At 67.1% G+C, this 57,502-nt stretch carries 48 protein-coding genes; 21 read left to right on the top strand and 27 right to left on the bottom strand.

The features are described from left to right. The coding region (locus tag KK7_RS0107140) for an STAS domain-containing protein (RefSeq protein WP_010543955.1) at positions 1–188 on the bottom strand (188 nt) is incomplete at its 3' end. Between the two features lie 295 nt (positions 189–483). Between KK7_RS0107140 and KK7_RS0107130 the strand changes: the two genes are divergently transcribed. The 6 genes from KK7_RS0107130 to KK7_RS0107105 all read left to right on the top strand — a co-directional run bounded on the left by KK7_RS0107130 (position 484) and on the right by KK7_RS0107105 (position 8,313). Then, entirely contained in the window at positions 484–2,358 is a 1,875-nt protein-coding gene (locus KK7_RS0107130; protein ID WP_010543954.1) for an ABC-F family ATP-binding cassette domain-containing protein, read from the top strand. Positions 2,359–2,566: 208 nt separating this feature from the next. Next, positions 2,567–3,919 carry an SAM-dependent methyltransferase gene (locus KK7_RS0107125; protein WP_010543953.1) on the top strand — a complete coding sequence of 451 codons (1,353 nt, stop codon included), beginning with the start codon at positions 2,567–2,569 and terminating at the stop codon, positions 3,917–3,919. A 51-nt stretch (positions 3,920–3,970) separates the two neighbouring features. Then, positions 3,971–4,906, top strand: coding sequence for a hypothetical protein (locus tag KK7_RS0107120; protein WP_010543952.1), 936 nt, complete (start codon positions 3,971–3,973; stop codon positions 4,904–4,906). A 50-nt stretch (positions 4,907–4,956) separates the two neighbouring features. Next, positions 4,957–5,592, top strand: coding sequence for a 2OG-Fe(II) oxygenase family protein (locus KK7_RS0107115; protein ID WP_010543951.1), 636 nt, complete (start codon positions 4,957–4,959; stop codon positions 5,590–5,592). A gap of 98 nt (positions 5,593–5,690) precedes the next feature. Then, positions 5,691–7,277 carry an MFS transporter gene (locus tag KK7_RS0107110; RefSeq protein WP_010543950.1) on the top strand — a complete coding sequence of 529 codons (1,587 nt, stop codon included), beginning with the start codon at positions 5,691–5,693 and terminating at the stop codon, positions 7,275–7,277. Positions 7,278–7,287: 10 nt separating this feature from the next. Beyond that, positions 7,288–8,313, top strand: a complete 1,026-nt coding sequence (locus KK7_RS0107105) for an alanine racemase (protein WP_010543949.1) — start codon at positions 7,288–7,290, stop codon at positions 8,311–8,313. On the opposite strand, the gene KK7_RS0107100 is transcribed toward KK7_RS0107105, so the two are convergent. The 4 genes from KK7_RS0107100 to KK7_RS0107085 all read right to left on the bottom strand — a co-directional run bounded on the left by KK7_RS0107100 (position 8,314) and on the right by KK7_RS0107085 (position 15,042). Then, entirely contained in the window at positions 8,314–9,297 is a 984-nt protein-coding gene (locus KK7_RS0107100; RefSeq protein WP_010543948.1) for a 2OG-Fe(II) oxygenase, read from the bottom strand. 81 nt (positions 9,298–9,378) lie between these two features. Beyond that, positions 9,379–12,561: a TonB-dependent receptor domain-containing protein gene (locus KK7_RS0107095; RefSeq protein ID WP_029622999.1), complete on the bottom strand. Its 3,183-nt coding sequence runs from the start codon at positions 12,559–12,561 to the stop codon at positions 9,379–9,381. Between the two features lie 267 nt (positions 12,562–12,828). Then, entirely contained in the window at positions 12,829–14,004 is a 1,176-nt protein-coding gene (locus KK7_RS0107090; RefSeq protein WP_010543946.1) for an acetyl-CoA C-acetyltransferase, read from the bottom strand. A gap of 27 nt (positions 14,005–14,031) precedes the next feature. Then, positions 14,032–15,042, bottom strand: a complete 1,011-nt coding sequence (locus KK7_RS0107085) for an alpha/beta fold hydrolase (RefSeq protein WP_010543945.1) — start codon at positions 15,040–15,042, stop codon at positions 14,032–14,034. Positions 15,043–15,113: 71 nt separating this feature from the next. On the opposite strand from KK7_RS0107085, the gene phaR reads away from it, so the two are divergent. Continuing rightward, complete coding sequence (gene phaR / locus KK7_RS0107080) at positions 15,114–15,692, top strand: polyhydroxyalkanoate synthesis repressor PhaR (protein WP_010543944.1); 579 nt, start codon at positions 15,114–15,116, stop codon at positions 15,690–15,692. A 72-nt stretch (positions 15,693–15,764) separates the two neighbouring features. On the opposite strand, the gene KK7_RS0107075 is transcribed toward phaR, so the two are convergent. After that, on the bottom strand, positions 15,765–16,574 hold the full coding sequence (locus KK7_RS0107075) for a class I SAM-dependent methyltransferase (RefSeq protein ID WP_010543943.1): 810 nt from the start codon (positions 16,572–16,574) through the stop codon (positions 15,765–15,767). Positions 16,575–16,625: 51 nt separating this feature from the next. Between KK7_RS0107075 and KK7_RS0107070 the strand changes: the two genes are divergently transcribed. After that, on the top strand, positions 16,626–16,811 hold the full coding sequence (locus KK7_RS0107070; protein ID WP_010543942.1) for a hypothetical protein: 186 nt from the start codon (positions 16,626–16,628) through the stop codon (positions 16,809–16,811). A gap of 33 nt (positions 16,812–16,844) precedes the next feature. Here KK7_RS0107070 and KK7_RS0107065 read toward each other — a convergent pair whose 3' ends face one another. The 12 genes from KK7_RS0107065 to zapE form a co-directional block, all read right to left on the bottom strand. After that, positions 16,845–18,398, bottom strand: a complete 1,554-nt coding sequence (locus KK7_RS0107065; protein ID WP_010543941.1) for a TadA family conjugal transfer-associated ATPase — start codon at positions 18,396–18,398, stop codon at positions 16,845–16,847. A 123-nt stretch (positions 18,399–18,521) separates the two neighbouring features. Continuing rightward, complete coding sequence (locus KK7_RS0107060; protein WP_237709154.1) at positions 18,522–20,513, bottom strand: TonB-dependent receptor plug domain-containing protein; 1,992 nt, start codon at positions 20,511–20,513, stop codon at positions 18,522–18,524. Positions 20,514–20,711: 198 nt separating this feature from the next. Next, positions 20,712–21,896, bottom strand: coding sequence for a BaiN/RdsA family NAD(P)/FAD-dependent oxidoreductase (locus tag KK7_RS0107055; RefSeq protein ID WP_010543939.1), 1,185 nt, complete (start codon positions 21,894–21,896; stop codon positions 20,712–20,714). Between the two features lie 91 nt (positions 21,897–21,987). Beyond that, on the bottom strand, positions 21,988–23,382 hold the full coding sequence (gene lpdA, locus KK7_RS0107050) for a dihydrolipoyl dehydrogenase (protein ID WP_010543938.1): 1,395 nt from the start codon (positions 23,380–23,382) through the stop codon (positions 21,988–21,990). A 105-nt stretch (positions 23,383–23,487) separates the two neighbouring features. Further along, entirely contained in the window at positions 23,488–23,763 is a 276-nt protein-coding gene (locus KK7_RS0107045; RefSeq protein ID WP_010543937.1) for a GIY-YIG nuclease family protein, read from the bottom strand. Positions 23,764–23,874: 111 nt separating this feature from the next. Then, a complete protein-coding gene (gene odhB / locus KK7_RS0107040; protein WP_010543936.1) occupies positions 23,875–25,089 on the bottom strand; it encodes a 2-oxoglutarate dehydrogenase complex dihydrolipoyllysine-residue succinyltransferase in 1,215 nt (404 codons plus the stop codon). 2 nt (positions 25,090–25,091) lie between these two features. After that, complete coding sequence (locus tag KK7_RS0107035; protein ID WP_029622995.1) at positions 25,092–28,022, bottom strand: 2-oxoglutarate dehydrogenase E1 component; 2,931 nt, start codon at positions 28,020–28,022, stop codon at positions 25,092–25,094. Between the two features lie 64 nt (positions 28,023–28,086). Continuing rightward, a complete protein-coding gene (sucD, locus tag KK7_RS0107030; protein ID WP_010543934.1) occupies positions 28,087–28,971 on the bottom strand; it encodes a succinate--CoA ligase subunit alpha in 885 nt (294 codons plus the stop codon). Next, the gene (locus KK7_RS0107025) at positions 28,972–29,565 is read right to left on the bottom strand and encodes a hypothetical protein (protein ID WP_010543933.1); all 594 of its coding nucleotides are present in this window, start codon (positions 29,563–29,565) and stop codon (positions 28,972–28,974) included. Further along, on the bottom strand, positions 29,535–30,497 hold the full coding sequence (mdh, locus tag KK7_RS0107020) for a malate dehydrogenase (protein ID WP_010543932.1): 963 nt from the start codon (positions 30,495–30,497) through the stop codon (positions 29,535–29,537). Before mdh ends, KK7_RS0107025 begins: the two co-directional genes overlap by 31 nt. A 278-nt stretch (positions 30,498–30,775) precedes the next feature. Further along, positions 30,776–32,608, bottom strand: coding sequence for a glycoside hydrolase family 2 protein (locus KK7_RS0107015; protein ID WP_010543931.1), 1,833 nt, complete (start codon positions 32,606–32,608; stop codon positions 30,776–30,778). Positions 32,609–32,716: 108 nt separating this feature from the next. Next, positions 32,717–33,829, bottom strand: coding sequence for a cell division protein ZapE (gene zapE / locus KK7_RS0107010; protein WP_010543930.1), 1,113 nt, complete (start codon positions 33,827–33,829; stop codon positions 32,717–32,719). 189 nt (positions 33,830–34,018) lie between these two features. Here zapE and KK7_RS0107005 point away from each other — a divergent pair, with 189 nt between their 5' ends. Genes KK7_RS0107005 through KK7_RS0106995 form a run of 3 tightly spaced genes read left to right on the top strand, consistent with a single transcriptional unit; the run spans position 34,019 to position 36,949 of the window. Beyond that, the gene (locus KK7_RS0107005) at positions 34,019–35,020 is read left to right on the top strand and encodes an efflux RND transporter periplasmic adaptor subunit (protein ID WP_010543929.1); all 1,002 of its coding nucleotides are present in this window, start codon (positions 34,019–34,021) and stop codon (positions 35,018–35,020) included. Position 35,021: 1 nt separating this feature from the next. After that, on the top strand, positions 35,022–36,272 hold the full coding sequence (locus KK7_RS0107000; RefSeq protein WP_010543928.1) for an ABC transporter permease: 1,251 nt from the start codon (positions 35,022–35,024) through the stop codon (positions 36,270–36,272). Then, on the top strand, positions 36,269–36,949 hold the full coding sequence (locus KK7_RS0106995) for an ABC transporter ATP-binding protein (RefSeq protein WP_010543927.1): 681 nt from the start codon (positions 36,269–36,271) through the stop codon (positions 36,947–36,949). The genes KK7_RS0107000 and KK7_RS0106995 overlap by 4 nt, the downstream gene beginning before the upstream one ends. 39 nt (positions 36,950–36,988) lie before the next feature. On the opposite strand, the gene KK7_RS0106990 is transcribed toward KK7_RS0106995, so the two are convergent. From KK7_RS0106990 to KK7_RS0106980, 3 genes are all read right to left on the bottom strand, one after another. Continuing rightward, positions 36,989–37,771 carry a succinate dehydrogenase iron-sulfur subunit gene (locus KK7_RS0106990; RefSeq protein WP_010543926.1) on the bottom strand — a complete coding sequence of 261 codons (783 nt, stop codon included), beginning with the start codon at positions 37,769–37,771 and terminating at the stop codon, positions 36,989–36,991. A gap of 96 nt (positions 37,772–37,867) precedes the next feature. Next, positions 37,868–38,443 (bottom strand): ATP-dependent Clp protease proteolytic subunit, encoded by a 576-nt coding sequence (locus KK7_RS0106985; protein WP_010543925.1) that lies wholly within the window; start codon positions 38,441–38,443, stop codon positions 37,868–37,870. 77 nt (positions 38,444–38,520) lie between these two features. After that, on the bottom strand, positions 38,521–39,468 hold the full coding sequence (locus KK7_RS0106980) for a C13 family peptidase (protein WP_010543924.1): 948 nt from the start codon (positions 39,466–39,468) through the stop codon (positions 38,521–38,523). A 140-nt stretch (positions 39,469–39,608) separates the two neighbouring features. On the opposite strand from KK7_RS0106980, the gene KK7_RS0106975 reads away from it, so the two are divergent. Continuing rightward, positions 39,609–40,994 (top strand): PQQ-dependent sugar dehydrogenase, encoded by a 1,386-nt coding sequence (locus KK7_RS0106975; RefSeq protein ID WP_010543923.1) that lies wholly within the window; start codon positions 39,609–39,611, stop codon positions 40,992–40,994. A gap of 12 nt (positions 40,995–41,006) precedes the next feature. Here KK7_RS0106975 and KK7_RS0106970 read toward each other — a convergent pair whose 3' ends face one another. From KK7_RS0106970 to KK7_RS20275, 3 genes are read right to left on the bottom strand one after another with little or no spacing between them, the layout of a single operon-like run. Further along, on the bottom strand, positions 41,007–41,309 hold the full coding sequence (locus tag KK7_RS0106970) for a polyhydroxyalkanoic acid system family protein (RefSeq protein ID WP_029622990.1): 303 nt from the start codon (positions 41,307–41,309) through the stop codon (positions 41,007–41,009). Then, positions 41,309–41,725 carry a VOC family protein gene (locus KK7_RS0106965; protein ID WP_029622989.1) on the bottom strand — a complete coding sequence of 139 codons (417 nt, stop codon included), beginning with the start codon at positions 41,723–41,725 and terminating at the stop codon, positions 41,309–41,311. The genes KK7_RS0106970 and KK7_RS0106965 overlap by 1 nt, the downstream gene beginning before the upstream one ends. Before the next feature lie 46 nt (positions 41,726–41,771). Further along, a complete protein-coding gene (locus tag KK7_RS20275; RefSeq protein WP_010543920.1) occupies positions 41,772–42,569 on the bottom strand; it encodes an aspartyl/asparaginyl beta-hydroxylase domain-containing protein in 798 nt (265 codons plus the stop codon). A 244-nt stretch (positions 42,570–42,813) separates the two neighbouring features. On the opposite strand from KK7_RS20275, the gene KK7_RS0106955 reads away from it, so the two are divergent. Next, the gene (locus tag KK7_RS0106955; RefSeq protein ID WP_237709153.1) at positions 42,814–45,621 is read left to right on the top strand and encodes a M16 family metallopeptidase; all 2,808 of its coding nucleotides are present in this window, start codon (positions 42,814–42,816) and stop codon (positions 45,619–45,621) included. Between the two features lie 35 nt (positions 45,622–45,656). On the opposite strand, the gene KK7_RS0106950 is transcribed toward KK7_RS0106955, so the two are convergent. Genes KK7_RS0106950 through KK7_RS0106940 form a run of 3 tightly spaced genes read right to left on the bottom strand, consistent with a single transcriptional unit; the run spans position 45,657 to position 50,230 of the window. Further along, a complete protein-coding gene (locus KK7_RS0106950) occupies positions 45,657–47,441 on the bottom strand; it encodes an AMP-dependent synthetase/ligase (RefSeq protein ID WP_010543918.1) in 1,785 nt (594 codons plus the stop codon). A 47-nt stretch (positions 47,442–47,488) separates the two neighbouring features. Continuing rightward, on the bottom strand, positions 47,489–49,207 hold the full coding sequence (gene ggt, locus KK7_RS0106945; RefSeq protein WP_029622986.1) for a gamma-glutamyltransferase: 1,719 nt from the start codon (positions 49,205–49,207) through the stop codon (positions 47,489–47,491). Between the two features lie 39 nt (positions 49,208–49,246). Then, on the bottom strand, positions 49,247–50,230 hold the full coding sequence (locus KK7_RS0106940) for a quinone-dependent dihydroorotate dehydrogenase (protein ID WP_100207531.1): 984 nt from the start codon (positions 50,228–50,230) through the stop codon (positions 49,247–49,249). A 252-nt stretch (positions 50,231–50,482) separates the two neighbouring features. On the opposite strand from KK7_RS0106940, the gene KK7_RS0106935 reads away from it, so the two are divergent. The 8 genes from KK7_RS0106935 (at position 50,483) to KK7_RS0106900 (ending at position 57,427) form a co-directional block, all read left to right on the top strand. Continuing rightward, on the top strand, positions 50,483–51,397 hold the full coding sequence (locus tag KK7_RS0106935; protein WP_237709152.1) for an AraC family transcriptional regulator: 915 nt from the start codon (positions 50,483–50,485) through the stop codon (positions 51,395–51,397). A 43-nt stretch (positions 51,398–51,440) separates the two neighbouring features. After that, a complete protein-coding gene (locus KK7_RS0106930; RefSeq protein WP_010543914.1) occupies positions 51,441–51,953 on the top strand; it encodes an SUF system Fe-S cluster assembly regulator in 513 nt (170 codons plus the stop codon). Next, positions 51,953–53,416: a Fe-S cluster assembly protein SufB gene (sufB, locus tag KK7_RS0106925; protein ID WP_010543913.1), complete on the top strand. Its 1,464-nt coding sequence runs from the start codon at positions 51,953–51,955 to the stop codon at positions 53,414–53,416. The genes KK7_RS0106930 and sufB overlap by 1 nt, the downstream gene beginning before the upstream one ends. A gap of 91 nt (positions 53,417–53,507) precedes the next feature. Further along, positions 53,508–53,927, top strand: coding sequence for a hypothetical protein (locus KK7_RS0106920; protein ID WP_010543912.1), 420 nt, complete (start codon positions 53,508–53,510; stop codon positions 53,925–53,927). A 5-nt stretch (positions 53,928–53,932) separates the two neighbouring features. Beyond that, complete coding sequence (gene sufC / locus KK7_RS0106915) at positions 53,933–54,676, top strand: Fe-S cluster assembly ATPase SufC (RefSeq protein ID WP_010543911.1); 744 nt, start codon at positions 53,933–53,935, stop codon at positions 54,674–54,676. Beyond that, entirely contained in the window at positions 54,673–55,755 is a 1,083-nt protein-coding gene (locus tag KK7_RS0106910) for a SufD family Fe-S cluster assembly protein (protein WP_010543910.1), read from the top strand. Before sufC ends, KK7_RS0106910 begins: the two co-directional genes overlap by 4 nt. A gap of 2 nt (positions 55,756–55,757) precedes the next feature. After that, positions 55,758–56,963, top strand: coding sequence for a cysteine desulfurase (locus KK7_RS0106905; protein WP_086011754.1), 1,206 nt, complete (start codon positions 55,758–55,760; stop codon positions 56,961–56,963). Next, a complete protein-coding gene (locus KK7_RS0106900; RefSeq protein ID WP_010543908.1) occupies positions 56,960–57,427 on the top strand; it encodes an SUF system Fe-S cluster assembly protein in 468 nt (155 codons plus the stop codon). The genes KK7_RS0106905 and KK7_RS0106900 overlap by 4 nt, the downstream gene beginning before the upstream one ends. Positions 57,428–57,502 lie beyond the last annotated feature (75 nt).

Here is a 57,502-nt window from a genome sequence, read left to right as displayed (position 1 = left end):
CGGCCCGCCTCGGCTGCCGTCATCCGCAGCGCCTGGATCAACTGAACGAAGCTAAGGTCGGCATCAGTCACAGCGGCGACGTCGATGTTAATACCGCCTTCACCACCCAGTGCGTCGAGGCATTGCTGCTGTAGATCCCGAGCATTGCGGACCGTTGCGGAAAACGGGATCTGCAGATCTGTTTCCATTTATTCCTCGATAAGATTTTCTTAGCATTGCTGTAACGGTTCGCGCGTTCGTCCATGGATCCAACCGCGACATCAAATTTATAGGCAAAACCTCCGGGGAAGATTCTGTCCGGGAGGCAAAAATTTTGCCCTGATCTGCAGATGTCGTGGTTGCCGCTGTCGCAGTCCGGACTGCCGGAGGTCATTTTGACGTGTCGCCGAAAGGCGTTAGGTCGCGTTGTCGGGATGCCGGGACATGACCTGCGCCGACCATGGCTGGCCCTGCGGCCCCGCATAGGCTAGGCGCTGGCCGATCATGCTCAACCTGACCGACATCACGGTGCGCCTGGGCGGGCGCACGATTATCGACGGCGCCACCGCCAAGCTGCCGCCGCGCGGCCGCATCGGCCTCATCGGCCGCAACGGCGCCGGCAAGTCGACGCTGGTGAAGGTGATCGCCAGCCAGCTCGAACCCGATGGCGGCAGTGTCGACATGCCGCGCGGCGCCAAGCTCGGCTATATCGCGCAGGAAGCCCCCGGCGGCTCCGCGACGCCGTTCGAGACGGTGCTCGCCGCCGACGTCGAACGTGCGGCGCTGCTCGAGGAAAGCGAGACCAGCCACGATCCCGATCGCATCGGCGAGATCCATGAGCGGCTGATCGCGATCGACGCGCATGCCGCACCGTCGCGCGCCGCGCGCATCCTGGTCGGCCTCGGCTTCGATGAAGAGATGCAGCACCGCGCGCTGGAAAGCTTCTCGGGCGGCTGGCGGATGCGCGTGGCGCTGGCCAGCCTGCTCTTCTCGCAGCCCGACCTGCTGCTGCTCGACGAGCCTTCGAACCACCTCGACCTCGAGGCGGTGCTGTGGCTGGAGGACTTTCTGAAGTCCTATCCCGCGACGATCCTGCTGGTCAGCCACGAGCGCGACTTCCTCAACAACGTCGTCGATCACATCCTGCACCTGGAGCGGGGCAAGCTGACGCTCTACCCCGGCGGCTATGACGCGTTCGAGCGCCAGCGCGCCGAGCGCCAGGCCCAGCTTGCCGCCGCGCGTGCCAAGCAGCAGGCCGAGCGCGAGAAGCTGCAGGACTATATTGCCCGCAACTCGGCGCGTGCCTCCACCGCCAAGCAGGCGCAAAGCCGCCAGAAGGCGCTGGCCCGGATGCAGCCGATTGCAGAGCTGGTCGACGATCCCTCGCTGAGCTTCGACTTCCCCAATCCGGACGAGCTGCGCCCGCCGCTGATCACGCTCGACATGGCCAGCGTCGGCTATGGGGACAAGCCGATCCTCCAGCGGCTCAACCTGCGCATCGATCCCGACGATCGCATTGCGCTGCTCGGCCGCAACGGCAACGGCAAGACCACACTCGCCCGGCTGCTCGCTGCGCAGCTCACGCCGATGGACGGCGGGATCAATTCCAGCGGCAAGATGAAGGTGGGATACTTCACCCAGTATCAGGTGGAGGAACTGGACCGCGACGACACGCCGCTGCAGCACATGACGCGCAACATGGCCGGTGCAAGCCCCGGCGCGGTGCGCGCGCAGCTCGGCCGCTTCGGCTTTTCGGGCGACAAGGCGACGACCAATGTAGGCAAGCTCTCCGGCGGCGAGAGGGCGCGTCTGGCGCTGGCGCTGATTACCCGCGACGCGCCGCATCTGCTGATCCTGGACGAGCCGACCAACCACCTCGACGTCGACGCACGCGAGGCGCTGATCCAGGCGCTCAACGGCTATACCGGCACCGTCGTCGTGGTCAGCCATGACCGCCACATGCTCGAGATGACGGCGGACCGGCTGGTGCTGGTCGACCAGGGCACCGCGCGCGAGTTCGACGGCAGCCTCGACGATTATATCGCCTTCGTTCTCTCGAAGGACTCGAGCGGCGGCGGCAAGGGCGGTGCGTCGAAGGCCGATCGCAAGGAAGCCCGCCGCGCCGCCGCCGAGGCGCGCGAAAAGGGCACGGCCTTGCGCAAGGCGGCCAAGGCAGCCGAGACCGAGCTCGCCCGGCTGCAGGCGCAGCTGTCGGCACTGGAAAAGGCGATGTTCGATCCCGCCAATGCCGAAGCCGCGCTGACCAAGCTCACCATGACCGACCTGATGAAGCGTCGCGCCGAGGTGGCGACCAAGATCGAGGCGGCGGAGGTGGCGTGGATGGAAGCCAGCGAGGCGCTGGAGAGCATCCCCTCCTGATCGGGGCGCGGTGCCCGGTCCGATGTGTCGGGCGGCGCCGCCTTTCCTCCTTCCCGGCCGGCAAGACGAGCCAGCCAAAACCTCGTTCGATCCGACCGTTTCGGATAAAAGCCCATAAGCTGTGGCTCCGAAACAGTTGCGATGGCGATTGGTGCCTCTCGGTGCTTGATGTAGCGTTCGTAAAGAACGTCAAGTCAGCGAGGGGATCATGGAAGAAGACAAGGGTAGGCTGGTAGTCATCGGCTCCGGCATCAAGGCGGTATCGCACTTTACGCTGGAAGCCCAGCAACATATCCGAAACGCGGATATCGTTCTCTATGCTGCTGCCGATCCCGTAACCGATATATGGATTCAGAAGCAGAACAAGAACAGCTTCGATCTGTACCAATATTATGCGGACGACAAATCCAGGATCATTACCTATTCGCAGATGATCGAGCGGACGATGCAGGAGGTTCGCGCCGGCAAATATGTCTGTGCGCTCTTCTACGGGCATCCCGGCGTATTCGTCACGCCGTCGCACAACGCGATCGCGATCGCCCGCAGCGAAGGCTATCATGCGGTGATGCTCCCCGCCATTTCGGCGGAGGACTGCCTCTATGCCGATCTCGGCGTCGATCCCAGCGTGCCCGGCCTGCAGATCTACGAGGCGACCGACTTCCTGCTGCGCCGTCGGCACATCGACACCAGCGCGAACTTCGTACTGTGGCAGGTCGGGTGCATCGGCGATCTCGGCTTCAAGTTCGGCGGGTATCAGAACGACAAGCTGGACGTGCTGCTCGACTATCTCGAGGAGATTTACGGCCCCGACCACATTGCCATCAATTACGTGGCCAACATGTTCTCCGGTGAACCGACGATCGACCGACACCGCATCGCCGACTATCGCGATCCCGAGGTCAAGCGCACCGTTTCCGGCATCTCCACCTTCTTCCTGCCGGCCAAGCAGGGGGCGATCGCCGACGACACGATGCGCGAGCGGCTCGGCTTCGTTCGGGTCAACGAGGCGCGGCGCGATCCGCTGATCTGCAACCGCGAGGATTATACCGTGCTCGCGGAGGTCGCGCGGCGCAACAACCACAATCACGCGGTGCCGCCGGGCTACAAGTTCAGCTTCGCCTCCGAGGCCTTGTACGAGACGCTGCTCGAACTCGCGCTCGATCCGCGGGCGCAGGACCGCTTCCGGCTCGAACCGCGCGCCTATCTCGAGCAACGCGAAGGCCTCACGGAAGACCAGCGTCGGCAGTTGCTGCTCAAGCATCACGGCGTCACCCGCATGATGTTCAAGCGCGATCCGGAAAAGGAGGCAGTGCGCTTCGTCGGCGATGCGTTGCTGCGGCCGGATCTCGCCGCCGCCTATCACGATCTGCAGGATGCTGCCGCGGCGGAAGTCGAACGCGGGGCGGTCGCGCTCGGCGACTATGAGGGCGTCGTCGGCAACTGGCTGCAGCAGCAGGGCTATGCCACCACGCCGGCGGCCATCACCCGCGCGCTCGATAACGTCATCGTCGGCGAGGACGATGTGGACGCCAGCGACAGCGCGGAACTCGTCACGGCCTGATCGCCGGTTCTTTCCACCTGACGTGCGCAGCAATTGCGAGAGGAGATACGCATGGCTAGCTTCGATCCGTCCGGCACCTACATGACCAGTTGGCTCCAGCCCGACGGCACCACCTATGTGCCGGGCCCGGTGGTCATCGACACGAGCACACAGTCGATCTCGATCGACGGGGCGCCGATCGCCAGTCCCAGCTTCAGCGGCAGTACCGCGGTCAGCTGGTCGTCCAGCAGCGGCAATTCCAGCTCCGGGAGCCTGACCTTCTACCAGAGCGCCGGCGTCAACGGCTTTGTCGGGAAGTTCGCGCAAGGCAGCGCGGCGCTGCCCGCTTCGAACAATCTGTTCGGCAATGCCGGCACCGCGACACAATCGCTCTCCACCTGGAACGGCACCTATAATCTGTTCAGCGTCACCAGCGGCGGCCAGGCGACGTCGACCGGGCAGACGGTGCTGATCGAGGCGCCCAACGTCACCTATTCCGGCACGCTGGTGAACAACAGCGTCTATACCGGCGAGCAGACCCAGAGCGGCGAGATCGACCAGCTCGCCTGGTTCAGCGCGGACGGCAATTCGCAGAACGCCATTCTCCAGTTCGCCAAGAGCAGCGGCAACCTCACTTTCTACGGGATGATGTGGGCCGGCGACAGCGGCGATCAGCCGACCTATGTCAACGTGACCGGCACCACCGCGACCAGCGGCGCACCGACGATCATGATGACCGCGGTTATGGTCAGCGAAACCACCGAAGTGACGACGGAGGTGACCACCGAAGTCACGACCGAGGTGACCACGGAAGTGACGACCGAAGTCACCACGGAGGTTACGACCGAGGTGATGACGGAAGTGATCGTCGAGGTCGTCGAGGTCATCGCCGCGCAGGATACCAACAACCCCTCGGGCGGCACCCGCAAGCTGCTGCGGCCCGATGTTGACCGGCGCGCGGCGAAGGGGCTGCTGCGCCACGCGATACGGCTCGCCAAGGCGGCCTGAGCGCGATCGGGATCCCGCCGATGCCGGACCCCGCGGTTTTGGCAAGGGCCATGGAGCAGGCGCATCGCGCCCGGCTGAGCGAGCATGACGTCACGCTCGGCGCCAATCGCCTGCCCATGGCCTTCAGCTTCGACTATGACGTGCGGCGCTGGGATCTGCGGGCCATCGTCCGCGACTATTTCGGTACCGACGCACTGGAGACGCTGCACGAGGATCCGCGCTGGAACCCGCCGGACCCTGTCCATGCGCCCCCCAACACCGCGACGCTCCAGAACAGCTGGGACGTCAGCAAGGCCTTGCGGGCGGCGGTGATCGACCGGGTGATGCCCGTGCTCGATTCCCTGATCCACCACCGGATCGCCGACTTTGTCGAGCGCATCGTCAGCCATCAGCCCCAGGCGATGATGCGGGTGAACTTTCACGGCTCGCGCGCCATCCTGCGTTTCCACACCGATCGCGAATATGGCCAGCGCGATCGCGCGCTCAACATCTGGCTGCCGGTGACGCGGGTCTATGGCAGCAACAGCCTCTATTTCGAATCCGCGCCCGGCCTGAGTGACTTCAAGCCGGTCGTGCTGGACTATGGCCAGGCGCTGCTGTTCTATGGCACCGAACTGCAGCACGGCACGCTCGACAATATGAGCGGCGGCACCCGGATCTCGCTCGACTTCCGCGTCTCGGTCTAGCCCCGTGCCGGGCAAGGCCCGCACCGCATCGTCATTCCGCCGCTCGACGCTCTGGGCAAATCCTGTAGAACCGGCCCGGAACGGGGAGGAAGAGACGAATGACGGACGCGGTGCGCGAACCTTCGGCGGGCGAGATGCGGATGGTGATCGGCGCGTCGTCGCTGGGCACCGTTTTCGAATGGTATGATTTCTTCATCTGGGGGACGCTGACCGCTACCGGCATTCTGGGCCGTACCTTCTTCCCCTCCGGCAACGAGACGCTGGCGACGCTGCTCTCCTGGGCGACCTTCGCTGTCGGCTTCGGCTTCCGGCCCCTGGGCGCGGTGGTGTTCGGCTTCCTCGGGGACCGGATGGGGCGGAAATACACGTTCCTCGTCACGATCACCGTGATGGGCCTGGCGACGGCCGGTATCGGTATCATCCCCGGCTATGGCGAGATCGGCGTTGCGGCGCCGGTGCTGATCCTGCTGCTGCGGGTCGCGCAGGGGCTGGCGCTGGGCGGTGAATATGGCGGGGCGGCGATCTATGTCGCCGAGCACTCGCCACCGGGTCGCGCCGGCTACCACACCAGCTTCATTCAGGCGAGCGTGGTCGGCGGCTTCATTCTCAGCCTTGCCGCGGTGCTGTTGTTCAAGCTGGGCTTCGCTGCGGTGTGGGACAGTTGGGGCTGGCGGCTGCCTTTCCTCTTCTCGCTGGCGCTGCTTGCCATCTCGCTGTGGATGCGGCTCAAGCTATCCGAAAGCCCGGTGTTCAAGGCGATGAAAGAAGCGGGCGAGACGGCGGGCAATCCGTTCGTCGAGAGCTTCACCTATCCGGGCAACAAGAAGCGGCTGTTCGTCGCGCTGTTCGGCATCGCCGCCGGGCTGACGGTGGTGTGGTACACCGCGATGTTCTCGGTGCTGTCCTTCCTCTCCGGTCCGATGCGGCTGGACCAGACCGCCGCGCAGCTGATCACCGGCGCGGGCGCGGTGATCGGTACCGGCTTCTTCATCCTCTTCGGCCGCATGTCGGACAAGGTCGGCCGCAAGCCGCCGATCGTCATCGGCTATGCGCTGACGCTGGTGCTGCTGTTTCCCTGCTTCTACGTGATCGGCAGCGCCGCCAATCCGGGCCTGGCCAAGGCGGCGATCCGCCAGCCGGTGCTGGTCGCCGGGCCGCACTGCGCTTATGATCCCTTCGCGAGCAACCAGCGCGACGAGTGCGGCCGCATTCTCGACCATCTTTCCAAGCTCGGCGTCCAGTACAAGACCGCCAAGGCGCCCAGCGTCGTCGTCACCATCGGCGGGCAGGTGGTGCCGCAAAGCGATCCCGCCGCGGTCGAAGCCGCACTGAAGGACGCCGGCTACCGCTTCAACCGGATCGTGCCCGAGCCGATCGACATCGCGATGATCCTGCTGGCGATGACGGTGCTGATGGCGCTGTGCGGTGCCACCTACGGCCCGGTCGCGGCGCTGCTCAGCGAGATGTTCCCCAGCCGCATCCGCTATTCCTCGATGTCGATTCCCTATCATATCGGCACCGGCTATTTCGGCGGCTTCCTGCCGTTCATCAGCCAGTACATCGTGGCGCGCACCGGCAATCCCTATGCCGGGCTGTGGTATACCTTCGCCGTCGTCGCGATGGCGCTGCTGGTGACGATGCTCGGCCTGCGCGAGACGGTGGCGCTGCGCGACCGCGCGCGCTAACCGCGCGGGGATGAACACCGCACCGCTCCGTCTCCGCCTCGACGCCGCCGCGCTTGCCGCCAACTGGACGCTGCTGGCGGACCTGAGCGGGCCGGCCGCCTGTGGTGCGGCGGTGAAGGCGAACGGCTATGGCCTGGGCGCGCGCGGCGTCGTCGAGCGCCTGGCGGCGGCCGGCTGCCGCGACTTCTTCGTCGCCACCTGGGGCGAGGCGCGGGCGCTCGCCGATCTGGGCGTGTCCCTGTCTGTGCTGCATGGCCTGCGCGATGCGGATCTCGCGGATCGGCCGTCCACCGCCCGGCCGGTGCTGGGCACGGTCGAGCAGGTCCGGCGCTGGCGCGAAGGCGGAGGCGGCGCCTGCGACGTGATGGTCGATACCGGCATGAATCGGCTGGGCATCTCGCCGCGGCAGGTCGCCGACGGGCTGCTCGACGGCCTGGCGATCGAAACGCTGATGAGCCACCTTGTCGCGGCGGACGAGGATGTCCCCCTGAATGCGCGCCAGCGGAACGATTTTGCGGCGCTGGCGGGGCGCAGCCCGGCCCGGCGGATGAGCCTTGCCAACAGCAGCGGCATCGCCCTCGGCTCGGACTATCGCTTCGATCTCACCCGCCCCGGCATCGCCCTGTATGGCGGACGGCAGCGCGATCTCCATGCCGGCATCCGCCAGGTCGTCACGCCGGAGGCGCAGATCCTCCAGCGGCGGCGCGTGCCCGCGGGCGAGACGATCGGCTACAACGCCACCTATACCGCGCCCCGCGACATGGAGGTGGCGATCCTCAACCTCGGCTATGCCGACGGGTATCTGCGCTGCTTCTCCAACAAGGGCCGCGCTTTGGCGGGTGAAAGGGTATTGCCGGTGGTGGGTCGCGTGTCGATGGACCTCACCGCCATCTGCGTCGACGCCGCCCCCGACCTTGCCGAGGGCGACTGGGTGGCGATGGCATATGACCTGCCCGAAACCGCGGGCCTGAGCGGGCTTTCGCAATATGAGCTGCTCACCGGGCTCGGCGCGCGGTTCGATCGGGTGTGGGGCTGATCAGCCGGCGGCGATCGTCCAAGGGTCGACCGGTTCGCGTCGGATCCAGCGGGTGGCGATCCACTTGACGCCATTGCGGACCGGCTGTCCGGCGTGGACGAGCCTAGGGTCGGGTGTGCCGTCCGGCCGTATGGTATCGAACCGGATTGCGTCGCCGATGCGCGGGCGCACCTGGATGTTGAGCAGCGGAAAGTGCGTTTCGCCGCCCTCGAAGCCGTCGTTCAGATAGACGATGAAGGTCGCGATTCGCTGGTTCTCGGCACCGGCGATCGTATCGAGATGGCGGCGATATTCCTGGCCGCGGGCGTAGCGCAGCACCGTCAGCGATTCGCCCTGCTCCACCGCGGTGCCGGTGGCAGCGGCAATCCGCAGGTTGATCGCGCGCACGACCAGGTTTTCGTTGGTCGGCCCGATCGCGCCGCCGTCGGACGTGCGGATCGGATGCGGGATCGGCCTGCCGCTGTTGGGATCGAGAACGAACGACGGTTCGAGCAGATCCTGGGCGGTGGTGGCGACATGGGCGCATTCCTCGCGCGACAGGAAGCCGGGGAAATGTTCGACGCGCGGATCCGCACGCACGGTCCGACCCGCAGGTGACGTCGCCGGACTGCCGTCCGGCGCCAGCGCCATTCGATCGAGCAGCGTGACGTGCGCTGCGGCAACCGGGTCGTTCCGCGCCGCGATGCCCAGCGCGGCGCGCGCCGCCGGCCAGTCCGCGGGATCTCGCCCGCCATTGCCGTTCGCCGCGAGCGCAACCGCCATCAACGCAGCGTCGACATGCCCGATGGCGACGGCGCGGGCCAGATAGGTCCGCGCGAGGGGCAGATCGCGCGGTAGGGTCGCACCGACCAGGCGCCACACGGCGAGTTGCATCCAGGCCTCGGCACTCCCTTGTTCCCCGGCGGCGTGCAGCAGCGCGGTTGCCTGTGCGGTCTGTCCCGCTGCAGCGAGCGAGAGGGCTTGTTGGATCGGATGCGACGACATGCGCCGCTTCTATCCTGTCCTTGTTCCAAAGAAAAAGGGCCGGGGAAATCCCCGGCCCAAGGCGTTGGCAGGTTCTGCCGATCAGAAGTTGGCGCGGAAGCCCATGTAGAAGAAGCGGCCGCGGTTGTCGTAGATGCCGCTGCCGTCGCCCACGCCGGTGGTGCCGAACGGCGGCTTCTTGTCGCCGATGTTGTTCACGCCGCCGAACAGGTAGAAGCGCTTGTCGACGTCCACGCCGAAACGCACGTCGTGATAGACGACCGAGGGGTACATCATCACGTCGGCATAGTCCGGGTTCTGCGGGGGCTGGCCGTTGACGGCGTTATAGTCTTCCCACGCATTCAGGTACATGCCGCTGATGTAGCGCAGCGTGTGCCCGAAATTGACCTTGCCGATCGTCAGGTCGGTATCGACGTTGAAGTTGTCCTTCGGGTTGCCGAGTTCTTCCGACAGCACGTTCTTGAAGTTCGGACGCGACGGATCGGTGAAGTTGTCGCGCTGGATCAGGTGCGACCACTGGCCGTTCAGGCGCAGCGAACCCCAGCTGAAGCGCTTGTTGTACACGATCGCCGTATCGATGCCGCGCGCCTTGAAGCGGGCATAGTTCTGCGGCGCGTCCTGGTAGGACCGCTCGATGATCCGGAACGGCTGCTCGCCGTTCGGTCCGCCTCCGGCCCCGGCGCGCTGGAACAGACGGCAGAACTGGTTGTCCAGCGACGGGGCGTCATAGCACGCATTCAGGGCGCTCTGCACCGAAGGCGAGGTGATGACGTTGTCGACGGTGATCGAGTAATAGTCGGACGAGATCGACAGGCCCGGCAGGAAGCTCGGCTCGAAAACGCCGCCGACCGTCCAGGACTTCGACTTCTCTTCGCGCAGGTTCGGATTGCCGCCGCTGATGATCTGCAGCGACGAGGTGTAGACATAGTCATACCCGGCCGGACGGCCTGCCGCGTTGCAGTTCGCTTCGCGCGTCGCCGAACCCGTGTTGATGTTACGGGCCGAGCAGGGATCGTTCGGCGCGGGCGTGAAGTTCTGGCCCGGCGTCGAATAGAGGTTGCCCAGGTACGGCGCACGCACCGACTGCGAATAGCTGCCGCGGAACGCGAAGTCGTTGATCGGCTTCCACACCGCGTCGCCCGCATAGGCGAAGACGGTGCCGGTGGCGCCGCGATAGTTCGCGACACGGGCCGAGCCGCCCAGCGTCAGCTCCTTGATGAGCGTCACGTCCTTGATCAGCGGAACGGTGACTTCGCCGAACGCTTCCTTCACCTCGAACGCGGGCGCGGTGAACCGCGGGATCGCGTTATAGAAGGCATAGCCGGCCTGGGTCAGCGGATCGAGGTCGTAGAACAGCGTCTCGCGACGATATTCGCCGCCGACCGCAACCGCGAGCGGGCCGCCGGGCAGGTCGAACAGGTTGCCGGCGACGAAGCCGTTGCCGACGAACTGCGACGCACGGCCGGTCGCCGTCGTCTTCATCAGCAGATAGTTGCGCATGCCGTCGGTGACCGAGCCTTCGCCGAACGGATTCAGCGGAACGCAGGCGGCGACGTCATTGGCGAGCACCGACGCATTGCCGGCGGCATCCGACCCAGCATAGGCAGCTTCCACCTGCGAGCGGCAGACGATGTTGCCGGCCGCATCGCGGGTCGAGTCGATCGCGAGCAGGAAGCGCTGGCGGTTGACGTTGCCGCTGATGACGTTGGTTTCGGTGTGCTTGCTGTAGTTGCCGCTGACTTCGTAGCGCCAGCTGCCGCCCAGCTCGCCGCGAACGCCGGCGACGATGCGGAACACCTCACGCTTGATGTTCTCGTCGCGGGTGCCCAGGTCGACCCAGTTGCGACGCAGCGAGAAGCGGTAGGTGCCGGCGGCGATCTGCGCCAGCGATGCAGCCTGCTGCGCGGCGGTAAGCGCGCCGCCGGTGTTCGGGTTGACGCCCGAATTCACCGCTGCCTGGAGCTGCGAGCGGATCGTCGCCTGCGCCGCGCTGTTCAGATAGGGGTTGTCGAGGCGGATGCCCTCGCGGTTCACGCGACCGTTGTTGAAGTAGGACAGGTCGCTGATGCCGGCGATCGCGTTCGTGTCGGACAGGGTCTGGCCCTGCGAGAAGAACGGGCCGCTCTGCGAACCGAAGGCTTCGGTGCGGACATACTTGGCTTCGAAGAACGGGACGACCGCCTCCGAGATTTCGAAATGGCCCAGCGCGTTGAATGCATAGCGGGTCACGTTCGGCGACAGCACGAGCAGCTTGCCTTCGCGGCTGGTGCTGCCGTTGCCGGCGATGAAGCTGCCGTTCGGGCCGAGGCCGACCCGCAGGCCGGTCTGCGGGGTGAGCGCACCGCCCGGCTGGAACAGATAGGCGCAGGTGAAGGCGTTGCCCACCGCGTCGACGCCGCACGGACGCGCCGCGTTCGAATAGCGGACGCCGAGCTGGCCGCCCAGCGAGATGGTGGTGCTGCGCAGGTCGCGCATGAAGGTGCGATCCGGCACGTCGTCGGACGAGGCGCCGACATCGGTGTCGACCACGACGAAGCCGTCCGAACGGGCATAGGCCGGGCGATCCGAGGCGTAGTAATCCTCCTGATGCGCATATTCCGCCGAGACGACGATGTTGCCGCGGCCATCGGCGAAGTTCTTGCCGGCCAGCAGCGACAGGGTCTGGTTGCCCGCATCGCCATAGGTGCTGATGCCGGCGCGGCCGTTCAGCTGCAGGCCGTCGAAATGGTCCTTCAGGATGAAGTTGACGACGCCCGCGATCGCGTCCGAACCGTAAACGCCCGACTTGCCGCCGGTCACGATCTCCACGCGCTCGACCAGGTCGGTCGGGATGGTGTTCACGTCGACGGCGTTGCCGTTGTTGATGATGTCGCTGGTGACCTGGCGGCGGCCGTTGATCAGCGTCAGCGTGCGCGCGAGGCCGAGGCCGCGAAGGTCGAGGAAGTTCTGACCACGACGGCCGAGCCCCGAGGTCGAGTTCTGCGAACCGACGGTGCTGCGCAGCTGCGGCATGTCGTTCAGCACGTCACCGATCGAGATGCGGCCGCTATTTGCGATCTGGTCCGCGGTCACCGTTGCGATCGGCACCGGCGAATCCTGGTTCGCGGTACGCAGACGCGAGCCGGTAACGACGATCGCGCCCTCGTCCTGCGACTCCGACGCGGTGGTGCCGTCCTGAGACGCGGTCTGCGCGACGGCAATGCCTGGGAAGAGAAGTGCGCTGCCAGCAAGTGCAGTCGCTCCCAGCAAGTGGGAAAGTTTCATGAATTGCCCCTGTAGGCTGAATGCCCGAGGCGTACATGTGAGCCCTCTGCGCACGAATCTTACAAGAGGGCGGAAACGGAACAGTAACCTTTCCGAGATCGTGTTGCATTAATGTAACATGAATTGCAATCAAGTTTCACCTGCGCCACGCTTTACGGTCATTTTATATCATTACTGCAGACGACGATGCTAATCGGAAACATTTCGTCATATGAAAATGGCCGGGGAATCGCTTCCCCGGCCTGAAAGAATCGCCAAAATGGCGTGTCAGTCGCGCTCGATGCAGAGCGCGATGCCCATGCCGCCGCCGATGCAGAGCGTGGCGAGACCCTTCTTGGCGTCGCGCTTGTTCATCTCATGGACGAGCGTCGTCAGGATGCGCGCGCCCGAGGCGCCGATCGGGTGGCCGATGGCGATCGCGCCGCCGTTCACGTTCACTTTGTCCGCGTCCCAGCCGAGTTCCTTGCCGACCGACAGCGCCTGCGCCGCGAACGCCTCGTTCGCCTCGATCAGGTCGAGGTCGGCGACCGACCAGCCGGCCTTTTCCAGCGCCTTGCGGCTGGCGGTCACCGGGCCGATGCCCATGATCGACGGATCGACGCCGGTGCTCGCCCAGCTCTTGATCGTGGCGAGGATCGGCGCGCCGCGCTTCTCGGCTTCCTCGCGGCTCATCAGGACGAGCGCCGCGGCGCCGTCATTGAGGCCCGAGGCGTTGGCGGCGGTGACGGTGCCGTCCTTCTTGAAGGCCGGCTTCAGGCCGGACACGCCGTCGACGGTCGCACCCGCGCGGATATATTCGTCGTCCGCGACAATCGTCTCGCCCTTGCGGGTCTTGATCGTCACGGGTGCGATCTCGTCCTTGAAGCGACCGTCTGCCCGCGCCTTCTCGGCGAGGTTCTGCGAGCGGACGGCGAAGCTGTCCTGCTCGGCGCGGGTCACCTGATACTGCTCGGCCAGGTTCTCCGCGGTGATGCCCATGTGATAGCCGTTGAACACGTCGGTCAGGCCGTCCTTGATCATCGTATCGACCAGGCTCAGGTCGCCCATCTTGGTGCCGGGGCGCAGCGACTGGGCGTGCGGGCTCATCGACATCGATTCCTGGCCACCGGCGACGATGATCGTCGCGTCGCCGTTGCGGATCGACTGGAAGCCGAGCGCCACCGCGCGCAGGCCCGAACCGCAGACCTGCTGCACGCTCCATGCCGGCACTTCCTTCGGCACGCCGGCGTTCATCGACGCCTGGCGGGCCGGGTTCTGCCCCTGCGCGGCGGTGAGCACCTGCCCGAGAATGACTTCGGAGACTTCCTCGCCCTTCACGCCGGCTTCGGCGAGGGCTGCCTCGATCGCGACGCGGCCCAGCTCGTGCGCGGGGGTGGCGGCGAAGGCGCCGAGGAAGCTGCCCACCGGGGTACGCTTGGCGGCGGTGATCACGACGTCGGTCATGCTGGTCTCCTGGGGTTTGTTTGGCGGCTATCTAGTGCGGCGCAGCGCGGTTAGCCAGTGCGCAAGCGGCTCCCATACCGCCTTGCGCGCGCGGCTGCCGACGATCATGCCGACATGGCCCAGCGCCATCTCGCGCACCTCGCCCAGCCGGGCGGCGCTCGCGGAGGGGACGATGCGGTCGGTGGTAGAGATCAGCGACAGCATCGGAATCGCCAGGGCCTCGGGCCGGGCGACGGTGCCCGCCACCGCCCAGCGGCCGCTGCCCGGCAAATCGGCGGAGAGAAAGTCGTCGAACAGCTGGCGGCCGGCACCGAAGGTGAGCGGCGCGCCGGCATTGGCCCAATCCTCCAGGGCGATGAAGGCGCGGGCTTCCGGACCCTGGGGCCGAAGGCGGCCGAATCGTTCGTACTTCAGGATCGTGCGGCGCGGGTCGAGCTGCCAGAAGCCTGCCTGCAGCACCTCCATCGGCACCATGCCGAGCTGCGCGCAGGCAGGATAGGCCTGGTCCCACAGCGCCGCAAACCCTTCGAGGGCCGCGCCATAGCCGGCGAAGTGCCAAGGCGCGGCGATGGTGACCAGGCCTGCCGTTTCAATCGCCTGCGCAGCGGCGATCGCCATGGTGCCGCCCAGGCAGTAGCCGGCCAGCGCGGGCGGGCGCGGTAGCTGGCGCAGCAGGGGCAGCAGCAGCTGTTCGACATGGCCGTTGACGTCCAGGCTCGCCTCGTCCGGGGTCGGCTGTCCCCAGTCGACCAGCAGCGGGCGCACCCCCTGCCGCGACAGCCAGCGCAGCAGCGAATTGCCGCGGGCAAGATCGAGCACCAGCGGCGGGTTGATCAGCGACGGCACGAACACCACCGGCTGCCCATGCCCGCCATAATCGCGCAGCACGGCGCGCCCGGCGCGCGCGACGACGGGCTTTTCCGGGCGCGGCGCCGGGCGCGGTGCCCGTTGATAGGCGGCGAGGCCCGCCAGCGCCGCCGCCCGCTTTTCCGGCGATGCTGCCGTTTCGTTGCGCAGCAATGCGAGAAAAAGCGGCAAAGGGCGCGGTCCGTGTTGCGGCGCGTCAGAAACTGTTGTTAGGTGCACGTCTGTCACGCGCGGGGTTTCCCATGAAGAAAGCTGCACCTGGAAGCGGTCCGGTCATTATCAAGAAGTACGCGAACCGGCGGCTCTACAATACCGAGACTTCGTCCTACATCACGCTCGAGCATCTCGCAGCGATGACGCGCGAGGGCCGCGACTTCAAGGTCGTCGACGCCAAGACCGAGGAAGACATCACCCACAACGTCCTCACCCAGATCATCATGGAGGAGGAAGCGCGCGGCCAGACCATGCTGCCGGTGAACTTCCTGCGCCAGCTGATCGCGCTCTACGGCGACTCGATGCAGGCGATGGTCCCAGGCTATCTGGAGGCCTCGATGGAGAGCTTCCGTCGCAATCAGGAGCAGTTCAAGTCGGCGGTCGAAGGCGCCTTCGCCAACTCGCCCTTCGCGGAGATTGCCAAGCGCAACATGGCGATGTTCGAGGCGGCGGCGAGTGCCTTCCAGCCCGGCGGCGCGGCTAACCCGACGCCGACGCCGGGGGCTGCGCCCGCTGCCACCGAAACGGGCAGCGGCGAAGGCGACGTGTCGGCGCTCAAGGCCGAACTCGCCCGGCTGCAGGAAAAGATCGAGAAGCTCGGCAAGTAAGCGGCGCATCGCAGCGAGTCCGTATCGCCGCCCCGCCCAAGTGGCGAGGGCGGCGACACGGCCTGGTTCGGATCAGGGCTTGCGAAACTTGAGCGTCATCCGGTCGCTCTCGCCGATCGCGGCATATTTGGCGCGATCCTGGTCCTTCAGCGCATAGGTGGGGGGCAGCGTCCACACACCATCCGGCCAGTCGGCGGTATCGGCCTTGTTCGCGTTGACCTCCGACGCGCCGACGAACTTGAAGCCGGCGGCCTCGGCAAGGCGGCGTACCGTCGACACCTTCAGATAGCCGCTCTTGGTCTCCCGCTCGTCGCTCGCACTTTCGGGCAGGCGATGGTCCTCAATGCCGAGCGTGCCGCCCTTCTTGAGCATCGCGTACATCTGCTTGAAGGCCTCGGGCGAATAGTCCTTGCCGTCCTTCCCGCCCATCCGCCAGTTGTGCACGTTACGGAAGGTGAGCACCACATCGGCGGTGCCGTCCGGCACCTTGGCCTGGCCGGCTGCAGCCGGGAAGCTGACGACGCGGATCGGGCCGTACAGGGCCGCGTCCTTGGCCTTCAGCGCCTCGATACCGCGGGCGTTGCCGCTCGGGACCGCGGCGTAGAGCGTGCCCTTGCCGCGCGTGAGCGGCGCGAGGATTTCGGTGTACCAGCCGCCGCTGGGCCAGATCTCGACCACGGTATCGCCCGGCTTCACGCCAAAAAAGGCAAGCGTTTCGGTGGGGTGGCGATACTTGTCGCGGGCGGTGTTGGCGGCCGTGCGGCTGGGCGCCGCTACCGCGCCCTCGATCGCCTGGCGCAGCGAAGAAGGTTGTTGCGCAGCAACGCTGGCGACGGCGGCGATGGTGGTTATGACGGCGATGCCGACAAGAGTCTGGCGCATTGGCAATGGCTCCCTGCTATCCGGGCGCGACTTTGAAGCAACAAGGTGACGATGCAACTACAATTCTGGATCGGCGCAGGCGTTGCGCTGCTGATCGCGATCCTGGCCGGACTTGCCGAGCATCGCCGGCGCAGGCGGCGCGATCTCGAGCGGGTGGGATGGGTGCCGTGGATAGCGATTCAGATGGCCGGCCTGTTCGCCGCGCTGGTGCTGGCGAGCGTCGCGCTGCATCTGTGATGATGCTGCCTTGCGCCTTCTCCTCCGCGGAGGTTACAGGCAGGCCTCCAGCAACGCCTGGTCGAACCCGAACTGCCGTGCCTTGTCGAGCGTGTACGGCCTCAGGCCCATCGAGCGATATTCGCCGATGATCTTCCCGTCGGTGCCCTCGTCGAGATACTCGAACTTGAACAGCTCCTGGGTCACGATCACCGGCCCCTCCATGCCGATCACCTCGGTGATGTTGGTCACCCGGCGGCTGCCGTCGCGCAGGCGCTTCACCTGGATGATCAGGTCCACCGAATCGGCGATCTGGCGGCTGATCGCTTCCTTCGGCACCTTGATGTCGGACATCATCACCATGTTCTCCATGCGCGCCAGCGCCTCGCGGGGGCTGTTCGAGTGGAGGGTGCACATCGATCCGTCGTGACCGGTATTCATCGCGGCGAGCATGTCGAAACACTCGGCGCCGCGGATTTCGCCGAGGATGATGCGATCGGGGCGCATGCGCAGCGCGTTCTTGACCAGGTCGCGGATCGAGATCTCGCCCTGGCCCTCCAGATTGGCGGGCCGGGTCTCCAGCGGCAGCCAGTGCGGCTGCTGGAGGCGGAGTTCGGCGGCATCCTCGATCGTCAGCACGCGCTCGCCGGGGTCGATCATCTTCGAGATCGCGTTGAGCATCGTCGTCTTGCCCGAGCCCGTACCGCCCGAGATGACGATGTTGAACCGGCTGGCACCCGCGATCTTGAGCGCGGTCGCCATCTTCTCGGACATCGATCCGCCCTTGGCCATCATGTCGAGCGTGATCGGCTTGGCGGAGAATTTGCGGATCGAGATGGCGGTGCCGCGCAAGCTGAGCGGCGGCACGATCACGTTGACGCGGCTGCCGTCCTTCAGGCGCGCGTCGGCAAGCGGTGTGGTCTGGTCCACCCGGCGGCCGACCGAGTTGCAGATCCGCTGGGCGATCTGGAACAGATGCTCCTCGTCGCGGAACTGGATGTTGGCCAGCTCCAGCTTGCCCTTGCGTTCGACATAGGTCTGCTCGGGGCCGTTGACCATGATGTCGCTGACCGCCGGATCGGCGAGCAGTTCCTCGAGCGGCCCAAGCCCGAGCAGCTCGTCGACCAGCACCTTTTCCAGCGCAAACTGCTCGCGACGGTTGAGGGTGAGCTTCAGCTCGCCGAGCACCTCGCCGATGATCGGGCGGAATTCCTCGGCCAGCTCGTCCTTGGTCAGCGTCGCCGCCGCTTCGGGATCGACGCGCTCGAGGAGGCGCGGCAGCACCTGCTCCTTGATGCGGTGGATCGAGGCCTCAAAACCTTCGTTGCGCGCCCCCCCCAGATCCACCGTCGCAGCCTGGCGATCGGCGAGTCGCTGCATCGCATCGGCGCTGGCGGCGCTGGGGCCGAGCGGATCGCGCTCCAGCATCGGATCGTACGGGCTCTGGCCGGGCAGCGGCACCGTTTCGAACGGCGGGAACTGCTCGCCGCCCAGCGGCAGCGGCTCGGGCCGAAGAAGGCCGCCGCCCTGCATCGGCCGCGCGACGCCGAACGCCGGTCGACCGCCGGTTCCGCTTCCCATGCCGCTGCGACGTCCGAACGCGCTCATCGAACCATTTGTCCTCAAGGAAGTATCGAGGATTGAGGGAAAAGCCTTGCGATTTGGCTAACCAAAGGATGCGGGCTTCGCCGATGCGGCCGGCACGCCCTGGCAGCGGCAAAACGGGTGTCGCTACAGCGTCCGCCGGAACTGCACATAGACATATTGGCCACGCCGCTGCGTCCGCCGCTCGCGGAACAGCAGCGGCGAGGCGTTGCGTTCGCCCGTGTAGAGGTCGCGATCGTAGATGCGCGCCGCGTTGTTCAGGTTGCCCAGGTCCAGCCGGATCGCCAGCCGCTTGCTCGGCTTCCAGATGGTGTAGATTTCAAGGCTTGGCTGCACCTCGGTCGTGCGGAACTCCCTGATGCGATAGAGGCTGGTGCTCGGCTGGCCGCAGCTGGCGAACACGCCATAGGTGAACCGGCCGCCGAACAGATCCTGGCTGAAGCTGCCGCTGCAGGTGAAAGGCACCTCGCTGGCATAGCGCCGCCGTGCGCCGGTCAACGGGTCGGTGACGTGGCTGCGCACCACCGACGCATTGCCCCGAAAGCGCGCATCCTTGATGCCCAGCTTGTCAAACGGCAGGGTCAGCGTGCTGGCCAGCGTATTGCGTGTGCCGGTGCCGATATTGCCGATCGCATCGAAGCCGCCGTCGAGCGGGATATAGTCGATGACGTTGCGGGTCGCCTCGTGCTTGGCACTCAGCTCCAGCGCCCCCTTGCCCCAGAAGCGATGCTCGACCACGGCTTCCAGCGTCAGCGCCTGTTCCGGCACCAGATCGCCATTGCCGGCGCGTACCGTGCCGAGATTGATCTCGGTAGCGGCGACGAAATCACTGAAATCGAGCTGGCTGACGCTCTGCTCGACGCGCAGCCGCAGCTGGTCCCGCTTGTTCGGTCGCCAGGTGAGCTGCAGGCGCGGCTTGGGGTAGAAGAAGGTACGGGCGCGATTGGAGTCGGCGTCGGCGGCGATCCGGGAGATCTCGGCGCGCATGCCTGCCTCCACGGTGATACGGCCGGAGGGCTGCCATCGCGCCAGCCCGAACACTTCCCCGCGGACTTCGCTGACGAACACGCTCTGGTCAGGGAGCGGAACGGGGATGCCCTGTTCGGCATAGTCGGTGCGGTTGTCGAGAAAATTGTAGGCGATCTCGCCGCCGCCCTCCAGCGACAGCGTCTTGCCCGGCTTGTAGCGCAGGATCGGGCGAAGGACCGATTCGCCGTTCCGCGATCGCTGACCGAAGGTGGAGACGAAGCCGCCCGCATCGGTGGTCGAATCATAGCGGGTGCGGCCGAGCCGCTGGAGGGCGATCACCTCCAGCTCGCTCTTGCTGCCTAGCGGGCGGTTCCAGTTCGCCCCCAGTTCACCCTTCCATTGATGCGTGAGGTCGATTGCCCGCCCGCTGCTGCCGCTGCCTTCCAGCAGGGTCACCGTCTGGCTGGTCGGATAGTCGAAATAGTCGAGCCGCGCATTGACCGTCAGCAGGCCACCGCCGAGGGCGCGCTGGATCGAGGTGCGGAGCGTTGCGGTGCGGTCGCGGTCCCAAAGGTCGAGGCTATGCCGCTGGAGCAGCCGGCCGCTGGCATCGGTGCGGGTGCGGATTCCCTGTGAGGTGTAGCTGGTCCGGTCGCTCAGCACCTCCAGCGACAGTTCGTCGCGCCGGTCGCCGTCGCGGCGGGTATATTGCAACGTCAGGTCCGGGCCGACATAGCCGTCGCGATAGACATAGCTCTGGAAGTTGATCAGCTTCTCGGTCGAGGCGGTGCGCTTCAGCACCACGTTGGCGATCACTGCACGGCCCTGCATGTCGATGCCGGGGGCGCCGCCGCGGATCAGCTCGATCCGTGCGACGCCGGACGCGCTGATGCGGCGGAGGATTTCGCCCAGCCCGTCGGTCTTGGAGGCGGGGGGCTTGCCATCGATCAGGACGTTGCCGGTGTTGCCGGCGATCCCCCGGGCGTCGCCATTACCGATGTCGAGGGTGAAGCCCGGCAGCCGCTGTACCATGTCGAGCGCGGTCGGAAGTGCCGTGTTGGCGAAGAACTCGGGACCATAGACCAGGATGCCCGACATCTGTTCCGTGCCGGAAGTCCCGGCATGCACCGCCTGCTGGTCTTGCGCCAATGCAGTGGCAGGGCAGGCCAACGCGGCCACCGCCAATACGCACGGTACTTTCATTTCGACCTGAAATGTCCCCCCGGGCCAACAATATAGCTGGACCCTGCAGAATTCTGGCCGAAGCAACGCAAGCTTTGCAAACGAAAAGCATAGACGGCGTAATTTTGCGCAGCACAACGTGCTGTTTGCGCAACAGAGGAAGGTTCAGAGGGCCTGCGCCGCTGCCCAGCCACTGGCCCAGGCCCATTGGAAGTTGTAGCCGCCGAGCCAGCCGGTGACGTCCACCGCTTCGCCGATCGCATAGAGGCCGGGCACGCGACGTGCCTCCATGGTCTGGGAGGAGAGATCGCCGGTGCTGATCCCGCCGACGGTGACTTCGGCCTTGGCGAAGCCCTCCGTGCCGTTCGGCGCAAACGGCCAGGCGGCCAGTTGCGCTTCGGCCTGGTCCAGCAGGGCGTCGCGGCAATTGCCGAGCTCGCTCGGCAGGGCAATGCGCTCGGCCAGCGTGGTGGCGAGCCTCTCGGGCAGCTGGCGGTTCAAAAGGCTCCGCAGATTCAGGCGGGGCTCGGTTCGCTTGGCCTCGCGTAGCCAGCCTTTGGGCCGTTCCGGCAGAAAATCGATCGCGATTGAGTCGCCGTGTCGCCAATAGGAGGAGATCTGGAGGATCGCCGGGCCGGAGAGGCCGCGATGGGTGAACAGCGCCGCCTCGCGGAATGCAGCCTTGCCCGCGCGGGCCTCGACGGACGTCGCGACGCCTGACAATTCACGGAACAGTGCCTGGTCGGGGCCGAGGGTCAGGGGGACGAGCGCCGGGCGCGGCTCGACCACCTTGAGGCCGAAGCGGCGGGCAAGGTCGTATGCGAAACCGGTCGCGCCGAGCTTGGGGATGGCCGGGCCTCCCGTGGCAATGACAAGGGCTGGGGCCTCGGCGACGCCCTTGTTGGTGGTCACCCCGAACCGGCCATCGGCATGATCCAGGGCGGTGATGCCGGCGCCGAGCTGCAGCACCACCTGGCCGCGATGGCATTCATCGAGGAGCATCTCGACGATCTGCCGCGCGGAGCCGTCGCAGAACAACTGGCCCAGCGTCTTCTCGTGCCAGGCGATGCCGTGGCGCTCGACCAGCGCGAGGAAGTCCTGCGCGGTGTAGCGGCCCAGCGCCGACTTGGCGAAATGCGGGTTGGCGGAGAGGTAGCGATCGGGCGCCGTGCCGACATTGGTGAAGTTGCACCGGCCCCCGCCCGAGATCAGGATCTTCTTGCCCGGCGCCTCGGCATGGTCGAGCAGCAGGACCTTGCGGCCGCGCTGGCCGGCCATGGCCGCGCAGAACATCCCCGCCGCGCCGGCGCCGAGAATGATCGCGTCATGGGTGCCGAGAGATGCGTGCATGGGCGTGCCGATAGCGTGCTTCTCGGGCCCCGAACAGCAAAACGCCGCCGGGAATGCCGGCGGCGTCTGCTTCGGTCCGAACGGGATCGGATCAGATATGGATCGGCTTGCCGCGCACGCCCATCGCCGCTTCCTTGATCGCCTCGGAATGCGTCGGGTGGGCATGGCAGGTATAGGCAATGTCTTCGGACGTCGCGCCGAATTCCATCGCCTGCGCGACCTGGGCGATCATCGTGCCGGCCGGCGCGGTGATGATCCAGGCGCCGAGCACGCGGTCGGTCTTGGCGTCGGCGATCACCTTCACCCAGCCGGTGGTGTCGTCGATCGCCTTGGCGCGGCTGTTGCCCGCCATCGGGAACTTGCCGACCTTCACCTCGCCCTTTTCGCGCGCCTGCTCTTCGGTGAGGCCGACGCCGGCGATTTCGGGATGGGTGTAGACGACGCTCGGGATCACCGCGTGATTCACAATGCCGGTCAGGCCGGCGATGTTCTCGGCGACCGCGATGCCTTCGTCCTCGGCCTTGTGCGCGAGCATCGGGCCCGGGATCACGTCGCCGATCGCCCACACGCCGTCGACGGCGGTGCGGAAGCTGTGATCGGTCTCGATCTGGCCGCGCTGGTTGGTGGCGAGGCCGATCTTGTCGAGGCCGAGGCCGTCGGTGTTCGGACGACGGCCGATCGCGACGAGCACGACATCGGCTTCCAGCGTTTCCGCAGCACCACCGGCGGCGGGCTCGACGGTGACGGTCGCCTTGTCGCCATTGACGGCAACGCCGGTCACCTTGGTGGAGAGCTTGATCTCCATGCCCTGCTTCTTGAAGATCTTGGCGGCTTCCTTGCGGACTTCACCGTCCATGCCGGGGAGCAGCTGGTCGAGATACTCGACCACGGTCACCTTGGCGCCGAGGCGCTGCCAGACCGAGCCGAGCTCGAGCCCGATCACGCCGCCGCCGATCACGACCATGTTGGCCGGCACCTTCTCCAGCGCGATCGCGCCGGTGGAGTCGACGACGACCTTCTGGTCGATCGCAACACCCGGCAGCGGGGTGACCGACGAGCCGGTGGCGATCACGATGTTCTTGGCGGTGACGGTGCGCTCGCCCACCTGCACGGTGTGCGCGTCGATGAAGGTGCCGAGGCCCTTCACCCATTCGACCTTGTTCTTCTTGAACAGGAACTCGATGCCGCCGGTCAGGCCCTTCACGGCCTTGTCCTTGTCGGCCATCATTGCCGGCAGGTCGAGCTCGACATTGCCCAGCTTGACGCCGTGCTTGGCCAGCGCGCCCGAGGCGGCTTCGTAGAACAGCTCGGAGGCGTTCAGCAGCGCCTTGGAGGGGATGCAGCCGACGTTCAGGCAGGTGCCGCCCAGCGTCTCACGGGCTTCGACGCAGCCGGTCTTGAGACCCAGCTGCGCCGCGCGGATCGCCGCGACATAGCCGCCGGGGCCGGAACCGATGATCAGGACGTCGAAATCATATTCAGCCATTTTCCGCTCCATGCGTGCGCCGCGTCAGGCGCCTTGCCGTGCTCCTGCGAACGCAGGAGCCCAGGGTTGCGAAGGTCGTTCCTCGATCCGGCGCCATCGCGCGGCTCAGCCGAAGAGCGTCCCGTACAAATCCTTCCACTGCGGGTTGTCGCGTTCGATCAGCTCGATCTTCCACGCCCGCTTCCATTTCTTCATCTGGCGTTCGCGAAGCCGCGCCCCGTCCAGATCCTCATGCGCCTCGTACCAGACGAGGAGCGTGCAGCCATTGTCCTTGGTGAAGCCCTCGATCATGCCGGTGCGGTGCTGGTACGCCCTGGCGGGCAAGTCGCTGGTCGATCCGACATAGATCGTGCCGTTGCGCTTGTTCGCCATGATGTACACGCAGCCGGATTTCGTGGGGATTCTCCTTGGCTTTGCGCACCCGCGAAAGCGGGGACCCAAGGCGAGCGCAGTACGCCGCAACCCTGGGCCCCTGCTTTCGCAGGGGCACGGTTAGAGGTCGATCAGCAGGCGGGTCGGATCCTCGATCGCGTTCTTGATCGCGACGAGGAAGGTCACCGCCTCGCGGCCGTCGATCAGACGGTGATCGTAGCTGAGCGCGAGATACATCATCGGGCGGACGACGACCTGGCCGTTACGCACCACGGGACGCTCCTCGATGCGGTGCAGGCCGAGCACGGCCGACTGCGGCGGGTTGATGATCGGGGTCGACATCAGCGAGCCGAACACGCCGCCGTTCGAGATGGTGAAGGTACCGCCCTTCATCTCGTCCATCTTGAGAGAGCCGTCCTTGGCGCGCTTGCCGAAATCGCCGATCGTCTTCTCGATGCCGGCGACCGACAGGTCCTGCGCGTCGCGGATCACCGGCACGACCAGGCCCTGCGGGGCCGAGACCGCGACCGAGATGTCGCAATAATCGTGATAGACGATCTCGTCGCCCTCGATCGAGCCGTTGACGCCGGGGATGTCCTTCAGCGCCATGCACGCGGCCTTCACGAAGAAGCCCATGAAGCCCAGGCGAACGCCGTGCTTCTTCTCGAACAGGTCCTTGTACTTGGCGCGCGCCTCGATCACCGCGGTCATGTCCACGTCGTTGAACGTGGTGAGCATGGCGGCGGTGTTCTGCGCTTCCTTGAGGCGCTTGGCGACGGTCTGGCGCAGGCGGGTCATCCGCACGCGCTCTTCCTTGCGACCGCCGGTCGAAGCCGGGGCAGCGGCAGGCACCGGAGCGGCAGCCGGGGCCGGAGCCGCAGCAGGCTTGCTGCTGGCGGCGGCGATCACGTCGTCCTTGGTCAGGCGGCCGTCCTTGCCGGTGCCCTGCACGGTCGAGGGATCGACACCCGTCTCGAGCACCGCACGGCGCACCGACGGCGACAGCGCAGCCGCATCGGCGGCGGGCGCCGGGGCAGCGGCCGGCGCCGGGGCGGGCGTTGCAGCCGGAGCGGCAGCAGCCGGAGCGGCCGCGGCACCTTCACCCGCGATGATCGCGATCACCGCACCCACTTCGACGGTATCGCCGACCTTGACGATCTGCTCGCCCATCACGCCGGCGACCGGCGACGGGACTTCGACCGAGACCTTGTCGGTCTCGAGGCTGGCGATCGGCTCGTCGACGCGGACGGGATCGCCCGGATTCTTCAGCCATTCACCGACAGTGGCTTCGGTGATCGATTCGCCCAGTACAGGGACTTTGACTTCGGTGGCCATTTTCAACCTTTCCGGGTGCGGCGGATTTCTTCGCGGACATTATGGCCGAGCGCGTCGGCAACGAGCGCGCCCTGCTCTGCGGTGTGGCGCTTCATCAGGCCGGTGGCGGGCGAGGCCGCCGCGGCGCGACCGGCATAGCGCGGACGCTGTACCTTGATGCCGGCGTCGATCAGGCACTGCTCGATCAGCGGCTCGACAAAGAACCAGTAGCCGTTGTTCTTCGGCTCTTCCTGCGCCCACACTACCTCTTCGAGGTTGGTCATGCGCTTCAGCCGTTCGGTCAGCGGCTCGCCCGGGAACGGGTAGAGCTGCTCGATCCGGACGATCGCGGTGTTCTTGTCGCCCGCCGCGTCGCGCGCTTCGATCAGGTCGTAGGCGACCTTGCCGGTGCAGAGCACGAGGCGCTTCACTTGCGCATCCGCCGGAGCGCTCGGGTCCGACAGGATCCGCTTGAAGTGGCTGTCGCCCAGGAACTCCTCGGCGCTGGAGACCGCCAGCTTGTGGCGGAGCAGCGACTTCGGCGTCATCTGAATGAGCGGCTTGCGGAAGTTGCGGTGCATCTGCCGGCGCAGCAGGTGGAAATAGTTGGCCGGCGTGGTGATGTTCACCACCTGCATGTTGTCCTGCGCGCAGAGCTGGAGGAAGCGCTCCGGACGCGCCGAGCTGTGCTCGGGGCCCTGGCCTTCATAGCCGTGCGGCAGCAGCATCACCAGGCCGTTGGCGCGGAGCCACTTGGACTCGCCCGACGCGATGAACTGGTCGATCATGATCTGCGCGCCGTTCACGAAGTCGCCGAACTGCGCTTCCCACAGCACCAGCGCCTTCGGATCGGCCAGCGCATAGCCATACTCGAAGCCGAGCACGCCATATTCGCTGAGCGGCGAGTCCAGCACCTCGAACCGGCCATGCGGCACCGTGGTCAGCGGCACATATTTCGCCTCGGTCTTCTGGTCGACCCAGACGGCGTGGCGCTGCGAGAAGGTGCCGCGACCCGAATCCTGGCCGGACAGGCGGACGGTATAGCCTTCCGACAGCAGCGAGCCGAAGGCCAGTGCCTCGCCGGTCGCCCAGTCGAAGTTCGCACCCGACTTGAACATCTCGCGCTTGGCATCGAGCACACGACCCAGGGTCTTGTGGATCTCGAGATCTTGCGGAACCGTGGTCAGCGTGCGGCCGATGCTGTCGAACAGCTTCTTTTCGATGCCGGTCTCGACGTTGCGCCGCGAGCCTTCGCCGTCCGACGGCGCGCCCAGGCCCGACCAGCGGCCGGCGAACCAGTCCGCCTTGTTCGGCAGATAGGTCTTGCCCGCCTCGAATTCGCCTTCGAGCAGCGTGTTGAACTGGGTGGTCTTCTCGTCGATGAAGCCCTGGTCGACCACGCCCTCGGCGATCAGCTTCTGGCCATAGATGCTGCTCACACCGGGGTGCTGGCGGATCTTCTGGTACATTAGCGGCTGGGTGAACCCGGGCTCGTCGCCTTCATTGTGGCCGAAGCGGCGATAGCACCACATGTCGATCACGATGTCGCGGTGGAAGGCCTGACGGAACTCGATCGCCACCTTGCAGGCGAAGGTAACGGCTTCGGGGTCGTCGCCGTTGACGTGCAGGATCGGCGCCTGGACGCCCTTGGCGACGTCCGACGGATAGGGCGAGGAGCGCGCGAACTGCGGGCTCGTCGTGAAGCCGACCTGGTTGTTGATGACGAAGTGGATGCAGCCGCCGGTATTGTAGCCGCGGATGCCGGAGAAGCCGAGCGTCTCCCACACGATGCCCTGGCCGGCGAAGGCCGCGTCACCATGGATCAGCACCGGCAGGACCTGGTCATGCTTTTCCAGATCACCGCGGATGGTCTGCAGCGCGCGCGCCTTGCCGAGCACGACCGGATCGGCCGCCTCGAGGTGCGACGGGTTGGCGACCAGCGACATGTGAACGCTGATGCCGTCGAACTGGCGATCGGTGGAGGTGCCGAGGTGATACTTCACGTCACCCGAGCCGGCGACGTCGTCCGGGTTGGCCGAACCGCCGCCGAACTCGTGGAAGATCACCCGGAACGGCTTCTCCATGACGTTGGCGAGCATGTTCAGGCGGCCGCGATGGGCCATGCCGTACACGATCTCGCGGACGCCCTGCTGGCCGCCGTACTTGATGATCGCTTCCATAGCCGGGATCATCGATTCGCCGCCGTCGAGGCCGAACCGCTTGGTGCCGACATATTTCTTGCCGAGGAATTTTTCCCACTGCTCGGCTTCGATGACCTTGGACAGGATCGCCTTCTTGCCGTCCGGCGTGAAGGTGATCGCCTTGTCCTTGCCTTCCATCCGGTCCTGGAGGAAGCGGCGTTCCTCCACGTCCGCGATGTGCATATATTCGAGGCCTACATTGCCGCAGTAATTGGCCTGGAGGATCGCGACGATCTCGCGCACCGTGCCGTGCTGCAGGCCGAGCGCGCCGCCCAGATAGATCGGGCGATCGAGGTCTGCGCCCGAGAAGCCGTGATATTCCGGCGTCAGATCGGCGGGCAGGTTCTGGCGGGCGAGGCCCAGCGGATCGAGATTGGCGGCGAGATGGCCGCGCACCCGGTAGGTGCGGATCAGCATCATCGCGCGGATCGAATCTTCCGCGGCCTTGGTCACGTCCGCCGTCGATGCGGCGGGGGCGGCCGGCTTGGCCGGCGCGCCGCCCTTGGCGGGCTTGGGCGCGGGCTCCATCTGGGTGGGGTCGAGCCCGGCCGTCAGCGCGTCGGTTTCGGTCAGCGGCCAGTTGGCACGCTGCCAGCTGGGGCCAGAGGCCGTGGATTCGAGACCCTCGAACCAGGCACGCCAGCTCGGTTCGACGGATGCCGGGTCGCTCTTGTAGCGCCGGTACAGGGTCTCGACGAAGCCGGGGCTCACGCCGCCGGCGATGTCGTCGAAGTCGAGGCCTTCATAGCCCATGATCATGCTTCCGTTCGTGTTAGCGCTCCCACTCCCACCTATATAGGAGCGCTACCGTTGCAGTTTAGCCCTTGAGCACTTCCATCAGCGTCTCGCCGAGCAGCGAGGGGCTGGGGGAAACGCGGATGCCGGCGGCTTCCATCGCCGCGATCTTGTCTTCGGCGCCGCCCTGGCCGCCCGAGACGATCGCGCCGGCATGGCCCATGCGGCGGCCCGGAGGCGCGGTGCGGCCCGCGATGAAGCCGGCCATCGGCTTCTTGCGGCCACGCTTGGCCTCGTCGATCAGGAACTGCGCGGCCTCTTCCTCGGCCGAACCACCGATCTCGCCGATCATGATGATCGACTTGGTGGCTTCGTCCGCGAGGAACATCTCGAGCACGTCGATGAAGTTGGTGCCGTTGACCGGGTCACCGCCGATGCCGACGGCCGTGGTCTGGCCCAGGCCCGCATTGGTGGTCTGGAACACCGCCTCGTAGGTGAGGGTGCCCGAGCGCGACACGACGCCCACCGAGCCCTTCGAGAAGATCGAGCCCGGCATGATGCCGATCTTGCATTCGCCCGGCGTCAGCACGCCCGGGCAGTTCGGGCCGATCAGGCGCGACTTGGAGCCGGAAAGCGCACGCTTCACCTTCACCATGTCCAGCACCGGAATGCCCTCGGTGATCGCGACGATCAGCGGGATCTCGGCGTCGATCGCCTCGAGGATCGAATCGGCCGCGAAGGGGGGCGGCACGTAGATCACGCTGGCGTCGGCGCCGGTCTTCGACTTGGCTTCGGCAACCGTGTTGAAAACGGGCAGGCCGATATGCGTGCTACCGCCCTTGCCGGGGGTGACGCCGCCGACCATCTGCGTGCCATAGGCAAGCGCCTGCTCGGTGTGGAACGTGCCGGTAGCACCGGTCATCCCCTGGACGATGACCTTGGTGTTCTTGTCGACGAGGATGCTCATTCAGTTCGCCTTTTCCGGGTCGCTGGGAGGGGTGTAGGAGCGCAACGCAATCCAGCCGCCAAAGGTGGTCAGCGTGTACTGCGTCGTGCCGAACGAAGCGTTCACGAAGGTCGCGCGATCGGGCTTGGATTCGGGGCGCACGTAGAGCGGCACCTTTTCCTCGCTCGGGAGCACGATCTTGCGGGCCGCGAGATAGTCGTCGCCGCTGCCGGTCCACAGGACCAGGCAGGATTCGGCGATCTGGCCGGCTGCGGTGCCGGCCTTGGGTACGAAAAGATAGGTGTTGCCGCCGGCGATGCGGTAGATGGTGTTTGGCACCTCGGCCGCGGCGGGTGCCGGAGCCTTCAGCGCATCGGCGGCGGTGGCCGCCGCGCTCTCGCCGATCGCGCGCTGCGCCGGAAGCGGCAGCGTCGCATAGGTCGCCGGTTCCGCCATGCCGCGAGTCAGCCGCGCGGCGCCGCCCATGCACACGGCACGGAACAGCTCCACCGGCTCGGTGGGGGCCGTGGCGACCGCTTCCTGTGCGGAAGCGACGCCCGGCACCGCCACGAGCGCGGGTAGGATCAGGCGAGCGAGGCGTCGATCGACTTGCATGCTGCGACCAGTTCCTTGACCGCATCGACCGAGACGTCGAAATTCTGCTTCGCCGTGGCGTTCAGCTCGATCTCGACGATGCGCTCGACGCCGTCCTTGCCGATGACGATCGGCACGCCGACGTACAGATCGTCGACGCCGTACTGGCCGGTGAGGTGCGCGGCACAGGGAAGCAGGCGCTTCTTGTCCTTCAGATAGCTCTCGGCCATCGCGATCGCGCTGGTGGCCGGCGCATAATAGGCCGAGCCGGTCTTGAGCAGCGCGACGATCTCGCCGCCGCCCGAGCGGGTGCGCGCGACGATGGCGTCGATGCGCTCCTGGGTGGACCAGCCCATCTTGATCAGGTCGGGCACCGGGATGCCGGCGACGGTCGAATACTCGATCACCGGGACCATGGTGTCGCCGTGTCCGCCCAGCACGAAGGCGGTGACGTCCTCGACCGAGACGTTGAATTCCTCGGCGAGGAAGTGGCGGAAGCGCGCCGAGTCGAGCACGCCGGCCATGCCGACGACCTTCTGGTGCGGCAGGCCCGAGAACTCGCGCAGCGCCCACACCATCGCGTCGAGCGGGTTGGTGATGCAGATCACGAACGCGTCGGGCGCGTGCGCGGCGATGCCCTCGCCCACGGCCTTCATCACGCCCAGGTTGGTCTTGAGAAGATCGTCGCGGCTCATGCCCGGCTTGCGCGGGATACCGGCGGTGACGATGCAGACGTCGGCGCCCGCAATGTCCTCGTAGCTGTTCGCGCCCTTGAGGTTGGCATCGAAGCCTTCGACCGGTCCGGACTGTGCGATGTCGAGCGCCTTGCCCTGCGGCGTGCCCTCGGCAATGTCGAACAGGACGATATCGCCCAGTTCCTTGATTGCAGCGAGGTGCGCGAGGGTGCCACCGATCATGCCGGAGCCGATCAGCGCGATCTTCTTGCGAGCCATGGAATCTCCTTGGTTGGATCCAAGCAAAGCGGCCGCATCACGATGCGCCGCGAAAGCGGGGGCGGGATAGGCCTATAATAGCGACGCTGCAACCCGTGTTGGGGGATAGGTGCAGGATTATCTTTGCAATTCATTCGCAAGAGCAATAGAGAGTATTTTGCTCGGTTTCGCGCCGCTGCGGGATTCTGGCGACTTCCCTGCGGCTTCCCGCCAACCGTGCAGAGGACACCGGCCTCCGCACCCTAGGCCCCTCCCGCATGCGAGAGGGGCCTGGACAGTCACTTCTTCGCCGCGTCCGCAGCCTCGCGCTTGGCATAATCGCCTGCGAGCACATCGAACGCCAGCTTGTGCTGGCCTGTCTCGGAGATCAGGCCCTTGCGGTTCCAGCCCTGCTGATAGATCGGGTGCTGGCGCCGCGGCGAGCGGAAGTCCTTGAGGATCCAGGGGCTCATGCCGCGCAGGAACGGCACCTTGGCGGCCATCGCCAGTGTCGCGCGGTAATAGTCGGCCTGATACTCCTCGCTGAACTTGTGCGGGCTCGCCACCGGGTCGTGATAGCCGGCGCGGGCGTCGGCGCCGAATTCGGAGAAGATCAGCGGCTTGTTCGCCGGTCCGCGCCATTCCTGGCTGGCCAGATCCTCCAGCGCGTCGTCGGAGTACCAACCATTATAGGTGTTGATCGCCATGACATCGAGGTCGTTGGCCAGCGGATCGTCGATCTTCATGATGCTCTTGCCCTCGCGACCGCTGAGCAGCGCGGCGGTGACGAGACGGCTGGAGTCGAGCGCGCGGACATCGGCGATCATCGTGCGCAGGAAGGCGTTGCGCGCATCGTTGGTCGGCGTCTCGTTGGCGACGCTCCACAGCACGACCGAGGCACGGTTGCGGTCGCGGCGGATGTTCTCGGCCTGGATGCGACGGGCGTCGGCCAGCGTGTCCGGGTTGTTCCAGTTGACCAGCCAGTAGAGGGGCACCTCGCTCCACACCAGCAGGCCCATCTCGTCCGCCATGCGGGTGGTCGACTCGCTGTGCGGATAGTGCGCCAGCCGCACGAAATTGCCGTGCAGGCCATATTTGATCTCGCCCAGCAGGGCGCGGGCGGCTGCCGGCGTCATCGCGCGAACCGGATCGGCGCCCAGTTCTTCCTCGTGCATCGAGATGCCGCGCAGGAAGATCGGCTTGCCGTTGAGCAGGATGTCGGCGCCCTTCACCGCGATGGTGCGGAAGCCCATGCGATCGGCGAAATGATCGGCGCCGGCGTCGATGGCGATGTCGTAGAGCTTCGGGTTCTCCGGCGACCAGCGGACCAGCGCACGCGGCACCGGCAGCGTCGCGTCCCATTTGCCCTCGCCATCGGTCTTGCCGTCGAGCACGGCGCCGAGGCCCGGAATGCGGAACCTGACCGCCGTTCCCGCGGCCGCCGGCCCTTCGAGCTTCACCGATACCGCGATGCGGGTGCCGTCCGGCGTCAGGCGGACGAAGGCGTCGTCGACATAGGTATCGGGCACGGTGACAAGCGTGACGCTGCGGGTGATGCCGCCATAGGTCTCCCAATCGGTCACCGGTGGCGGCACGTCGTTGGCGGTGCGCACCGAATCGACGCCGATCGTCACCTGGTTGCGACCCGGGCGCAGCAGCTTGGTGACCTCGAAGGCGAACGGCGTGTAGCCGCCGCGATGCTCGCCCAGCGGCTTGCCGTTGAGATACACATAGGAGCGATATTCGGCCGCGCCGATGCGCAGGAACACGCGGTTACCGGGCTTGGGTGCCGCCGCGGTGAAGTCGCGCTGGTACCAGACCAGCCCCTGGTACAGCCGCATCTCGGGCGAATGGCCGATCCACGATCCCGGCAGGCTGGCTACCGGCGACTGCTGCATGTCATATTCGAAGAAGGTGCGCGGCTTGGCCTGCATCACCTCGGCGGGGATCACGTCGGCGGCGCGGTTGGTGCGCTGGTTGGGCGGTTCGCCATGGAAACCGGCCAGACCATCGCGGTATGGATCGATCGACCAGTGCCACGGCCCGTCGAGGCTCTGCTGCTGGCGGAGGTCCGCCGCGACGAGCACGGGCTGCGCCCAGGCCGAGGATATTCCGAGCCACGCAAACCCCATGGCTGCGAGAAGGCGCAATCGCCGCATCATCTTCTCCCTGTTCCTCCGGGAAAACCCGGAGCCCGATGTCATTGTAGAACGGGAGAATGGACTTACAACGTGGTCTGATCAATCCTGTCCATGGCCTTTGGCCAGATAGTCGTCGGACTGCATCTCGAGCAGGCGCGACACGGTGCGCTCGAACTCGAACCGCCCGTCGCCACTCTCGTAGAGATGTTCGGGTTCGGCATTGGCGGCGGCGAGCAGCTTCACCTTGTGCTCGTAGAGCGCGTCGACCAGCGTGACGAAGCGGGCGGCCTCGTTCCGATTTTCCGGTCCCAGCTTTGGGATGCCGACCAGGATCACGGTATGGAAGCGCCGTGCGATGGCGAGATAGTCCGGCGCACCCCGCGCTTCGCCGCACAGCCGCTTGAACGAGAAGACGGCGACGCCCTTCACGCATTTCGGCACCAGGATCTCGCGGCCGCCGGGGATCGGCACCTGGCAGGACGGCACGCGGGCGCGGTCCTCGACCGGATAGTCGGTGAGGCGGAAAAAGGCCGCGGAGAGGGTGGCGGTGGCTTCGGGCCCGTTCGGCACAAGCCACGTGTGTACGCTGCCCAGCCGGTCGCGGCGATAGTCGACCGGGCCGTTGAGCGCGAGCACGTCCATCTTCTCGCCGATCAGGTCGATGAAGGGCAGGAACAGCTGGCGGTTGAGCCCGTCCTTGTAGAGATCCTTGGGCGGGCGATTGGAGGTGGCGACCACCGTGAGCCCGTGTGCCATCATCGCGGTGAACAACCTCGAGAGGATCATCGCGTCGGGCGGATTGTTCACCACCAGTTCGTCAAAGGCGAGCAGGCGCGTGTCGCTGGCGAGCGCATCGGCGACGGCGACCACCGGATCGGCGGTATCCTTCTGCCGCTCGACGTTCAGCCGCTCATGCACCTCGAGCATGAATTCGTGAAAATGGACGCGGCGCTTCCGGCGGATGTCGAGGCTGTCGTAGAACAGGTCCATCAGCATCGACTTGCCGCGGCCGACATCGCCCCACAGATACAGCCCGCGCGGCACCGCCGGCTTGCGGCCGGTAAGCTTCCACAACACGCTGCCCTTGCGCGGGGCGGCCTGCAGTTCCGCGGCCAGGGCGTCGAGACGGGCGGCGGCGGCTTCCTGCTCACGATCGGGGCGAAGCTCGCCGGCGGAGACGAGGGCGCGGTAACGATCGAGGACGCGAGTCATGCCGGGCGGTGGTTTCCATACTGCGCCGGCAGCGCGCCGGGCGGGATCGGGCGGCCGGGCTGTCGCTGGCGACCGCCCGGGCGAACGTTGCGCATAGCGGCCACGTTCCAGTTAGGGAAGCTGCGGAAGCCTCCCTAGTTACCACCCCCGGCCGCTGCTGGTAGCACAGGCACGAGGCTGGAGACGGACATGCGGTTGCGGCGCATCTATTGGCTGGTTCCGGTGGCGATCGCGGGGGCGGGCGCCGGCGGCCTGTTCTGGCTCCGCCAGCCGCTCGCGGTGGTCGGCACGCCCGTCCGGATCGGCCCGGCCGCCGATGTCGTCTATGCCACCGGCTTCGTCGAGGCGCGCGAGCCGGTCGACGTCGCGGCACGGGTGACGGCGCCGATCACGCAGGTGCTGGTGGAAGAGGGCGCGCGGGTCGCGCGCGGCCAGCCGCTCGCCCGGCTCGAGGATGGCGAGCAGCGCGAAGCGATCGCGCAACTCGCGGCGCAGGCCCGGGCGGCAGCGCTGGACGAGCAACGAACGGTGGCGATCTTTCGCCGCGGCTTCGCGACCGCCGCTGCCCGCGACCGGGTGGTGACCACCGCCGAGGCGGCGCGCGCGGCGGAGGCGGCGGCGCGGGCGCGGCTCGACCAATATGTCGTGCGGGCGGGGATTGCGGGGGTGGTGCTCCGCCGCGACGCCTATCCAGGCGCGCTGGCGACACCGGCCAAGATCCTGTTCACGCTCGGTGACCCCGCACGGGTGCGGGTGACCGCCACGGTCGACGAGCGGGATATTCCGCGGGTGCTGCCGGGCCAGCGCGTGGCGATGACCTCCGATGCCTATAAGGGGCGCGTCTACCGCGGCCGGGTGACCGAGATCACCCCGGCGGGAGATCCCAACCAGCGGGCGTTTCGCGTGCGGGTCGCGCCCGACGGTGCCGATCTGCCGATGGGGCTAACCCTCGAACTGAACATCGAGACGGCGGTGCATCCGCGGGCGCTGCTGGTCCCCGCCAAGGCGGTGCGCGAGGGCAGAGTGTGGGTCGCGCAGACCGATCGTGCGAGGCGGGTGGCAGTGCAGACCGGCATCGAGGGCGGGGACATGGTGGAGGTTCGCGCCGGGATCGCGCCGGGTACCTGCGTCCTCGTCGATCCGCCGGCGACGCTGGCGGATGGCGCGCGCGTGAAGGTTGCGGGTTGCTGACATGCGCCGGGTCGCCCTGCTGCTTTCGATCGCCTTTCAGCATCTCGCCAAGCGGCGACGGCAGACGATCGTCGCGGTGGCGGGTGTAGGCGTCGGTGTCGGCTTCTTCCTCGCGGTGTCGGCGCTGATGGTCGGCAGCCAGGACGACTTCGTGAAGAAGCTGATCGATGCGGCACCCCATATCGTGGTGTCCGACGAAGTACGCAGCCCGACACCGCAGCCGGCGGTGCAGGCCTATCCCGGCGGCGCGGTGGCGGTACACGGCTACAAGCCGCGGACCGAGATGCGCGGTATCAAGGGCTGGCAGCAACTTGTCGCGACGGTGAACGCGATGCCCGGCGCCGTCGCCTCGCCCTCGCTGTCCGGCGGGGTGACGCTGCGGGTGGGCGGGCATGAGGAGGCGCTGGCGGTGATCGGCATCGATCCCGCGGTCGAGGCCCATGTCAGCAACGTCGAGGAAAATCTGAAGGCCGGCAGCCTGCATGCCCTGGAAACCAACCAGGGCGGGCTGATCGTCGCCGAGGAACTGGCGCGTCGGCTGGGGGTGAACATGGGCGATGTGGTCGGTGCCACCTCGGCGCGGGGTGGCACCCGCTCGCTGCGGATCGTCGGGCTGTTCGGCCGCGGGCGCAGCCCCGGCGGGAGCAGCGGCACCGGCTATGTGCTGCTGCGCGAGGCGCAGTCGCTGACCGGCCAGCCCTTCATCATCAACCGGGTGGGGGTGAAGATCGCCGATCCCTATCGGGCGGAGACCGTCGCCAAGGCGCTGGAGGCACGGTTCAGCTACAAGGCGGAAAGCTGGCAGGAACGTTCGGCCGATTTTCTGACACTGCTGCTCACCCGCAACATCATCATGTACACGGTGGTTTCGGCGATCCTGCTGGTGGCCAGCTTCGGCATCTACACGGTGGTGTCGAACGCGGTGGCGGATAAGCGGCGCGACATCGCGATTCTGCGTTCCATCGGGTTCTCGCAGGCCGACCTGCAGGGCATCTTCGTCGCCGAGGGTCTGGTGCTGGCGGTGATAGGGATCATTCTGGGTTTCGGACTGGGACTGGTGCTGATGCAGATCCTCGGCAGCCTCGAATTCCCGGTCAGCGGACGCGTGGAGCATATCCCGCTGGATCGCCGCCCGCGCCAGTTCTTGCTGGCGGGCGGCGCCTCGCTCGCCTGTGCTGTGTTCGCCGCCTGGCTGCCTGCGCGCAAGGCGGCCCGCGTCGATCCGGTCGACATCCTGCGGGGTGCCGCATGAGCACGCTGATAGAGGCGCACGGCCTCGCCCGCGTGCTGCCGGGGGATCCGCCGGTGTCGCTGGTGCAGGGCATCGATCTGGCGGTCGAGCCGGGCAGGTTCGTCGCGGTGATCGGCCCTTCGGGCTGCGGCAAGTCGTCGTTGCTCTATCTGCTCGGGCTGCTCGACCGACCGACTGCAGGCAGCCTGATGTTCGACGGGATGGATACGGTGCCGATGGGCGGGGACGCCCGCGCGGCGCTGCGGCTGGCGCGGTTCGGCTTCGTCTTCCAGTTCCACTTCCTGCTGCCGGAATTCACCGCGCTGGAAAATATATTGATTCCCATCCGACGCCTGGGGCGCCTTTCCGGCGGGGACGCCCGGACGCGCGCGATGGAACTGCTGCGCGCGATGGAGCTGGAGGCGCAGGCGGACAAGACGCCCGATCGCATGTCCGGCGGGCAGCGCCAGCGGGTGGCGATCGCCCGCGCATTGGCCAATGATCCGTCGCTGGTGCTGGGGGACGAGCCGACCGGCAACCTGGACAGCGTCAATTCACGGCGGGTGGTGGAGATCTTCCAAGCGCTGGCGCACGAGCAGGGCCGCGCGGTGATCTGCGTGACGCATGACCCCGACGTTGCCGCAGCGGCGGACCGGCGCATACACATGCGCGACGGCGGGATCGAGAAGGTCGATTGACACGCTCCCCTCCCGCACGCGGGAGGGGAGCTGCAAGGCTCAGAGCACGCGCTCGGCGGCCAGCTTCTTCACTTCGGCGATCGCCTTGGCGGGGCTCAGGCCCTTCGGGCAGGCGTTCGCGCAGTTCATGATGGTGTGGCAGCGATACAGGCGGAACGGATCCTCGAGCTGATCGAGACGCTCGCCGGTCATCTCGTCACGCGAGTCGGCCAGCCAGCGATAGGCCTGGAGCAGGATCGCCGGACCGAGGAACTTGTCGCTGTTCCACCAGTAGCTCGGGCACGAGGTCGAGCAGCAGGCGCACAGGATGCACTCGTAGAGGCCGTCCAGCTTCTCGCGGTCCTGCGGGCTCTGGAGCCGCTCCTTGCCCGACGGCGTGGTGGTCACGGTCTGCAGCCACGGCTTGATCGAGGCATATTGCGCATAGAAGTGCGTGAAATCGGGGACCAGGTCCTTGATCACGTCCATATGCGGCAGCGGGGTGATCTGCACCTCGCCCTTGATGTCCTCGATCGCGGTGGTGCAGGCGAGTCCGTTCTTGCCGCCGATGTTCATCGAGCAGGAACCGCAGATGCCCTCGCGGCATGAGCGGCGGAACGTCAGCGACGAATCCTGCTCGCCCTTGATCTTGATCAGCGCGTCGAGAACCATCGGGCCGCAATCGTCGAGATCGACCTCGAACGTGTCGTAGCGAGGGTTCTCGCCCGAATCCGGATCGTAGCGGTAGATCTTGAACTTCTTGACCCGCGTGGCCTCGGGGCTTGCCTTGTGCTCCTGGCCCTTGGTGATGCGGCTGTTCTTGGGCAGGCGGAATTCGGCCATTCCTGAAACTTCCTCTTTCGCTTCGGCGCGACGCGTCTTTGGGGGGCGAGCTATGCCTTTCGCATCCGCAGCGCAAGTGTCCTTTGGACCGCGCCCCTAGATCACGTCGAGCACCAGCCCCAGGTCCCGCGCCGCTTCGGCTTCGATATACCAGTTATAGGGCGCGCGGCGGCGAAGCTCCTCGAATTCGACGCGCGAGCCGGCGACGATCGCCCGAAAGCCCTCTTCCTCGATCGCGATCGACTGCTCGATCTCGGCCAGCTTGGCCTTCAGCACCGCCGGCAGCATCTGCAGCGGACCGGAGAGTTCGAGCGTCGACTGCATCTGCCGCTCGTGCAGCATCAGCCGGGTGCCGCGGGTGAGGAAGCGTTTGTCGACCGGAAATCCGGCCATGAAGGTGGCGCCCGCCGAATAGACCGCGACCTTGCCGAGGAACAGCAGCTCGCGCCCCGTCGCCTCGTGGAGCAGGCGCAGTTCGTCGGCCATCAGCCGGGCGACTTCGGGATCGCCGCCCAGCGTGGAGAGCGCGACGACCAGCGGGCCATCTGCCGGCGCTGCGAGCAGCTGGTCATGGAAACTGCGATACATCGCGTGATCGACGGTGCCTTCCAGCCTAACATGCGGGGTGGCGAGCAGCGGATAGCGCTGGAGCGGGCTCTGGGAATCGGACATGCGCGGGCAACCGGCGAGGGGAGAGGGAGTTCCGAGGCAACGTCTTCCTCCTCCCGCCTGCGGGAAGGCGACGAGGCTCACGGCTTCAGCGCATCCGTGGCCGGCGCCCCCACCGGTGCGGTCGCCACCTTCGGCATCCGTGCCTCCAGCGGCGCCAGCCAGGCCGATACATTGTCGCCGATCGAAACCTGCGGCATCGACGGATCGAGCCGCCCGGCGCGCTCCCAGCCGATGATCGTCTGGCGCGCCTCGGCCGCGGCGTCGGCGAGGGGTTGCGGCTTTCGCAGCGCATGGTTGACCAGCGCGTCGCCGAAGAAGGTCCAGTCATTCTCCGCCCGGCAGCCGAACGAGGTTCGACGGGACGAGGCGGCGGTGAGAATCGCGGTGGTGTCGCTGATCAGCCGCTTGACGAAGGCGCCCGAATAGCAGGCGGAAAGCAGCAGCAGCCGGTTGCGGATGCCCAGTCCGTCCAGGATAGCGGCGAAGCGGGCGGGCGACAGGACACCGAAGCCCTGGTCGCCGTCATGATAGGCGAGCCCGGCATCGGGCGCGCCGTGGGTGGTGACGTATAGCACCAGCACGTCCTGGTTGCGGTCCATCACCTCCGCGATGCGGGCGAGCGCGAGCGTAAGGGCGGTGATGCTCCCGTTCGGCAGCTCTGCGCCGCCGCGGCCATCGGGCCCGGCGAACACCAAGGACCGACCCTCGGCATCATAGCGCCGCGCAAGCACCCGGGCGCTCTCGCGCGCCTCGCGGGAGAAGACAGGGTCGCTGTCGAGCGCGACACTCACCACATAGGCGTCGACCATGCCCTTGCGTTCGGGCGAGAGCGCGGCGAGGGCGGCGTGCAGCCGTCGCTGCTCGGCGAGGAGGGATCGCGGGCTGCGGCCCCGCTGAAGCTCGGGCCCACTTTCCAGCCCGTCGATGCCGGAATCGCCGGAGACGATGCCGGGCCAGCCTGTCGTGTGTGCGGGCGGCTGGGGCTGAGCCCAGGCGACAGGCGCGCCGCCCATCGCAAGCAACATCGCAGACGCGTGCAACCACAACCGCATTCGGGCAGGCCCCCCGGATCAGGTGAGCCGACAGTCTTGCCTGCGCGCCCGCGAAGTCAAGCGGCACCAAAATCGCATTGGCTTCGCCAGCGCCCGGCCCTAGTGCTGGCGTCATGCTCAAGCGTGTCCTGATCGCCCTCGCCCTGCTCGTCGTTGCCGCCGGTGCCGCCTGGTACTGGCTCAGCCGCCCCGACATCGCCACGCTGGCGGAGAGCGCGGTGACCGGTCGCGCGCCGGAAATCAGCGAGCCACGCTACCAGACCGTGCCGACAGTGGGCGTCGCCAAGGCGGTCGGCTGGCCTGCAGGGGCCGCCCCCAAGGCGGCAGCCGGGCTGAAAGTGCAGAAATTTGCCGACAAGCTCGATCACCCCCGCTGGCTGTATCAGCTGCCCAATGGCGACATTCTGGTCGCCGAAAGCAACTCGCCGCCGCGCGACAAGGGCGGGATCACCGGCTGGGTGATGGGCATGCTGATGAACAAGGCGGGCGCGGGCGTCGCCTCGGCCAACCGCATCACCTTGCTGCGCGACAGCGACGGCGACGGCGTGGCCGACATGCGCACCGTGTTCCTCACCGGGCTCAATTCGCCGAGCGGCATGACGCTGGCGAACGGGTCGCTGTACGTCGCCAACACCGATTCGCTGGTTCGCTATCCCTATCTCGATGGCCAGACCAAGATCACGTCCGCGCCGCAGAAGATCCTGTCGCTGCCCGGCGGCGGCAACCACTGGGCGCGCAACGTCGTGGCGTCGCTGGACGGGAAGCGTCTGTACGTGAGCATCGGTTCGGCCTCGAACATCGCCGAGGATGGGCTCGACGCCGAGGGCCCGATCTACAGCGCGGAAAGCCCCGCGCAGATGGCCAAGGCCGCCGCGCAACCGACCAACCGCGCGGTGATCCTCGAGGTCGATCCCGAGGCCAGGACCAGCCGCATCTTCGCCTGGGGCATCCGCAACGCCAACGGCATGGCCTTAGAACCCAAGACCCAGGCGCTGTGGGCGGTGGTGAACGAGCGCGACATGCTCGGCTCCGACATGCCGCCGGACTATATGAGCCGGGTCGATCTCGGCGCCTTCTTCGGCTGGCCCTGGCAATATTGGGGCGGATACGAGGACAAGCGGGTCGAGCCCGGCCGGCCGGACCTGCGCGAATATGTCCGCCGCCCGGACTTTGCGCTCGGCGCCCACACCGCGCCGCTGGGCCTGACCTTCGCCGATGGCGCGCGGCTGGGCGATGCCTATGCCAATGGCGCGTTCGTCGGCCTACACGGTTCTTGGAACCGCCAGCCGCCCTCGGGTTACAAGGTCGTGTTCGTGCCGTTCGGCGACAATGGCTTCCCGGCCAAGGGCGGCAAGCTGCAGGACGTGCTGACCGGCTTCCTCAACGCCAAGGGCGAGGCGCAGGGACGGCCGGTGGCGGTGATCACCGGCGCGGGCGGCGCGCTGCTGGTGGCGGACGATGTCGGCAACACCGTGTGGCGGGTGAGCGCAGGCCGCTGACCCGCCGGGCCCTCAGCCGAGCAGGCGGGGGCCTTCCTTCTCCAGCATCTCGCGCACCTTGCCGGCGAACAGGCCGAGCATGCCGGGAAGCGCCACTTCGGCGTGGACGATGCTTTCTGCCACGTCGAGTCGGCTGGCGACCTGCTGGCCCATCGCCGTCACGGTGAAGTGGAGGCTGTCGCCCTCCCAGCGATGCTCGACGGTGCCGCCGCCGGGGATCTTGTCCGCCAGACGGCCGATCTTCGACTCGATCCGCGCCCGCGCACCAGCACGGCCGAGCTGGTGGGGGATGTCGAGCGTGATGGTCTGCGACATCATTTGGCGAACAACATCGAGTCGTCGGCAAACGCCTTGAATTCGAGCGCGTTGCCGCTGGGGTCGCGGAAGAACATCGTCGCCTGCTCGCCCACCTGGCCCTGGAAGCGGATGTGCGGGGCGATGCCGAAGGGAATGCCGGCGGCTTCCACTCGCGCGGCGAGGGCGCGCCAGTCCTCCATCGTCAGCACAACGCCGAAATGCGGCACGGGCACGTCATGGCCGTCGACCGCGTTCGAGCTGGCGACGGGTTTCGCGGCGGGATCGAGATGCGCGACGATCTGGTGGCCGAACAGGTCGAAGTCGATCCACTGCGGGGAGGAGCGCCCCTCCGGGCAGCCGAGCACCTCGCCGTAAAAGGTACGGGCGGCGGCCAGGTCATGGACCGGGAAGGCGAGGTGAAAAGGGCGTGGCATGGCCATGACCTAGCCGTTGGTCCGGCGCGCGACAACGCGGCAAATGTCAGGCGTCGGCCAGGCTCTCACCCCTGTGCCAGCGCCGCAGGTTCGTCCGCGCTTCCTGCACGAAGGCCGACCGGCGGAGCACGGCAATCAGCGTGTCGGCGATCCAGCGACCAGGATTGCGCAAGGGGCGCCGGAACTGGATCAGCAGCACGATGCGGGTATGGGCGCTGTCGTTCCACACCTCATGGTCATAGGTGTCGTCGAACACCAGGGTCTCGCCCTCGGCCCAGCGCACCGTGCGGTTGCCGATTCGCATCCGCACATCGCCGTCGCGCGGCACAACCAGCCCCAGATGGCAGGTGATCAGCCCCTTGGTGACGCCGCGATGCGCCGGGATGTGCGTGCCCGGCGCGAGGATCGAGAAGATCGCGCTGTTGAGGCCGGGGATCTGCTCGATCAGTTGCGAAGTGTGGGGGCAGCGCGCCAGATTTTCGTCGACTCGATAGCCATAGCCACAGAGGAACAGGCTGCGCCATTTGCCGAGCGGCGCGATGGCGCGGTGATCGGGCGAGATCGCCGCGAGCGAGGGCGCGCCCGGCTGGGTGCCGATCGCCGCCAGCGCCTCGTCGCGGATCGTTTCCCAGTCGGCGCGGAGCAGCGCGGTCCAGGCGAAGGCCCGCATGTCGAGCACCGGCGTGTTGGGTACCAGCGAAGAGGCAGCGATGAGTCGGTCGAAGGTGCCGCGCAGATGCTTGCCCCAGCGCAGCAGCAACGGGCGGGGACGGCTGGGCGATTCGACTGCGGCGACCCTGTCGTCCGGCAGCCCGATCGGTACCTCGCTGGTGGCGATGTCCACGCGCAACTTCCCCGCAACCTTCGCGTTGGGCCCGGACTTCGGTGCTGCAACGCAACAATCTCTGCGACCGGTCTAGGCCGTCACTTGGGTCCAAAACATGGCGCGTCCATGGATTCTTGTGGCGTACATCCGGCAGAAAGGTTGCCGGTGGCATGGCGGCAACCTCGCCTCTAGAAAGGGCTTCATGTTCTCACGTCCGCGCACGCCGCGCTTCGCCCTGCTTCTCCTCGCATTCGCGACTCCCATGCTTCCGGCACCCGTGCTGGCGCAGGGACGCCCCGAGGGGGTCCAGACCGCCGAGGATCCCTGGCTCTACAAGGGCAGCGACCTCGTCCATGACGACAAGTGGAAGTTCGGGCGGCTTTCCAACGGCGTGCGCTATGCGGTCCGCAAGAACGGGGTGCCGCCGGGGCAGATCTCGATCCGCGTGCGGATCGACGCCGGCTCGCTGATGGAGCGCGATTCGGAACGCGGCTTCGCCCATCTGCTCGAACATCTCAGCTTCCGCGGCTCGACCTATGTGCCGGACGGCGATTCGAAGCGGATCTGGCAGCGCCTCGGCGTCACCTTCGGCTCCGACAGCAACGCCGCCACGACGTTCATCAGCACCACCTACAAGCTGGACCTGCCCAACGCGACGCCCGAGGGGCTGGACGAGAGCTTCAAGATTCTCTCCGGCATGATGGCCAATCCGGCGATCACCGCCGCCTCGCTCAACGCCGAGCGGCCGGTGGTGCTGGCCGAGGGCCGCGAGCAGCCCGCGCCGCAGAAGCGGATGCAGGATGCGCTCTACCAGCTGATGTTCGCCGGCCAGCTGATCGCCGATCGCGAACCGATCGGCACGGTGGAGGCGCTCAACGCGGCCACGCCCGAGAGCGTGCAGGCCTTCCACGACCGCTGGTACCGCCCCGAGCGCGCCACGGTGATCGCGATCGGCGACGTCGACCCCGCGATCCTCGAGGCGCTGATCAACAAGTATTTCGCGGGCTGGCAGGGCAAAAGCGACCCGCCCAAGACCCCGGACTTCGGCAAGCCCGAAACCGGTCACCCGATCGCGGCCAGCATCGTCGAGCCGGCGCTGCAGCCGGTGGCGATGATGGCGATCGTGCGGCCCTGGACGGTCTATGCCGACACGGTGATCTTCAACCAGAAGCGCATGATCGACATGGTGGCGATCCGCATTCTCAACCGTCGCCTCGAATCGCGGGCGCGTTCGGGTGCGTCGTTCATCGCGGCGGGCGCCGATCTCGACGACATCGCCCGCTCGGCCAACGTCACCACGCTCACCGTGCTGCCGACCGGCGACGATTGGGAAAGCGCGCTGCGCGACGTGCGCGCCACCGCCGCCGAGCTGATGGCCGCGCCGCCGACCCAGGCGGAGATCGATCGCGAGCTGGGCGAGATCGACGCGGTGATGCGCAACCGCATCTCCACCGCGCCGGTCGAGTCCGCCGTGTCGCTCGCGGACGATCTCGTCCAGGCCGTCGACATCAACGAGACGGTGACCACGCCCGAGGCGTCCTACGCCATCTTCAAGGGTGCGATCGCCGCGCGCATGTTCACGCCGGCTGCCGTGCAGGCCTCGGCCAAGAAGGTGTTCGAAGGCACCGCAACGCGCGCGCTGGTCAACACCCATGCCCCCGATCCCGATGTGGTCCGCAAGGTGACCACCGCGCTCCAGGCCGACGTCAAGGCGGCGGCGATGAAGCGGCGCACGCTCAACGTGAAGTTCGATCAGCTGCCGCGCATCGGTGCGCCGGGCAAGGTGGTTTCGCGCACGCGCGTCGACCCGGACATCGCGATCGACGAGGTCACCTATGCCAATGGGGTCAAGCTGCTGATGCGGCAGGACCAGTCCGAAACCGGCAAGGTGTGGGTCAACATCCGCTTCGGCCGCGGCCTGCGGGCGCTGCCGGGCGATCGCCGCGTGCCGGCATGGGCGGGCAAGACCGCGCTGATGGCCAGCGGCATCGGCAAGTTCGGCCAGGAAGAGCTCGACGCGCTGACCGGCAATCGCCAGATCGGCCTCGGCTTCGACATCGAGGAAGACGCCTTCGTCTTCCAGGCGCAGACCAACAAGGAGGATCTGGCCGACCAGCTCCGCCTGTTCGCCACCAAGCTGGCGGCACCCGGCTGGGATCCCAACCCGATCACCCGCGCCAAGGCGGCGACACTGGCGTCGTACGCCGGCCTCTCGGCCTCGCCCGACGCGGTGCTCGGCCGCGACCTCGACCTGCTGCTGCATGACGGCGACCCGCGCTGGGGCGTGCCCAGCCGCGAGGAAGTGGCCGCGCTCACCCCGCAGGCGTTTCGCGCCTTCTGGGAGCCGATCCTCCAGACCGGCCCGATCGAGGTCGAGATCTTCGGCGACATGGATGCCGATGCGACGGTGCAGGCGGTGGCGGCGAGCTTCGGCGCGCTCAAGCCGCGCGCGGGCGGCAAGGAAAGCGGCGCCACGGTGCGCTTCCCGGCGCATGTGACGTCGCCGGTGGTGCGCACGCACACCGGGGCGGTGGATCAGGCCGCGGCGGTGATCGCCTGGCCGACGGGCGGCGGCAGCGCCGGCCTCGCCGAGAGCCGCAAGCTAGAGATTCTGACCGCGGTGTTCCGCGACCGGCTGATCGAGCAGCTGCGCATCCAGGCGGGCGTCAGCTATTCGCCCAGCGTGATGAGCGACTGGCCGCTGGGCTTGCCGGCAGGCGGCAAGATCGTCGGGCTGGGCCTGCTGCCCCCGGACAAGACCGACTTCTTCTTCAAGCTCGCCCGCGCCATCGCGGCGGACCTGGTGGCGAAGCCGATCGACGCCGACGAGCTCAACCGCGCGCTCACCCCGCTCAAGCAGCAGCTGCTGCGCATGTCGAGCGGCAACATGTTCTGGATGAACCTGGTCGAGGGCGGCACCCAGGATCCCGCACGGATCGCGGGCATGCGCAGCCTGGCCAAGGACTATGCGGCGACCACCCCGGCGGAGCTGCAGGCGCTCGCCGCCAAGTATCTGCGCCCGGACAAGGACTGGACCATGGTGGTGGTGCCGGAGAAGACGGCGAAGTAAGGCCTGGATCCTCCCCCGGAACGGGGAGGATCTTTTCAGTACAGCGTGTCCAGCCGCTCCGCATAGACCGCCTTCAGCACGTGCCGGCGGATCTTCATGCTCGGCGTCAGCTGTTCGTTCTCGATGGTGAACGCCTCGTCGGCGAGGATGAACTTGCGCACCCGCTCGATCACCGAGAGATCGCGGTTCACCCGCTCCACCGCCGCGCCGATCGTCGCCTTGAAGTCGGCGTCACGGGAGAGGTTGCGGAACTTGCAGGGCGTCGCGGTCTTCGCGCAGAATTCCTGCACCCATTCGGGATCGGGCACGATCACCGCGGTCATGTAGGGCCGCTTGTCGCCATAAATCATCGCCTGCAGGATCTCGGGCTGCAGCGTCAGCATGCCCTCGATCTTCTGGGGCGAGACATTGTCGCCCTTGTCGTTGACGATGATGTCCTTCTTGCGATCGGTGATCTTGATGCGGCCTTTCGCATCGATCTCCCCGATGTCGCCGGTGTGGAGCCAGCCGTTCTTCAGCACCCGCTCGGTCTCGGCTTCGTTGCGCCAATAGCCGTGCATCACCAGCTCGCCGCGCACCAGAATCTCGCCATCCTCGGCGATCTTCACTTCCACGCCCTCGAGCGGCGGGCCCACCGTGTCCATCTTCAGGCCGGCGGCAGGCCGGTTGCACGAGATCACCGGCGCCGCCTCGGTCTGGCCATAGCCCTGGAGGAAGGTCAGGCCGAGCGATTCGAAGAAGATGCCGACCTCGGGGTTGAGCGGCGCGCCGCCCGAGACCAGCGCCTTGATCCGCCCGCCGAAGCGCTTGGCCAGCTTCGGCCGCAGCGTGGCGCCGAGCAGCAGGTTCATCGGCGCGTCGCGCAGGCCGGATTTGCCCGCCGCCTTGCGGCCGCCGATCGCCACCGCCTTTTCGAGCAGGTAGCTGGCGACGGCGCCCTGCTTTTCCACCTGCTTGGTGATGCGGGTGCGCAGCACCTCGAACAGGCGGGGGACCACCACCATGATGGTCGGGCGCACCTCTTCGATGTTCGAGGCGAGCTTTTCCAAGCCTTCCGAATAGTAGATCTGCCCGCCCAGCGCGATCGGGAAGAACTGCCCGCCGGTATGTTCATAGGCGTGGGAGAGGGGGAGGAAGGAGAGGAATACCTCGTCCTCCCAGCCGAAATCCTCCGAGATCACGGTCACGCAGCCCTGGCAATTGTGCAGGATGGCGCCGTGATGCTGCATCACCCCGCGGGGCGATCCGCCGGTGCCGCTGGTGTAGATGATGCAGGCAAGGTCCTCGCGGCGGAAGGTCGCCTCGGCGGCGGCGCTGGCGGCATCGGTGGGATGGGCGGCGATCAGTTCGCGGAAGTCGTGGACCTCCAGCGTGCCGTGCTGGGCGAGGCGGACATCGTCGATGCCGATGACGATGCGGCCGGCCGAGGAACGCAGCATCGCCGGCAGCAGCGTCTTGGCCAGCTTGGTGTTCGACACGATCACCGCGCAGGCGCCCGAATTCTCTAGGATGTGCTGGTGATCGCGCTCGGTGTTGGTGGTGTAGGTGGGGACGGTAACGCAGCCCGCGGCCATGATGGCGAGGTCGCTGATGCAGAATTCGGGGCGATTCTCGCTGACCAGCATGACCCGGTCGCCGGGCTTCAGCCCGAGCGCCTTGAGCGCGGTGGCGAGGCTGGCAACCTGGGCGGCCGCTTCGGCCCAGCTGGTCGGGTGCCATTTCCCGCCCGCCTTGTGCCAAAGGAACGGCGCCTCGCCCTTCTCCGCGGCGCGCGTGAAGAACATCGCCACCAGATTTTCAAACCGTTCGAGCTTGCGCATTCTCTCTCCCCTGCGGTCGCCGCTTTCTGTCCTGCGATCGTCCCGCGTCATTCCGAGGGGCGGTTGGGCTTCATGCCCACCCGCCGGATAACCGTTATCGTGCCGTCCTGATCCATTGCCACGCCCTCGCTGCGCGGATCGGCGGCGCCGACCCAGCGGCCGCCCACCCGCTCGATCGCATTGGCCTTCAGGCCGAGCGGGGCGGGGCGGAGATCCTCGCCGAGTGCCCGTAGCGCCGGCAGCAGCGCATCGAGCTGGGTGTTCTGCTCGGCGATGCCGCCCTTGGCGGGCGCGTAGAGCAGGCCGAGGCCGATCGCGTCCTGCGCAGAAAGCTTCCAGTCGATCACGCCGACGATCGCCTTGGCGACCTGCGCGATGATCGTCGAGCCGCCTGCCGCGCCCACTGCAAGGCGCACGTTGCCGTCCGGGCCGAACACGATCGTCGGCGCCATCGAGCTGCGCGGCCGCTTGCCGCCCTCCACGCGGTTGGCGACGCGGTAGCCGTCCTTCACGGGCACGAAGTCGAAATCGGTGAGCTGGTTGTTGAGGATCGCGCCGTCCACCGTCAGGCCCGAACCGAACGGTCCTTCGACGGTCGTCGTCACTTCCACGACATTGCCGGTGCCGTCGGTTACCGCCAGATCGGTGGTGCCGGCGACTTCCTGCACCTTGGCGAGCACGCGCTTCGGCGCGCCCGGTGGCGTGCCGGCGGCGATGCTGGACATCGTCCGGGCGGGGTCGATCAGCTTGGAGCGGCTGGCGATATAACGGCGATCGAGCAGGCCCTGGAGCGGCACCGACACGAAGTCGGGATCGCCGAGGTACAGGTCGCGATCGGCATAGGCGAGGCGCGAGCTTTCCGCGAACAGATGCCAGGCGGTGGCCGAATCCTTGCCCAGCCTGGCCATGTCGAACCGCTCGAGCTGCGCCAGGATCATCAGCACGGTCACGCCGCCCGATGAGGGCGGACCCATCGAGCAAACCTTGTAGCCACGATAGCGCCCGCACAGCACCGGCCGCACCTTGGCGTCATAGGCGGCGAGGTCGCCCACGGTCATTTTCGACGGGTTGCGCGCGGCGCCGTTGACCGTGGCGACGATCTTCGCCGCTTGCGGGCCGACATAGAAGCTGTCCGGGCCCTGGGTGGCGATGCGCTCCAGCAGGGCTGCCTGCTCGGGATTGCGCACCACGCTGCCGGCGGGCAGCGGCTTGCCGTCGGCGCCGGCGAAGATGGCCCGATAGACGGGATCGACATGGCCCGAGAATTGGGTGAGCGAATTGTTGAGCCGCGGCGTCACCTCGAACCCGTCGCGGGCAAGGCGGATCGCGGGGGCGAACAGCTTCGCCCAAGCGAGCTTGCCCGATGTGCGGTGCGCCAGCGCCATCGCACGGATCGCGCCCGGCACGCCGACGCTGCGCCCGCCCGGCACCGCCGCGGACCGGCCGAGCGGCTTGCCCGCGGCATCGTAGAACCAGTGATCGTCGGCAGCCATCGGGGCGGTCTCGCGGCCGTCCACCGTGGTGGTGGCGCGGGTCTTCGCGTCGTACAGCACCAGGAAGCTGCCGCCGCCCAGCCCCGAGCTCTGCGGCTCGACCACGCCGAGCGCGAGCATCGTCGCGATCGCGGCATCGGTGGCGCTGCCGCCTTCGCGCAGGATCTCCACGCCCGCCGCGGCGGCGCGCGGATCGGCCGCACTCACCATGCCCTGGGCATGGGCGAGGAGCGGGGCGAACAGGGCAAGGAACAACGCGGCCGTTTTCTTCATCGGCCTAGGGGTAGCGCGCTTTGCCCGGGAGGCAAGCCGTCAGGCGAGGGCGCGCGCGATGGCGCGTGCCAGTCCGGGGCCGCGATAGACCAGCGCCGAGTAGATCTGCACCAGCACCGCCCCTGCGTCGATGCGGCGCTTCGCCTCATCCGGCCCGTCGATGCCGCCGGCCGAGATCAGCGGCAATTGCCCGCCCGAGAGTTCCCGCGCCTCGATCAGCTTGGCGCGGGCGAGCGCCTTGAGCGGCTTGCCCGAGAGACCGCCGGCCTCGCCCCTCTGGGAGGACGCGAGCGGCGGGCGCGAGATGGTGGTGTTGGAAACGATCAGCGCATCGACATGATGGTCGATCGCCGCACGAACCGCGCCTTCCAGCCCGGTCCGGTCGAGATCGGGGGCGACCTTGAGGAACAGCGGCGTGGTACCGCGAGCTGCATCTGCCGCCGCGAGCAGTTCGTCGAGCGCCGGTCGCGATTGCAGGTCGCGCAGACCCGGCGTGTTGGGCGAGCTGACGTTGATCGTGATATAGTCGGCGAGCGGCGCGGCCTTGGTGACTCCCAGCGCATAGTCGGCGACGCGGTCGGTCGAATCTTTGTTCGCGCCGACATTGATTCCGAGCATGCCGGGGCGCTGCCTGGGCGACAGCCGGGCGATTCGCGCGAGTGCCGCGTCGATGCCGCCATTGTTGAAGCCCATACGATTGATCACCGCCTCGTCCTCGACCAACCGGAACAGGCGGGGGCGGGGATTGCCGGGCTGGGCGCGCGGTGTAAGCGTGCCGACCTCGACCGCGCCGAAGCCCAGGCCGAATAGCCCCGCAATCGCTTCGGCGTCCTTGTCGAGCCCCGCCGCAAGACCGACCCGGTTCGGGAAGGTAAGCCCGGCCAGTGTGACCGGCGTCGCCGATTCAGGACCGCCGCCAAACGGCGTGCGGATCGCGCCCCACGCCCCGAGCGTGCGAATCGCGCCGCGATGGGCGCGTTCCGGGTCGATCGAATAGGCCATTTGGCGAAGAAAATTGCTCATGAACTTGCCCATGCAACGCGCTGCAAACGTCGTCAAAGTGCGGAATGTCGATTCCGTACAATACCGGGGCTCCCGATTCGGGTAGAGAGGCGATGCGACCCGAGGGGTTCCGCTTAACGGGGGGAACCCTTTCCTTCTGGCCCGGCCGGGCGACTGGCCGGGCCACTTTTCCGTTGCGATTCTGGCAAAGACCTGCTCCTGCTGTGTGACGAACCGAAGCACAGGGGAAACAAGCTTCGCATGCGTGGCGCCTTGGCGGACCCAGTCGTGGTGATCGACCGCGACGGCATGCCTCCACTTTTCGACATTCAGTTCCTGCCGTCCGTCGGCCGGCTGATCCCCCATGTGGAGAGCTTCTACCTCTGCCATGTCGATCGTTCGGTGATCGACGGGGTGGAGCGGGTCGATCTTGGCCAGTGGCGCTTCTTCCTCGACGGCAAGGGCAGCGTTACCTTTCCGGACGGTCACGTTGAAACGACGATGCCGGTGATGGTGACCGGTCCCGGCACCGCGCACTGGACCTATCATATCGATGGACCTTTCCGGTGCTTCGGCCTGTCGCTGCGCGGAATCGGCTGGCGCACGCTGATCGGTCGCCCGGCAAATGAGGTGGCGGACCGGCTGGTCGATGCCGCCGATCTGTTCGGACCCGAGATCCTCGACCTGCATGCCCGGCTTTGCACGCTGAACACGCTGGAGGAGATGGTGGCCGCGATCGAGCCGCTGCTGCTCCGCCGCCTCGATTCGGCGCGGCGTATCCCGAAAGCGCATCTCGCCTTCCTGCGGATCGTGCGGGAGTGGGCGGCGGGCGGCGATCCGACGATCGACTCGCTCTACGAGGCGATGGAAACCGAAACCGGCATGGGTCAGCGCCAGGTGCAGCGGCTGTGCAAGGAGTATTTCGCCGGCCCGCCCAACCATCTTCGCCGCAAGTTCCGCGCGATCGGCGCGGCGATGCGCATCCGCAAGGGGGCATCGCTCGACGAGGTGATGGCGCCCTTTGCCGACCAGTCGCACATGATCAACGAGATCAAGCACTTCACCGGCCATACGCCGCGCTCGCTGCGCGACGGTATCGATCCGGTGCTGGCGGTAACGCTGGAAAACGAGAAGTTCCACTTTCTCCCCGATGTGATCCCCGAGACAGTTGACCTGAGCGGCCGCTGAGCCCACATGCCCAATCGGATCAACTTTGTCCGATTGGGAGTCGATGCGTCTTTCGAGCCTTGCCGACTATGCCGTGGTGATGCTGGCCGCTGCCGCGCGTCAGTGCGGCGCGTCGTGTCGGCTGAACGCGACGCTGCTCGCGAGCGAGACCGGGCTGCCGCTCCCCACCGTGCAGAAGCTGGTGAGCAAGCTCTCTGCCGCGGGCCTGATCGAGAGCGCGCGCGGTACCGGCGGGGGCTTCAGGCTCGCCCGGCCGCCGGCTGCGATCAGCCTTGCCGATATCGTCGAGGCCATTGAAGGCCCGATCGCGCTGACCGTCTGCGTCGACTCGGCCCGTCATGACTGTGCCGTAGAAGGCAATTGCCGGGTAAAGCCGCATTGGGGCGTGGTGAGCGACGCGGTCCGCTCGGCGCTCGCCCAGGTCAGCCTTGCCAGCCTCAGCACGCCCCCGGCGCTTGCGGGTCTCGCCGCACCGGTGCATGGGCACGCACCTTCCTCGTCCGACCTTTCTTCTCCTTCTCCGGTGCTCGCCGGGGAAAGCCAGGTATCTTTCTGATGGCCACCAAGAATGCAGAGGCGCTCGCCGCCGCGAACAAGAAGTACGAATGGGGCTTCGCCTCGGACGTCGAACAGGAGTTCGCGCCCAAGGGGTTGAGCGAGGATACCGTTCGCTACATCTCGGCCAAGAAGAACGAGCCGGAATGGATGCTCGACTGGCGGCTCAAGGCGTTCCGCCTGTGGCAGACGCTGGAGGCGCCGGACTGGGCCAAGCTTAACGTGCCGCCGATCGACTATCAGGACGCGTATTATTACGCCGAGCCCAAGCAGAAGAAGACGATCGCCAGCCTCGACGAGCTCGATCCGGAAATCCGCCGGACCTACGAGAAGCTCGGCATCCCGATCGAGGAGCAGAAGGTGCTCGCCGGCGTCGAGGGATCGCGCAAGATCGCGGTCGACGCGGTGTTCGACTCGGTGTCCGTTGCGACCACGTTCCGCGCCGAGCTGAAGGCGGCGGGCGTCATCTTCCTGTCGATCAGCGAGGCGATCCGGGAGTATCCCGAGCTGGTCCAGAAGTGGCTGGGCAAGGTGGTGCCGCAGCGCGACAATTATTTCGCGACGCTCAACAGCGCGGTCTTCTCCGACGGCACCTTCGTCTATGTGCCGGAGGGCGTGCGCTGCCCGATGGAGCTGTCCACCTATTTCCGAATCAACGCGGAGAATACCGGCCAGTTCGAACGCACGCTGATCGTCGCCGACAAGGGGGCGTACGTCTCCTATCTCGAAGGCTGCACCGCGCCGATGCGCGACGAGAACCAGCTACACGCCGCAGTGGTGGAACTGGTCGCGCTCGACGATGCCGAGATCAAATATTCGACCGTCCAGAACTGGTATCCGGGCGACGAGAACGGCGTGGGCGGTATCTACAACTTCGTCACCAAGCGCGCGCTGTGCCAGGGCCGCAACTCCAAGGTGAGCTGGACCCAGGTCGAGACCGGCTCGGCGATCACCTGGAAATACCCCAGCTGCGTGCTGGCGGGCGAGAACTCGGTCGGCGAGTTCTATTCGGTGGCGGTCACCAACAACCGCCAGCAGGCCGATACCGGCACCAAGATGATTCATCTGGGCAAGGGAAGCCGCTCGACCATCGTGTCGAAGGGCATCTCGGCCGGGCGCAGCGACAACACCTATCGCGGGCTGGTCCGCGTGGCGGCGAGCGCGGAGAATGTCCGCAACTTCACCCAGTGCGATTCGCTGCTGCTCGGCGACCAGTGCGGCGCGCACACCGTGCCCTATATCGAGGTGAAGAACCCGAGCGCGCAGATCGAGCACGAGGCGACCACCAGCAAGATCAGCGACGACCAGCTGTTCTACGCGCTCCAGCGCGGGCTGGACCAGGAAGCGGCGGTGGCGCTGATCGTCAACGGCTTTGCCCGCGAAGTGCTGCAGCAGCTGCCGATGGAGTTCGCGGTCGAGGCGCAGAAGCTGCTCGGGATTTCGCTCGAAGGCTCGGTCGGATGATCGGTCCCGCTGCCTTCGCTCAGCCTGCGCTCATGTCGGCTGACCTACGGACGACGCAGGGCCGCGTTCCGGGCCCGCAGGAGTATCGTGCATGTTGAACGCTCTTCTCGCCGCTGCCTTCGCCCTCCAGTCGGGCGTTGCGGTCGACAGCTCGGCCCAGTTCGGCGCAGCGACCAACCATGCGCGCTGCATCGTCCGCGCGATCGGCGTCGCGCCGGCGGATGCCGGTGCGCGCTCGGCCAAGGTCGCCAGCGCAATCAAGCAGTGCCGCGACTTCCTCGATTCCGATTTCCAGGCCGGCCGCCTGCTGCTCAACGACAAGCCCTATCAGCCGAGCGCCTGGCGCAAGCTGACGCCGGTGCTCGATTCGATCGAGGCCGATATCAAGGCCAGCGTGACCGCGCCCAAACAATACAAGATCATGTGGAAGCTGCCCGACGGCTCCCTGGTCGATGCCTATGACGTGGGCACCCCGCCCAAGACCCTCTCTCTCGTGACCGTGGCGATCTGAACCCCATGCTGAACATCCAGAACCTGCACGCCGAAGTCGACGGCAAGGAAATCCTCAAGGGCCTGAGCCTCTCCGTGAATGCGGGTGAGGTCCATGCGATCATGGGCCCGAATGGTGCCGGCAAGTCGACGCTCGGCTATGTCCTCGGCGGCCGGGGCGGCTACGAGGCGACCAGCGGCAGCGTCACCTTCGACGGGCAGGATCTGCTGGAACTCGAGCCGCACGAGCGTGCGGCCGCCGGCCTGTTCCTCGGTTTCCAGTATCCGGTCGAGATCCCCGGCGTGTCCAACGTCCAGTTCCTGCGCGAGGCGGCCAATGCCCAGCGCCGCAACCGCGGCGAGGCCCCGCTTTCGGGCGCCGAGTTCCTCAAGCTGGCGCGCGCCCAGGCGGCGGCGCTCGGCATGGATGCGGAGATGCTCAAGCGGCCGGTCAATGTCGGCTTTTCGGGCGGCGAGAAGAAGCGCAACGAGATGGTGCAGATGGGGATCCTGAACCCCAAGCTCGCCATCCTCGACGAGACTGACAGCGGCCTCGACATCGACGCGCTGAAGGCGGTGGGCGAGGGCATCAACCGCATCATGCGCGCGCCCGACAAGGCCGTGCTGCTGATCACCCATTACCAGCGCCTGCTCGACTATGTGCAGCCGGACTTCGTCCATGTGCTGGCGGGCGGTCGTATCGTCCGCTCGGGCGGGCCCGAACTCGCGCTCGAGCTGGAGCGCGAAGGCTATGGAGCGCTGGCGGCGTGACCGTGCTCGATCTTCCCTCGGCCAAGGCGGAGGCGTGGCGCTGGTCCGACATGGACACGCTGCGCGCTGCCGCCGAGACCCCACAGGCGCCGACGGGCGTCGATCCGGCAAGCCTGTTCCTCGACATCGACGGCCCGCGCCTGTGCTTCGTCGACGGCGTGTTCGAGCCTGCGCATAGCCGCCCGGGCCCGGTGGAAGTCACGCGGCAGATCGCCGCGACCGATCACCCGCTCGGCAGTCTCGCGGTGGGCGAGGGCTGGGTGCTGCACCTCGGTTCCGAGCATGCTGCGACCTGCATCCAGGTCGTCCACATCGGCACCGGCGGCGAGAATCACGTCCCCGCGCGCATCCTGCTCGCCGACGACGCCGTCGCATCCGTTGTCGAGACCTTTGCCGGCACCGGCTGGGCCAACCGTCTGACCGCGATCGCGCTCGGCAAGGGCGCGCGGCTGATGCGATCGGTGCGGCTGGTGCAGACCGGCGGCTTCGTCTCGATCCGTGACGAGGCGGAGATCGGCGAGGCGGCGAGCCTTGTCTCGATCTTCCTCGGCGCGGGCGGCATGGGCAGCCGGATCGACGGCGCGCTGACGCTTACCGGCAAGGGCGCGTTCGCCGAGATGGGCGGCGCGCTGCTCACCAGCGGTACCCAGCGGCAGGAAGCTGCGGTCGCGGTGCGCCACGAGCAGATCGAAGGCACGTCGCGCCAGATCTGGCGCGCGGTCGCGGCCGATCAGTCGGTGGCGAGCCTTGCCGCGCGGGTGGAAGTCGCGCGCGGGGCGCAGCAGACCGATGGCGAACAGTCGCTGCGCGGGCTGCTGCTCCAGCGCAGCGCGACGGTGAATTTGAAGCCCGAGCTCGAAATCTTCGCTGACGACGTGAAGTGCGCGCACGGCGCGACCGTGGGCGAACTCGATCGCAACGCGCTCTTCTACCTGCAGAGCCGGGGCATCGAGGAATCGCAGGCCAAGGCGCTGCTGACCCATGCCTTTGTCGCGGACGCGCTCGCGCGGATCGGCGAGGCGCCGGTGCGCGAGGCATTCGCGGCGGATGCGGCGGCTTGGCTGGAGGCAGCGCTGTGAGCGTGCTGACCACTGCCGCCCCGCTCGATGTTCTTGCCGACTTCCCGGCGATCCCGCCCGGCTGGGCCTATCTCGACACCGCCGCGACGTCGCAAAAGCCGCGCCCGGTGCTGGACGCGATCGCGCGCGGCTATGGCGAGACCTATGCCACCGTCCATCGCGGCGTGTACCAGCGCTCGGCCGACATGACGCTCGCCTTCGAGGCGGCGCGTGCGCGGGTGGCCAGGTTCATCGGCGGCAAGCCGGAGGAAGTGGTGTTCGTCCGCGGTGCGACCGAAGGGATCAACCTCGTGGCGCAATGCTATGCCGCGACTCAATTGAAGGCCGGCGACCGCATCCTGCTCTCGGCGCTGGAGCATCATTCGAACATCGTGCCGTGGCAGATGGCCGCCGAGAAGATCGGCGCGCAGATCGACGTGGTGCCGCTCACCGCCGATCACCGTATCGACCTCGACGCGATGGCGGCGATGCTGACCGACCGCCACAAGCTGGTCGCGCTCGCCCATGTCTCCAACGTGCTGGGTTCTGTTCTCGACGTGCGCCGCGCGGTGGACCTCGCGCACGGTGTCGGCGCCAGGATCCTGATCGACGGCTGCCAGGCGGTCGCGCGGCTTGCGGTGAACGTCGCCGAGCTGGGCTGCGACTTCTACGTCTTCTCCGGCCACAAGCTCTACGGCCCGACCGGCATCGGCGTGCTGTGGGGCCGCTACGAGCTGCTCGACGCCATGCCCCCCTATCAGGGCGGCGGATCGATGATCGACCGGGTCAGCTTTGCCAAGACCACCTATGCGCCCCCGCCGGGCCGCTTCGAGGCGGGCACCCCGCACATCGTCGGCGTGGTCGGGCTGCATGCGGCGATCGACTATGTCGACGGCATCGGGCTCGACCGCATCCATGCGCGCGAAACCGCGCTGGTTACCGAAACGCGCGCGGCGCTGTCGGGAATCAACAGCGTGCGGCTGTTCGGGCCAGCGGACAGCGCCGGGATCGTCAGCTTCGCGGTGGAGGGTGTGCACCCGCACGACGTCGCGACGATCCTCGACGAGGGCAGTGTCGCGATCCGTGCCGGGCATCACTGCGCTCAGCCCCTGATGGAGTTGCTGGAGGTCCCCGCCACCGCGCGGGCGAGCTTCGGCGTGTATAACGGGCCGGCGGACGTCGCCGCGCTCGTGCGAGGAATCGAACGGGTGACGAGGATCTTCGGATGAACGAAGAACGCAGGATCGTGGTGGAAGAAGTCGATGCCGTCGAGGCACCGCCCAAGGCGCGCGTCGACGAGGCGATCGAGCCCGCCGCCGAGCGCAAGCGCGACTATCTCTCCGGCTTCCTCTCGCAGAAGCCGGTCGAGCCGGGTGCTGGCGAGCCCGGCGGCCCGCTCTACGAAGCGGTGATCGAGGCGCTCAAGGAGATTTACGACCCGGAGATTCCGGTCAATCTCTACGACCTGGGCCTGATCTACGGCGTCGACATCACCGCGAACGGCCATGCCGCGATCACCATGACGCTGACCACGCCGCATTGTCCGGTCGCGGAATCGATGCCGGGCGAAGTCGAGCTGCGGGTGAGCGCGGTGCCGGGCATCGCCACGGCCGAGGTCAACCTGGTCTGGGATCCGCCCTGGGACCCGCAGAAGATGAGCGACGAGGCGAAGCTGGAACTGGGGATGTTGTGACTTACAAAGCCCCTCCCCTTCAGGCGCATCGGGTCGGCGCTGCCCCCGGCAGCGCCTGAACAGCGCGGGGCGCTG

Origin of the sequence: Sphingomonas elodea ATCC 31461 (assembly GCF_000226955.1) — a bacterium.
GTDB classification, from domain to species: domain Bacteria; phylum Pseudomonadota; class Alphaproteobacteria; order Sphingomonadales; family Sphingomonadaceae; genus Sphingomonas; species Sphingomonas elodea.
This window is presented reverse-complemented; position numbering and strand designations above follow the sequence as displayed.

Excerpts from the sequence above, each read along its gene's own strand:
- KK7_RS0107130 (WP_010543954.1), top strand. The coding sequence starts at position 484 with ATGCTCAACCTGACCGACATCACGGTGCGCCTGGGCGGGCGCACGATT.
- KK7_RS0107125 (WP_010543953.1), top strand. The coding sequence starts at position 2,567 with ATGGAAGAAGACAAGGGTAGGCTGGTAGTCATCGGCTCCGGCATCAAG.
- KK7_RS0107120 (WP_010543952.1), top strand. The coding sequence starts at position 3,971 with ATGGCTAGCTTCGATCCGTCCGGCACCTACATGACCAGTTGGCTCCAG.
- KK7_RS0107115 (WP_010543951.1), top strand. The coding sequence starts at position 4,957 with ATGGAGCAGGCGCATCGCGCCCGGCTGAGCGAGCATGACGTCACGCTC.
- KK7_RS0107110 (WP_010543950.1), top strand. The coding sequence starts at position 5,691 with ATGACGGACGCGGTGCGCGAACCTTCGGCGGGCGAGATGCGGATGGTG.
- KK7_RS0107105 (WP_010543949.1), top strand. The coding sequence starts at position 7,288 with ATGAACACCGCACCGCTCCGTCTCCGCCTCGACGCCGCCGCGCTTGCC.
- KK7_RS0107100 (WP_010543948.1), bottom strand. The coding sequence starts at position 9,297 with ATGTCGTCGCATCCGATCCAACAAGCCCTCTCGCTCGCTGCAGCGGGA.
- KK7_RS0107095 (WP_029622999.1), bottom strand. The coding sequence starts at position 12,561 with ATGAAACTTTCCCACTTGCTGGGAGCGACTGCACTTGCTGGCAGCGCA.
- KK7_RS0107090 (WP_010543946.1), bottom strand. The coding sequence starts at position 14,004 with ATGACCGACGTCGTGATCACCGCCGCCAAGCGTACCCCGGTGGGCAGC.
- phaR (WP_010543944.1), top strand. The coding sequence starts at position 15,114 with ATGAAGAAAGCTGCACCTGGAAGCGGTCCGGTCATTATCAAGAAGTAC.
- KK7_RS0107075 (WP_010543943.1), bottom strand. The coding sequence starts at position 16,574 with ATGCGCCAGACTCTTGTCGGCATCGCCGTCATAACCACCATCGCCGCC.
- KK7_RS0107070 (WP_010543942.1), top strand. The coding sequence starts at position 16,626 with ATGCAACTACAATTCTGGATCGGCGCAGGCGTTGCGCTGCTGATCGCG.
- KK7_RS0107065 (WP_010543941.1), bottom strand. The coding sequence starts at position 18,398 with ATGAGCGCGTTCGGACGTCGCAGCGGCATGGGAAGCGGAACCGGCGGT.
- KK7_RS0107055 (WP_010543939.1), bottom strand. The coding sequence starts at position 21,896 with ATGCACGCATCTCTCGGCACCCATGACGCGATCATTCTCGGCGCCGGC.
- lpdA (WP_010543938.1), bottom strand. The coding sequence starts at position 23,382 with ATGGCTGAATATGATTTCGACGTCCTGATCATCGGTTCCGGCCCCGGC.
- odhB (WP_010543936.1), bottom strand. The coding sequence starts at position 25,089 with ATGGCCACCGAAGTCAAAGTCCCTGTACTGGGCGAATCGATCACCGAA.
- KK7_RS0107035 (WP_029622995.1), bottom strand. The coding sequence starts at position 28,022 with ATGGGCTATGAAGGCCTCGACTTCGACGACATCGCCGGCGGCGTGAGC.
- sucD (WP_010543934.1), bottom strand. The coding sequence starts at position 28,971 with ATGAGCATCCTCGTCGACAAGAACACCAAGGTCATCGTCCAGGGGATG.
- KK7_RS0107025 (WP_010543933.1), bottom strand. The coding sequence starts at position 29,565 with ATGCAAGTCGATCGACGCCTCGCTCGCCTGATCCTACCCGCGCTCGTG.
- mdh (WP_010543932.1), bottom strand. The coding sequence starts at position 30,497 with ATGGCTCGCAAGAAGATCGCGCTGATCGGCTCCGGCATGATCGGTGGC.
- KK7_RS0107015 (WP_010543931.1), bottom strand. The coding sequence starts at position 32,608 with ATGGGGTTTGCGTGGCTCGGAATATCCTCGGCCTGGGCGCAGCCCGTG.
- zapE (WP_010543930.1), bottom strand. The coding sequence starts at position 33,829 with ATGACTCGCGTCCTCGATCGTTACCGCGCCCTCGTCTCCGCCGGCGAG.
- KK7_RS0107005 (WP_010543929.1), top strand. The coding sequence starts at position 34,019 with ATGCGGTTGCGGCGCATCTATTGGCTGGTTCCGGTGGCGATCGCGGGG.
- KK7_RS0107000 (WP_010543928.1), top strand. The coding sequence starts at position 35,022 with ATGCGCCGGGTCGCCCTGCTGCTTTCGATCGCCTTTCAGCATCTCGCC.
- KK7_RS0106995 (WP_010543927.1), top strand. The coding sequence starts at position 36,269 with ATGAGCACGCTGATAGAGGCGCACGGCCTCGCCCGCGTGCTGCCGGGG.
- KK7_RS0106990 (WP_010543926.1), bottom strand. The coding sequence starts at position 37,771 with ATGGCCGAATTCCGCCTGCCCAAGAACAGCCGCATCACCAAGGGCCAG.
- KK7_RS0106985 (WP_010543925.1), bottom strand. The coding sequence starts at position 38,443 with ATGTCCGATTCCCAGAGCCCGCTCCAGCGCTATCCGCTGCTCGCCACC.
- KK7_RS0106980 (WP_010543924.1), bottom strand. The coding sequence starts at position 39,468 with ATGTTGCTTGCGATGGGCGGCGCGCCTGTCGCCTGGGCTCAGCCCCAG.
- KK7_RS0106975 (WP_010543923.1), top strand. The coding sequence starts at position 39,609 with ATGCTCAAGCGTGTCCTGATCGCCCTCGCCCTGCTCGTCGTTGCCGCC.
- KK7_RS0106970 (WP_029622990.1), bottom strand. The coding sequence starts at position 41,309 with ATGTCGCAGACCATCACGCTCGACATCCCCCACCAGCTCGGCCGTGCT.
- KK7_RS0106965 (WP_029622989.1), bottom strand. The coding sequence starts at position 41,725 with ATGCCACGCCCTTTTCACCTCGCCTTCCCGGTCCATGACCTGGCCGCC.
- KK7_RS0106955 (WP_237709153.1), top strand. The coding sequence starts at position 42,814 with ATGCTTCCGGCACCCGTGCTGGCGCAGGGACGCCCCGAGGGGGTCCAG.
- KK7_RS0106950 (WP_010543918.1), bottom strand. The coding sequence starts at position 47,441 with ATGCGCAAGCTCGAACGGTTTGAAAATCTGGTGGCGATGTTCTTCACG.
- ggt (WP_029622986.1), bottom strand. The coding sequence starts at position 49,207 with ATGAAGAAAACGGCCGCGTTGTTCCTTGCCCTGTTCGCCCCGCTCCTC.
- KK7_RS0106940 (WP_100207531.1), bottom strand. The coding sequence starts at position 50,230 with ATGAGCAATTTTCTTCGCCAAATGGCCTATTCGATCGACCCGGAACGC.
- KK7_RS0106930 (WP_010543914.1), top strand. The coding sequence starts at position 51,441 with ATGCGTCTTTCGAGCCTTGCCGACTATGCCGTGGTGATGCTGGCCGCT.
- sufB (WP_010543913.1), top strand. The coding sequence starts at position 51,953 with ATGGCCACCAAGAATGCAGAGGCGCTCGCCGCCGCGAACAAGAAGTAC.
- KK7_RS0106920 (WP_010543912.1), top strand. The coding sequence starts at position 53,508 with ATGTTGAACGCTCTTCTCGCCGCTGCCTTCGCCCTCCAGTCGGGCGTT.
- sufC (WP_010543911.1), top strand. The coding sequence starts at position 53,933 with ATGCTGAACATCCAGAACCTGCACGCCGAAGTCGACGGCAAGGAAATC.
- KK7_RS0106900 (WP_010543908.1), top strand. The coding sequence starts at position 56,960 with ATGAACGAAGAACGCAGGATCGTGGTGGAAGAAGTCGATGCCGTCGAG.